Below are 41,316 nucleotides of genomic sequence, written 5' to 3' on the forward strand. Positions count from 1 at the left end.
TATGGAGTTGGGCGTGCCGTCTTATCGCGTTGAGTTCTTGGAAGAGACGCCAGAGCAGGTAACTGAGGTTATTGACCTTTATCAGCAGGCTTTGCGTGGACAGGTTAGCGGTACGCAAGTATGGCGTAAGTTGAAAGCAACGAATCAGCTTGGTGTTACGCGTGGTCAGTTGGTGAAATAATAGAGCGTTTCTTAAACTACATCTACAATTGACGTGTAGATGTAGATGTAGATGTAGATGTAGATGTAGATGTAGATGTAGATGTAGATGTAGATGTAGATGTAGATGTAGATGTAGATGTACATGTAGACGTATGCGTTGTGCGTTGCTAGAGAACTTATTTGAGAAAGCAATAGATACGTACAATGCTGAAATCCCTCTAAACGTTGCTGCTATCAGCAGGCGTGTAGAGGGATTTTTTAATGATACAGATTGTGCTTATGAAACCTATCTATCATTCACCAGCATAACCTTTTGGATTCGCCTGATGCCATTTCCAAGCAGAAGCAATAATCTGCTGAATATTCGTCCATTGTGGAACCCATTTCAGTTGTTCTCTAGCCTTGGAAGCGTCTGCGATGAGGACAGCTGGATCACCTTCACGTCTTGCTTCCACACGAGCGGGAATGGAATGGCCGGTCACAGAACGTGCTGCCTCGATAATTTCTAGTACAGAGTATCCATTACCGTTGCCAAGGTTGAAGACATCGCTAGTACCACCGCCCTGTAGGTGTTGGAGTGCCTTAACATGAGCATCTGCTAAATCGGATACGTGGATATAGTCGCGAATACAGGTACCGTCCGCAGTATCGTAATCATCGCCGAATACAGAAATATGTTCTCGTTGATTCAAAGCAACCTGCAGCACAAGCGGAATAAGATGCGTTTCCGGTGTATGGTCCTCACCAATTTCTCCGTTTTCGCTAGCACCAGCTGCATTAAAATACCTAAGTGCTACATAGGTCATTCCGTATGCCTGCTCAAACCATCGCATCATACGTTCCATGGTAAGCTTCGTTTCACCATATGTGTTTGTTGGCATGGTCGGATCCGTTTCTAGAATAGGCACATGCGTTGGATTGCCATAAGTAGCAGCAGTTGATGAGAAAACGATATGTTTTACATTTTGGGATGACATTGCTTCAAGTAAGCATTGAGTTCCATACACATTGTTGTCATAATATTTTGCTGGAGCTTTCATGCTTTCTCCCACTAAGGAACTGGCAGCAAAGTGAATGACGGATTCAACAGAGTGCTCCCGCATAATACGGCTCAACATATCTTTATCTCTAATATCACATGAATAGAATTTAACTTGATTTTGATTAATAGATTTAATATGACCAGTGCTGAGATTATCTACAATAATAACCTCGTAACCACTATTCAGTAAGGTTTGTACTGTATGAGAGCCAATATATCCTGCTCCACCTGTAACAAGAATGCTCATGGTTTCCTCCCAAGTTATCAGATATTTTCTCCTATTTCATGTATAATAGTAGAAGTGTTTTACTTAATTATAACGAAATATATGGGGAGGAACAAATGAAGATTCGGAAAGCTATTATCCCAGCAGCAGGTTTAGGGACTAGGTTTTTGCCTGCGACAAAAGCAATGCCGAAAGAGATGCTTCCTATTGTAGACAAGCCGACCATACAATACATCGTTGAAGAAGCCGTTGCGTCCGGTATCGAAGATATTATTATTGTAACTGGTAAAGGAAAGCGAGCAATTGAGGATCACTTTGATAGTTATTTTGAGCTAGAGCATATGTTGATGGAGAAAGAGAAACTTGCCTTGTTAGAAGAGGTTCGTAAGTCCTCTGAGATGGCTAACATTCATTATATTCGTCAGCGTGAGCCACGTGGATTGGGTCATGCAATCTGGTGTGCTCGCAAATTTATTGGCAATGAACCTTTTGCGGTATTATTGGGTGATGATATTGTTCAAGCCCAGCAACCTTGTTTGAAGCAGATGATCGATATTTTTGACCAATACGAGTCCACAGTTGTAGGTGTACAGCCAGTACCATGGGAAGAAGTATGCAGATATGGTGTTGTAGCAGGTAACCAGCTCACAGATCGGATAATGGAGACTGAACGATTGGTAGAGAAGCCTGCTGTTGGTTTTGCTCCCTCTAATTGGGCAATTATGGGTAGGTACATACTCACACCAAGAATTTTCGATCTGTTAGAACAGCAGGAAGCAGGAGTTAATGGAGAAATCCAGTTAACAGATGCGCTTGCAACGCTAGGACTTGAAGAGAAGGTACTTGCTTATCATTTCGAGGGTCATCGCCATGATGTTGGTGAAAAGCTCGGATTTATCGAGACTACGATTCATTTTGCGCTACAACGACCCGAATTAAGAGGGGCGCTTATGAAGTTTATGGAAGAACAATTAGAACTGGAAAATAGCAAAACGGCACGGGAGTAATCCCGTGCCGTTTTTGTATATCTGTGTGCTGAGTTTTACCTTTGGATGGAGCCCTAGCAAATATTTATAATATTCTTCTTAATTATTTAATGTAGCCTATTTTAATTTCATGTTTGCGATGCTAGTAATTTTTTCATTTTCAGTTTGATCGAAAGCTAATAGTTTTGCTAGGCTAGCATCATCTTTCAAACCAAGTTTTTGGACGGAGGCTAGATACCAACGCATAAGTTCCTGATTTGTTTTATCATTTGGATTTTCAGGGTTTGTTAAGTTTTCCTGGATATGAGCTTTCATAAGATCATGAGCTTCTTGTGTTTTTCCACTCATGTAGTATGCTTGTCCAGCGTGCAGAGCAACCTTAGGTGTGATTTCAAATTTTCGACCTTGAAGTTGTCCCTCTGGCAAAGTTTTTAAATGTTCAATTCCTTTGTGAATATGTTCAAGCGATTCAAGTGTTGAAGCAATATATTTGTCTGTTGCCGCTTTATCCACGGACGGATTTATTGCTAGAAGAGATGCAATGTGCATATATTGTTCATACCATTCAATGTCCCAAGGATAACGGTATTTATTCTCGTCATATACCTTGTAAATGTCCACGTGCATATTCTTGTGAGAATATAGCGAGTTTAAGCTCATCCATAATGATTTATTATAAGGTTCAACTTTCAAAGCATCTTTGATTGCCTTTTCGGATTCAGTAAAATACTCTTCATCTTGAGTTTGTACATAGATCTGAGCTTGTAAATCTGATTTTAGCATCACATAGTTTGGATGCGTAGGGCGAATGCTCAGCGCTTTATCTAAAGGCTCAATGATCTCATTATAATTATTAGTGGTTCCTAATATTTCTATTGTTTTATCGTAGGCTTTTGCAGCTGAGATAAATGTAAAAGATGTAATTAATACTACTACAGAAGCTAAGCTAAATATCGCAGTATAGGCTAACTTAATTGATTTAGGTTTGCGCTTTTGGTTAGCAATTGGATCTTTCTCTATAGCAGTTGTCATACCACCCAAACCTATAAAGACTAGTATGCCTATATATACATAGCTCATATTAAAGTCTAATATACTGTGAACCAAGATAGAAAGAGCAATGATAAAGTAAATAAAATGTTCATCGCGCTTCTCGTCATCTGCTCTAATGTAAGATCGAATATAATGATAGAGAATATAGACGAGGAATATGGACAGGAACGCAAATCCGAGAATTCCAGTCTCTATTATATATTGCAAGAAGAAATTATGAGCTTGTCTTGATACATAAGGATTGTTTTGGTATTGCTCATATAGAGCAGCCCAACCTCCACCACCAGCTCCGATAATTGGATAATCAGAGATAACTTTTAAAGCATCCGTGTAGAATGTACCTCGTTCGAGAACACTGTTCTGCGTAAAATTAATACTTTCGAGTCGATTACGAATATCTTCTGGCAATATGTTTTTTGCGCTCGTACCAACGAAGATTACAAATAATATTAAGCCAGCAATTGCGCTGCCTAACGGAATAATGAAATTTGCAATCTTTTTTGAAGATAAAGATGAAAACTTTTCTTGCAGCCAAGGAGTAATCCATTTCTCAGTACAGAGTGATAGAACTCCAGATAACAAAGAAATGACAAGTAGTATTCCCCAACCTTTTAAGGAAGTGCCGATCGTGAAGTTTTCGTACAATTCAGTTCCGATACTCGTAATCGGATTTAGTACAAGCAATGTTGCTATGCCGCTAATAGTTAGATGAATAATCCAAGTTAGTTGGCGATACGGCTTTAAAAATAGTAAAAGGATAAAAAATACTACCGGCAGCATTACCAATCCACCACGTGAAAGGGTCAACATTATGGATAATAGTATAGGTACTAGCATAGAAGCGTGTGTCAATTTGCCCCACCATTTCGTTGATCTGCCTAACAAAAACAGCGCCACGAATAAAAAGGCCATTAGGTAGGCTGCGTATGTATTGGCGTATTGGAAAACAGATGTTAACCGAAGTCCATCATTAGTAAACATAACGGCATCTTTATATCTTCCACTTTCCTCGAAATAAATTCCCATCCAACTAATCAATGGTTTTACTAAGTTACTGTTCCCGAACCAATTGATAAATCCAAACCATACAATGACATAAGCATTAGAAATCAGCAAAGTTGTTAATTTGCTACGTGCATTTCCATTTTGAGTTATAATTATAGTAGTGATATAAAAAGTAATAAATATAAAAGTAATAAGAAGCATGTTAACTGCATAACTACTTGATGCAGCGTTCCATAAAGATATAGCATAGCTAATAGGTAGCAGTGGGGCGTACCAAAGGAGTAAAGTTGACTTCTGATCCAGCTTGAAATGTTTGAAGAATACTCCCATACTGACTAGGGCAATAACTGCAGCAAATAGAGTTGCTGTATAAATCGGACTTTCAAAGTTGACTGTGTGCCCATTAAATAATGCGACGTGAAAAGTTGACCACATTAGAAACAAACCGACAAAAGCTAGCAATAAATAGTGTGGACGATTCTCTGAGTTTAAAGAATTCGACTTATTAGTGCTTGTATATCCATAAGTATACAATATCTATTCTCCTTTACGACAAAATAACGTTATAATTCTACCATAAGTAGTTTGAGTTATAAAACTAATCGTCTATTAAATATCAAAAAAATTCAGGATGTGTTGAAATGAATGAGAAAGTGGCTGTAATTATACCTTGTTATAATTACGGTGCGTATATAGAGGAAACGGTAGAGAGTGTTCTTACTGCTACTTATCATAATTATGAGATTATTATCGTTGATGATGGTTCTACTGATCAACATACTATTGAAGTATTGAGGGAATTACAACAACATAATCGCGTAACAGTAGTAAGACAATTAAATGGAGGTTTATCTTCAGCAAGAAATACGGGAATACTGGCGACAGACGCTGACTATATTTTGACTCTTGATGCAGATGATTTGATTGACCCTACATTCATAGAAAAGGGAGTTTGGTTATTGAATAAATATCCAGACTACGCCTTTGTGTATCCTTTAGTCCAATTGTTTGGAGAAGTCAATTATGTATGGAATACACTCCCTTATAATTACGATTACCTTAAAGTGAAAAATTTTATCCCCGCTACTATTATTATGAGACGTACCGCTTGGGAGACAGTTGGTGGATACGATAATTCTATGCGTGAAGGCTTTGAGGACTGGGAATTTGTAATCCGTCTAGGTAAACACAATTTGATAGGGCTCCATATCGATGAAATATTGTTTTACTATCGTAAGCACAAAGGGAGCATGCTTGAAGGGTCTAATAAAAAAAGAGCAAAACTAATGGGTGTCATTAAGAGTAAACATAAGGATATATACTCTATATGGAAATTACTTAGATCAATCTTTGTATTTATAATAGTGGAACTAAGGTGGCGTAGCCAACAAAAACTTGCTAGCTTACAAAAGAGGTTGTTGAGCTTTATTCCAGTTGAGTATAAAGAGAAGTTGAAAAAGTTCCTTATTAATATGAAAAATAACAGGACATATGAAAGCACGCTTCAAGCTCCAATAGAAAGTAAGCTGGAGCAGGGGAGTGCAGGAACCAATAATGTTATGGTAATTTTGCCATGGCTTGAAGTTGGTGGTGTAGAAACTGTTTTTCTCAATTTAATAAGTGCGCTCAAGATGGAGTATAACTTTTTTATTGTTACTACAGCGGGTTCAGAGCATCAGCCGATGAAACGCGAATTTGCTAACCATGTAAAGTCTATACACGATATTAGTTCCTTTGTAAACAATGAGCAAGATAAATTAGAGTTTATTGCGTATTTAATTGAGAAGAATGATATATCCATCGTACATATATCTAACTCTCAATTAGGATATAGAGCAGCGAAATATATTAAAGCTACATGTCCAGATGTGAAAATTGTAGATACGCTGCATATGGAGGAGCCATGGGCTGCATGGGATTATTTTAATTACAGTAAAAGCTACTCAGAATTTTTAGATAGAAGAGTTGTCCTTACACAGTCGCAGAAGCAAAGGTTGGTTTCAGAAAATAAGCACCAGATCGTAGATGTCATACCGAATGGTATTCAGGTAAGTTCGTTGTGTGTTAGCAAAAGCAGCGATGATCCTTTTATAATTGGCTTTATCGGCAGAATGGTGGCTCAGAAGCATCCTTTATTATTTATACGTGTTGCTAAGGAGATTAGTCTACGCAAGCTCCCTATTCAATTCATAATCGTAGGAAGTGGTCCGCTCGAGAAACTTGTAAAGAAGGAGATTACGAAGCAAGGACTCCAACATCTTATTCGTTATGAGGAAGCCACTAGGGATGTGAAGTCGATATTTAACCGAATTCATGCATTATGTGCCCCTTCTTTGAGAGAAGGATTCCCTATGATAGGTTTAGAGGCGATGGAAGCTTGTGTTCCTATTGTCGCTACAGATGTACCTGGATGGAATGATCTTATAGAGCATGGTACGAACGGATTGTTAGCTGAATCAGAATCTAACTTGCTTGCAGAACAGTGTATTACGCTGTATGAAAATCATATTTTACGAAATCGAATCATCGATAAAGCAAGAAGTTGCGTTGAGGATATCTATAGTATCAAGAGAATGATAGAAGAGTATAAGAAGGTTTATGAAATAGCATCAAATTAGTTGAGGTGGGTATGGATAAAATAAGAATATGCCATATATCAGAAGCAACAGCAGGTGGAGTATACAAGCATCTGCTTCAATTAGCTGAGTCCATGGATAGGGAACAATATGAACAATCTTTTATTTTGTCTCCACTTAAGAACCCAGTACTGACTAAGACAGAGCACTTTATGGGGCATAAATTGCATTTGGTTAATATGCTTCGAGAGATCAATCCTTTATCGGATATTGTTTCTTTGTATCAAATCATTAAAATTCTTAAGCAAAATCGTTACCATGTTATACATTGCCATAGTTCTAAAGCGGGAGTACTTGGTAGAGTGGCTGGTTGGTTATGCGGACATCGTAACATTATTTATACCCCACACTGCTTTTCGTTTCATGAGGGGAACTCTTACCTTAAAAATTTGATTTTTGCGTCGATAGAAAAAGTGGCCTCCAAAATGACGAAGACGATTGTGTGTGTAGCACAAGGCGAGATGAGTGAAGCACTGAAGTGGAAAGTTGCCTCGAAAGAGAAAATGATCGTGATTCCTAATGGGATTGAAATCCCCGAATCTCATTCGGTGGAAGAGAAGAAGAGAAGGCAAACTGATTTTCTTATAAAGCATGGTTATCGTGGCGATGAAAGTATTATTGGATTTGTTGGAAGATTGTCTCCACAGAAGAACCCCGAAATGCTCATTGAGGCATTGAATATAGTAAATGAAAAAAATAAAGTGACGGTTATTGTAGGTGATGGGGAGTTAACGGAAAGTCTGAAAATGATGGTCAAGGAAAAGGGGTTAGCACAGCAGGTTATTTTTGCGGGCGGGGTAAATAGCAGAGAATATTTTGAGATTTTTGACTTGCTTGTCTGCACGTCGAACTGGGAAGGGCTCCCTTATACCGTATTAGAATCTATGGCTGCGAGTGTTCCTGTTATAGCAACAGACATTCCGGGAATCAGGGAATTGATAACTGATTGTTATAACGGATTGTTGGTCCCACGCAATGATGCAGCAAGTCTAGCTGCGGCAATGGAAAATTTTTTTACTGATCCGGATGGGTATTCTTATGCAATGAGAGCAAAAGAGCTAGTTGTGCAGAATTATACGGTTATGTCCATGATCGATAAATTAATGTTGTCTTATCAACCTGGAGATTAAGATTGGATATACATGTTAAAAAGGCTCAGCATAGGTTTGGCCCTCCTATTTGACCTTTCTTAAAGAACCATAGATGAAATGTGAGATGTCTATTTTTCAGCAAGGTAAATTCCACTAACACGCTCGTGTGTATGAGAGCGTGTTTTTATAATGCACGAATACGAAAAAGTCATCACATAATAAAGAGTTAGCTAATATTCAATAATCTCTTAGAGAGAATCTGATTGCCTTCCTTGTTCACAACTTTGACACCGAATATGGTAGGGGTTGGTTATTCTGAGAAGAATATATAACTGATTTGAATGTAGAATTAATTCTGCTTCCAACTGGAAGGATATTCGGATTACAATATACTGTCGCTCTGGTACGACTACTTATACCCTATAAATATATGTTATTATATAAAGCAGCGGGAAAAATGAGCGATTACTTTTTAGAGGTGAATTCATGAAGATACTTGTAACGGGCGGAGCGGGTTTTATTGGCTCTAATATTGTAGATAGTTATATTGAAGCTGGACACGACGTAATAGTGGTAGATGATCTAAGTTCAGGTTGTATTGAAAACATAAATTCAAAAGCAAGATTTTATCAAGTTGATATACAGTCCACGGAAATAGTCAAAATTATTGAAGAAGAGCGGCCTAATATAATTAATCATCATGCTGCTCAAAAATCTGTTCCAAAATCTGTAGATGATCCTATTCTCGATGCTAATATAAATGTAATCGGTCTTTTAAACCTTTTGAATGCGGCAGTCAGTGCGCAGGTGAGTAAAATTATTTTTGCTTCTTCCGGTGGAGCTTTAAGCGGTAATACGGATGTTATACCAACTAGTGAAAATTGTGAGCCTTCATTAATTTCTCCGTATGCCATTACAAAGTACATAAGTGAGAAGTACTTGCACTTTTACCAGATAACTTACGGATTAAATTACACAGTTTTGCGTTACTCAAATGTATACGGACCTAGGCAGAACGCAGATGGTGAATGTGGTGTAGTACCTATATTTATGAACAATATTTTAAATAACAACCAATCCTATCTTTTTACGTATGAGGATATGCCTCTAGGGACAACTAGGGATTATGTTTATGTTGCTGATGTTTGTAAAGCTAATATTTCAGCATTGGAGAATGGTGATAATAATATTTTTAATATAGGTACTGGAAAGGAAATATCTATATCTGAAATATATAATATTATACTTGATATGTCTTCAAGATCTGAACTGCCACTTATACGAAAAGCAGAAAGAAAAGGAGATGTTCGCCGAAGCGCCCTTTGCAGTAAAAAGGCTAACAAAGACCTGAAATGGGAGGCATCAACATCTTTACATCAAGGTATTAGAGAAACTTTTTCGTTTCTATTAAGTAAACATCGTTAACTAAATAAAATATCCTGCTCACGTGAAAATAACTCACGTTGAACAGGATATTTTGACGTTTGCAAAAAATACAATAAAGATTTAAAGGGGTTTATGAGATGGACTATACAAAAAAAATGTATATCAGTCTAGTTAAGCAGTTTACTATACGAGATATAGGATCAAGATACAAAAATTCATTTTTAGGACTTTTTTGGGCATTTTTATCCCCATTATTTATGCTGGCTATATATTCTTTTGTGTTTACTGAAGTATTTCAGTCTAGATGGGGGACCGAAATTAGTAATAAAATTGATTTTGCTCTCATTCTATTTTGTGGATTAATTGTATATCAAGTTTTCTCTGAGTCGGTATCAAAGGCACCGACACTTATTACTCAGAACCCTAACTACGTGAAAAAAGTGGTCTTCCCTTTGACGATATTACCCATTGTTAGTGTACTTACTTCTTTATTCCATTGCTTAATAGGTTTCATTATTCTGTTTGTGTTTATGTTTATTTTTGGATATCAGTTTCATTTGTCTATATTGCTTTTACCTGTGTTAATATTGCCACTAATTCTATTTACTATCGGCGTCAATTATCTTTTAGCTTCTCTGGGTGTTTTCGTACGTGACATAGCTTATACCGTGGCTGTTGTATTAAATGCTTTATTTTTTATGACACCTATATTTTATCCAATAACTGCAGTGCCCGAGAAGTTCCAAAGCATTATGTATTTTAATCCACTAACAGCAATCATTGAATCAATTAGAGGAATTATTTTTTCGGGAAAGATTGCTAATCCGACTGCCCTTTTAACTGTATCCTTTATTAGTGTCATAATATTCTTTGTCTCTAGATTGTTTTTTGTTAGAACTAGGAGGTACTTTAACGATGTCATCTAATCCAGCTATTATAGTGAATAATATTAATAAGGTTTTCCCTATGTACAATAAACCATCAGATAAACTTAAAGAGCTTATGAGTTTTGGTAAAAAACAGCTTCATCAGCAATTTCAAGCTCTACACGATATTTCCTTCGAGATTCCTAAAGGAAAGACGATGGGGATTATAGGAAAGAATGGATCTGGCAAATCAACTTTACTTCAAATTATTGCAGGGACTCTTGCGCCGACTAGCGGACAAGTTGTTACAAATGGAAAAGTTGCTGCAATATTAGAACTGGGCGCGGGGTTCAACCCAGAGTTTACAGGAAGAGAAAATGCTTATCTTAATGGAGCTATACTAGGATTAGGTAAAGAAGAGATGGATGAAAAATTTGCAGATATTGAATCATTTGCAGATATCGGTCATTTTATTGATATGCCAGTTAAGACGTACTCTTCTGGTATGTTTGTTCGATTAGCATTTTCGGTAGCAATCAACGTAGATCCTGATATTTTGATAGTCGATGAAGCATTAGCTGTGGGGGATATATTTTTCACACACAAATGTAAAAATAAAATGCGTGAGATTGTTGATTCCGGAAAAACCGTTTTATTCGTTTCCCATGATATTCTTACAATTAAAAGCTTTTGTGAGGAAGCAATATTACTGGATTCCGGAAAAATTGTAATGCGAGGCGCTGGAGATGTTGTAGCCGACGCTTATCAAAAATTAATGCATGAAGAAAACTATCAAAAAAATAACGAAACTAAAGGGGATGTAGTATCTAAAGATTCTAAAGAGCAATCTTCTACTTTAGAGGTTAATTTAAGTAAAATTACAGCATCCACAGATTGGTTTACTACAACTGAACTAACATCGCTGTCTCACTCAAGATTTGGTGATGGAGCGGCTAGATTTTCTGGTATTAAAATGTCTGATCCCGTTGGAGCTGAAAGCTCATTATTTCAGTATGGGGAAACTATGGTCGTGTCTGCATCAATAGTTTGTAATCAAGACATTAATCACAAACTTGAATACGGATTATTGGTAAGGGATATTAACGGTATTGACATATTTGGTTATAACTCATTTCTTGAGCGTAAAGAACTGGGGCCATGCAAAAAAAATGATAGAATTATTGTAAATCTAAGCTTTCCAATCAAACTATCGCCTGGTTCATATAGTATTGCACTCGGTCTAAAGGAGTCATTTCCTAGTCCCCATTATCATGATAAAGTATTTGCTGCAGCAGTTTTCGAGGTAGCACAATTGCCCGTCGGGACTTGGGTGCCTGGGATGATATCTATGGAAGGCAGCCTAACTCACAAATTAATGCTGGAGGAAGTCAAAGCCCATGGATAGAGAAATGTTTTATCAACCTATTTATGCTTCTAAGAAAGTTTTTAACTTAATAAGAAGCCGACGCTTTGATTTAATATCACAGTCTGATTTTAAGTCTGCTTATGGTTACGAACGTACCTGTCTTGATAGACTTATTATATTTAGTCGTGATCTTTTTTTAATTGGATTGCAGCCTAATTCTACAATTTTAGACTTAGGGTGCAATATTGGTTTCTTCTCACATTCGTTACAGGCAATGGGGTACAAAGTAACAGGTGTAGAAAACAATATCGCTTACGATGTTTTGGGCTTTTCGAAGGAAAAACCATTAGACACGGCAAGACGATTAAGTGAAGAATATAAAGTGTATCCTGAATTTTTTACTGAAGATATTGTTGATTATTTACAAAAATCGGTGAAATATGATGTTGTACTATGTCTAAATATTATACATCATTTTTTCAAAGGGTATGCTTCTCAAGGGAAAGTGGCTATTGAAACTGAGGATCTGCAGTCATTTTTGAAACTTCTTTCGGACACAACCCTTAAAGTAATGTACTTAGAATATAATGAAGAGTTTTCTGAATCTTTCGGCTGGGGAAGAGATCAAATAGAGCATCTAATCTTGAGCAGTACTGATTTTAGGGAAATCAAAAAGGTTGGCATAACGGTAGGAGCAGGAGGCGATTGTAGATATGTCTATAGATGTGAAAAGTAGGAAGTTTTTTGATGATCCTCAACTTATAAATAAATTAAAAGCTACAGACCTAGCTATTGATGTATGCGGATCTGATTGTTTACTTCATTCGATTAAAGTTGAGGACGATACAATATATCCAATCAGCGTAAATAATGAAAAAATAATAGTAGGATTACTTGCTTCCAATAATATCATATTACCACTTAAAGCAAATAATTGGTCAGGCCATCATTTATATGGTTATCCTGTTATAAGGGATTTGGAATCAAGATATCAAATCATGAATAAATTAGTTGGTACTGAACATAAAAATATAGTCCCAATAAAAGCAGTATGTAAATGTTGTGTTGAAATTCAGTTTTTAGATGGTGTTCAATTAGATGATAATATTTGGAGTTTTAATCATCAAGTACGAAAATACGACATAAAAAGCTTCAATGAGTTTTTGAATACTATGCTGCAGTTGGCGCAAGGTTTAGATTTTCTTCACAAACAAGGAATAGCTCACACTGATCCTGTGCCTACAAATGTAATTATGATAGCTGACGGAACTCCAGTTTGGATTGATTTGAATGACTGCATTCACCTTGATGAATTTTCTCTAAGTTTAGATTTAGCGGTATTCTATTCTTTAACTTGGCTTACTAAATTATCCGAGATGACCAATATAGATGAAGCTTTAGTAGCACATATAGAAGAATTGTTTATAAATGCAGATGACAGTTCTTTTTTAGAGAACTTCGCCAATATTCTTTTTGATTACTTAAGTGCTTCTGATGAAAATCGTCTAACTAAAGTGAAAAATCGTGATGTTAAACTATACGATGGATTAAATGTTGCTGATTCTCATTTGAAACATAGAGTTTTAATCTCTAGGAATATAGCTCACAGAAATATGTTCTTCCTTAAGTGGCAGGCTGTAGATAATATCCATTCGATTCGTAATTACGAAGCATTACTCAAATCAGAAGTTCACAGACATATGCTGCTTGAACTTGAATACGATCATGCTAATAGAGAAAGAATTGCATGGATTAAGCAATTAGAAGAAGGGAAATCTTGGCTTGAAGGACAGTATAACAATTGGAAAGAACGAGCTTCAGCTTTAGAGGAAGAGAGAGATTCCTTAAATAGAAGTGCGGGAAGTTTATTGGTAGAAAACGGGGAACTTAAACAAAAGTTACTTGAGAACGAATCTAGAGAAGCATTGCATTTAAATGAAATTAATGAGCTGAAAAGCCAACTCTCTATGATTCAAGGTTTGGGAGTGCTTGATTTTATAAAGATGAAATATTCAGAAAAAGGCGGAAATAAAAATGGTTGATAGTTGCCCGTTAGTATCTATAGTAATTCCGTGTTATAACTACGGACACTTTGTAGTGGAGGCAGTGGATTCTTGCTTAGCTAGCACCTATACCAACATAGAAATTATAATCGTAGATGATGGATCAACTGACCAGAATACAATTGAAGTTCTCAATCAACTTACTAAACCAAAGACGAAGATTATACATCAAAAAAATCAAGGGTTGCCTGCTGCAAGAAATACTGGATTTAAATTCGCTAGCGGTAAATATGTTTTACCATTAGATGCAGATGACACAATTGAAAAAACGCTAATAGAGAAGGCAACTTGGGTTTTGGAGAACAACCCTAATGTTGGTTTTGTATCCTTTTGGTTAAAGCACTTTGGAAATGAAGATTGGGTCTGGATGCCTCCAGCATTTGATATGAATAGATTACTGAATGAGAATACTGTGACTGTCACTTCTCTTGTTCGAAAAGAAGCGTGGGAATCTGTTGGTGGTTATAGTGAAGATATGAAAATGGGATATGAAGATTGGGAATTTTGGATATCACTTGCTTCAAAAGGTTGGCTAGGTCATCAAATACCAGAACCATTATTTAATTATAGAAAACATGGTCGTTCCATGATCGATTCTTCCAAAGAAAAGCATGATTTGATTATTCAACAAATTCGTTCAAAGCATCCTGAACTTTATAATCAACAACAACGTGTTGTGACTAATAATAATTATGATGCTCAATTTTATAAAGTTCTAAAAAAGATAACTCCTCGCTTCATAAAAGAAAGCACAAAAAAGATTATTTTAAGATATAAGCGTAATAAAACGGATAAACAATATTCGATTAAAGAAACAACGAGCAAAAGTAATACAGTAGAAAAAAAAAAGACATCTAAAGATAAAAAAAATATATTGTTCATATTTCCATGGTTAGAGGTTGGAGGAGCAGATAAAGTTAATTTAGATTTATTAAAGCAACTAGATCAAACTAATTATAATATTACAATAATCACGACCCTTGAATCTCATAATCCATGGTACGATAAATTTTATGAAGTTACGAATAACATATATCACCTGCCGAACTATATGAATTTTGAGAGTTATTTTGTCTTTATCAATCAAATCATACAGAATAACAACATTGATTTAATTCATATCAGTAACAGTAGAGAGGGCTATGAGCTTCTACCTAAGATAAAGCAATCACACGATATTCCGGTGGTTGCTTTAGTTCATAACTACGTCCCAGAGGACCCATGGGATTATGCCAGAATATCAGCTGAATATGAGCGGTATATAGATAAGATAATTGTTATTACTAATAGTCTGAAAAAAATTATGACTACGACTCTACATGTAGATGCGAAAAAAGTGTCTACTATCGAGAATGGTGTAGATGAACAAATGTTTAAACCTAGACCTAAGGATGTTTCAGTTTTGGAAAGTCTGGGAATAAACGATGGTGATGTCGTTATTTCGTATATTGGTCGTCTTAGAGAAGAAAAAGATCCCTTTAAATTTGTTCGTATAATGAAAAAATTTAATGAAATTAATTCTAGAAATAGTGAGGTTATCTTCCTGATCATCGGAGATGGAGAGCTTTTTGGAAAAACTAGAAAAATGATTGAGGCCCAGTCAATTAGTAATGTTAAATTATTAGGCGCGAGAGACGACATTCCTCATCTGCTATCAATCACAGATATAGTAGCTTCTACATCAATAAGGGAAGGGTTGCCTATAATCGGATTAGAGGCAATGGCTTCTGGAATATGTGTTGTTGCAACTAATGTTACGGGCTGGAATGATTTAATTGAAGATAAATGCGACGGTTTCTTAATTAATGGTGAGAAGGAATTTGCAGAGCAACTAGAAGTTCTAGTGAATAATGAAGATTTCAGAAATTCAATAGGTAAAAGTGCTCGGGAAAAGATTGAAAATGAATACTCTTTAAAAGTTTTTTCAATGAAATATGAGTTAATATATAAAGAACTTCTTGAAGAGAAACAAAACTTATATCCTATAGGTACTTAAAATTATTAAAGCGGTCAGACAATGGTTTAGCATTGCTCTGACCGCTTTAAGTAGATCTGTACAAAATTTTGAATTTTTACTGTTGCAAATAAGATATAATATTTTGTTGTATAACGTCGATACTACATTGCAGCATGTCACGCTTTATAAGAAAGCTGCGTTATGTACTTGGTCGTAGGAATTCGTGAGAATGGTAGTAAAGAAGTGCAATTCAAGTTTTCTGTAAGAAGTTAAGTAAACAATTTGCTGCTGTTGTAGCAATGGATTTGATCAAGCATGTGCAAGGACGACAATATATTTATGACATGAAAAATTTTGGGTTAAAAGAGTGATTATCGCTACCATTTAAAAGTCCATTGAAGTATGTGACTATATATTTGCTGACGATATTAGCATCTGAGTATTCAAATAAGGGGATTTTACATTAATGGATAAATACAAAGGTAAGTATATTGTATTTGGAGTTTTTTTATTTTCTATTATTATTTATGGTTTATTTATGGTTCCTCACTTTAGTCACGATTCATATTTTATACACGGAAATTTATATGAACATATAATTCAGAGTTCGACTCTAGGGCGTCCATTGATGTCAATATTAACATTTATATTTATGAAACTGAACTACGATTTGATCAGTAATCAAGTTGTGTTGACTGCAGTCTCTACTTTCATTCATGCATTAGCAGTCTACATATTATATCGTACTTGTAAAGATATCACTCAGAATAAACTCCTACTACTAGTAGGTTGTTATTTCGTGGTGTTCAATTTATATGCTGTGGAGATGTATTATTTCTCCTTTATGTTACCCTTTACTTCGATTGCTGTAATTCTGTTAGTTCTCGCAGCACGATTGTGCGCGGATTTGTCTATTCAAAACTTTATTGTGAGCGTTCTGTTGGTATCGTCTTCTTTATTACTCTATCAAGGATGGGGCGCCCTGTACATACCACTTAGTTTTCTTTTGTTGTTTTTAAGTACACAAGGTAAAATTACAAGACAGTCTTTATTCAGCACATTTAAAATCGTTATGGTTTACTTATTAGCGAGCATAATTAATCTTATTTACATGAAAATTATACATCCACTAATCTATGAAAGAGTATCTGCAAGAACGGGAGAAAGCGTAAATATAATAGCAAATATTAAAACTATCGGTGATAGCATTGACGATATGTTTGTTACATCTTTCAATATCTTACCAAAGCATCTTTACTTGCTCATACTTGTTTCATTGGTGATTATTTTAATTATTCTCAACGTTAGAAAAACGATATCACTATTGGTCTATTTTGGGGTTATTATTTCATTGATTGTGATGAGTTTAATACCTCATGTTATAACCTCAACTGTTTGGATAGTCCCCCGTTCTATCATGGGACTAGGAGCTTTACCAGGCATGTTGATAATTATGTTATGTATTAGCAGGGTTGACTTGAAGTTTAAGTTAGAGCGTATATTAAAATTATTGGCTGTTTTCTTCATTATTCTGTACAGTGTAAATATAAATAAACTTGCTAGCGATACACTGAAGACAAATGCAATAGATAGAGAAATTGCTTTAGTGATCCATTCTTACATAGAGAAGTATGAAAAGGAAACATCGCAAGTAGTGACTAAAATTGCTGTAAGGAATGATAACAATCCGACTTGGTGCTATGAAGGTATAAAATGCTATGGGGACTATAATACAAGGAGCTTAGTGACTTTCGCGGCACCGAAACTGATAAACTACTATACTCAAGGGAATTATTTGTTGGTAGATTATGATGAATCGATGGATAGTGGAGAGGAAAAGAAGGATTGGAATGTATTCAGTGAAGAGCAAATAAAAATAGTCGGAGATACTGCATTTGTAACTATGTATTAACATTATAATGTGGTACTTGTTTAATATCACAGAGCTATGCCAGAAGGTTGTAAGATCACCTTTGGAATAGCTCTATTTTTTTAGATTTCAGTAAGTGTAATACAGCAGATAAATTAATTTGTGAAGGAAACATATATGCTCGAAAAGGTGAGGACGCAGGTTTTTAGAGCTATGTAGCAATTGAAGTTTTAAAGTAGAATTAACCCACATGTGTATGTATTTTTAAGTTAGGGATATGAGACTTAACATTAAAATGAAAAGTGGACGCAACAAAAGACACTCTAATTACGTATGGATATTATAAAGTGTCATATATTTCAAATGACTGCATGATTTGGAGTTCCAAGTGAAGTATTCAAAAATAACTATTTGGTAATCAAAGGGCATGCGTTATACTTAAGGTTGAAAAAAATCATTTAAATAAGGTTGATGTCAAGATGATTCGCCAAAACCAAAGATTTTTAACCATCATGTATATTATCTTCGATTTGCTATGTATAGCATCATCATTTGGAATTGCTTGGTGGTTCAAGTTTCAGAGTGGATTGCTTGGAGGGGACTCGGCTCTTCCTTATAGCAGTTATCTTTTATGGTCTGGTGTATACGCACTAATATTTTTATCCATTGGATTTCTTGCTTCTCTATATGTAATACATCGTAAGAAGCGCTTTGCAGATCAACTTGTACGTATTATTCAAACGCAAGTCATTAGTTTATTTGTATTGTTTGGTTTGTTATTCTTTGTGAAGCAGGTCCATATATCGCGTGAATATTTGGCTATATTCGTTACGGTAGCTACGGTTCTAATGATTATATATCGATATGCAGTAAAGATAACACTACGAACGATTCGTCAAAAGGGATATAACAAACAGTTTATTCTTATTGTTGGAGCAGGCTCTTTAGGAAAGCGATTCTACTCTAATCTATCTTATTCGCCTGAACTAGGGTATGAAGTGGTTGGTTTTCTTGATGATCGAGCTGTTTGGGATGAGGATGAACAGAAAGCCTTCAGACCAATATTGGGTACCATAAACGAGCTTGAAGACATCTTAAATGAACAGCTTATTGACGAAGTCATTATTGCCTTGCCGCTTGATGTACATCATAAGTTTCCGACACTTATCAATACATGTGAAAAATCAGGAGTACGTACGCTTATTATTCCCGACTTTTTTGATTATTTGCCTGCTAGACCATACTTTGATAATTTTGCTGGGATGCCGCTTATTAATGTTCGTGATATTCCTTTAGATATGATGAGCAACCGCATATTTAAGCGCTGTTTTGATATTTTGTTTGCAGTTGCTGCTATTGTTTTGACACTACCTGTTATGGCTGTCATTGCATTAGGGATAAAGCTAACATCACGTGGGCCTATTATTTTCAAGCAAGAACGTGTCGGATTGAATCGTAGAAACTTTAATATGTACAAATTCCGATCAATGCGAGTGGATACGGTACATACTGCAGATACTCAATGGACAACGGAAAATGATCCGCGTAAGACCAAGTTTGGTAGCTTTTTACGAAAATCAAGTCTAGATGAGCTTCCACAGTTTTTTAATGTTTTATTTGGACATATGAGTGTCGTTGGTCCACGCCCAGAGCGCCCATATTTTGTTGAACAATTCAAGGAAGAAATTCCGAAATATATGGTTAAACATCACGTTAGACCTGGTATTACAGGATGGGCTCAAAGTAACGGACTTCGTGGCGATACCTCAATTGAGGAACGTATAAGACACGATATATTTTATATTGAAAACTGGTCTTTATTATTTGATATTAAGATTATTTGGAAGACAATTTGGAACGGATTCATAAATAAAAATGCTTATTAAGATAGGTATAAAATGAGGAAAAAACTCCCCAGACTGAGAATACGATTCTTAGGAAGGGGAGTTGGTCGTTTATGAAGCAAGCGCCTGATTCTTGGGAAAATGGTATAACGGGACGAGGATGGTTGAACGGCATACTTTTAGGTGTGTTGATGTGGCTAATCATTATATTTCTATGGGTATGGCTATTTTAGATTGAAGAGTGTTGTATATAACTTTTTGAAATAATATATGTAAGATGAAGTGAGCTAAGTAAGCCCGCACTGTATTTTTAGGTGCGGGCTGTTTTATATGCAGTTTGAAAAAATGTCCATGCGTCTGAATTACTATCATTTTTGCTTTTCACGTGCATACACTTGAACAAGATGTTTAATGCGTAAAATATTTACCTTAAACGAGGTGGGCATAGCAATGAAGATTGTCTATTTAGCTTTAGCTGGCTCTTATCTCATAGAACCTGTAGTCCATGATGATAAGCGAGGCTTTTTTATGGAAAGTTATAATGAAAAAAAATACTATGACCTAGGTATTAAATATAAATTTGCTCAAGACAATCAATCCCTCTCGGTGGAAACAGGTGTACTTCGGGGATTGCATTATCAGTTAAATCCTAAGGCCCAAACTAAGCTCGTACGCGTACTTTCTGGGGCAATTTATGATGTTATTGTTGATATTCGTAAAAGTTCTCCTACCTTTGGACAATCAGTAGGTGTTATTCTGAGTGAATATAACAAGCGTCAACTGCTTGTACCTAAGGGATTTGCTCATGGGTTTTGTACGTTAGTTCCTAATACGCAGGTGTTTTATAAGGTGGACGAATATTATTCACAAGAATATGAACGAGGTATACGTTGGAATGATCCTGCGTTAGGAATTAATTGGCCAATATCTAGTCCGATTTTATCTGCAAAAGATGAGCAATTACCATTGTTACAAGATGCAGAGGTGAACTTTGAGTAGGGGGAGAAAGTGTGAGATTACTTGTTACAGGTGGCGCCGGTTTTATCGGAAGTAATTTTATCAGGTTCATGCTAAATAAATATCCAAATTATCAAATTACTAATGTGGATGCGTTAACATATGCAGGTAATCTAGGGAATCTGAAGTCGGTATTTGAGAATTCTAATTATACTTTTGTAAAGGCTGATATTACGGATGTGTCAGCAATTGAGAAGTTATTTCAGGATGGTATTGATGTTGTTGTTAATTTCGCAGCAGAGTCACATGTTGACCGTTCGATTGTCGATCCAGGTATTTTTGTGAAAACGAATGTTCAAGGTACACAAGTATTACTGGAGGCATCTAAAAGATATAAGATAGGAAAATACGTGCAAGTATCTACAGACGAAGTGTATGGTTCTCTTGGCAAAACGGGGCTGTTTACAGAAGAAACACCGTTGTCTCCAAATAGCCCCTACTCGGCAAGTAAGGCTGGGGGAGATTTGTTAGTACGTGCTTATTACGAAACATTTGATCTTCCCATAAATATTACGCGCTGTTCTAACAACTACGGGCCTTTTCATTTTCCTGAAAAGTTGATCCCCTTGGTTATTACGAAGGCGCTTGCAAATCAGGAGATTCCACTCTATGGAGATGGCCTTAACATCCGTGACTGGTTATATGTAGAAGATCACTGCAGCGCGATAGACTTAGTTATTCATAAAGGGGCAAATGGCGAAATTTATAACATAGGCGGTAACAACGAACGTACAAATATTCAAATTGTAAAATTCATTTTGCAAGAACTGGGCAAACCAGAGTCGTTAATTCGCTATGTGGAAGACCGTCTTGGCCATGATCGACGCTATGGTATTGATGCGAGCAAGATTACAACAAAGCTTGGATGGAAACCAAAGCATAATTTCGAGACGGGAATTAAAGAAACGATACGTTGGTATCTTGATAATAAAGAGTGGTTGGAGAGAATTTCGTCTGGCAAATATCAAGAGGACTGTCACAAATAGTGTGATCAGTATGGCTTTAAATCATAGTAATAGTTAATAGAGCGTATGATGAAAGATATTAATGAGAGCTGCGCTTACTGTTAAGTAGCGAGTGGCCATTTCGAAAAGTAGTAAAGCTATGCTAGATGCTAATAATTGATTTTTCCTAGATAGTGGCGTATAAACAGTTTCATGTTATAATAGTCGCACAATTGGTTGACGGAAACATTTATCGCTGCAATGATTAAATCTCTTACAGAGATAGCTTATTGAGGCCGTGAAAATGCGATAAAGAATCTTTTACAAGTTCCGATGGGAAACGGCTGTAAGAGGTTCTTTTCTTTTTTGCATGGGGTTCATATCTATATCAATATTATGGGGAATTTAAAATGCAAAAATGAATAAACTTCCAGTTTTAAAGTGTTACGGATATCTTGTGGGGGGCAAATCTTGAATTGAATATTGGCAAGTACAGTATTATTATAAGTTTTAAAGCCATTTTTAAACATAGCGGATTATGTAGGAGGAAAAAATGAAAATCAATATAATTATCCCCGTATTAAATGAGGAGTTACGAATACGAAAGGGAATAGAAACTGCAATTGACTTTTTAGAGATGAACTTGAGCGGTAAATATAAATTAACAATTGTGGATAATGGTTCTACTGATAAGACCGAACAGATTGCTAATGAATTAATTCAAAAACATGGAGCTATTGATTATATTAAACTTTCTCAAAGAGGCGTCGGACTTGCTTTGAGAGAAGCGGCTAAAGTTAATGAGCATGAGATTATTGGATATATGGATGTGGATCTATCAACGGACCTTCGTCATATTTTAGAAGTTTACGATTTATTTGAAAAAGAGAAGAATACTAATATTGTGAATGGTTCTAGACTTCTTAGTTCTTCAGAGGTTGAAGGAAGAAAGGTGTTAAGAGGTATTACTTCAAGAGGTTTAAATGTCATACTCAAAGTGGTATTAGGGGTCAAGTTTACTGATGCTATGTGTGGATTTAAATTTTTTAAGAAGGATACCTTAAATAAGTTAATTGAAAAAAGCAGTGATAATAACGGATGGTTTTATTGTACCGAGCTTTTAGTTAGAGCCGAGTGGGAAAGAATTCAAATCAAAGAGTTACCCGTAAAGTGGGAAGATGATCCTAACTCTAAAGTTAAAGTAATTAAATTGAGTATAAATTATTTGAAAGAGATTATCAAATTACGGAAGGATAAAAAAAGGAGTACGTCATGATCAAAGTTGCATTGATTGGGTATGGATATTGGGGAAAGATTATAAGAAAATATATAGAAGAAAATGATGGTGTTATATTAAAAAGAATATATGACCGTAATCATAGCGACAATATATTGTTTACAGATAATCTTGATGATATTGTTAATGACCCTGAGATTGAATGTGTGTTCATTTGTACACCTGTCCATACACACTATTATTATTGCAAACTGTTCTTGACAAACGGAAAACATGTTTTCTGTGAAAAACCTTTAGCGATACTAACTAAAGAAGTAGATGAATTAATTGAAATAGCTAGAAATAGCAATAAAGTGCTGTATACAGATTATATATATACCCTTTCAGAGGGGATTAATAAAGTTCGTAACTTACGAGCAGAGATCGGGAAGTTGCAAGCAATAGAAGCTAGAATAGAACAATTCGGTGCTTTTTATAAAGATGAACATGTATATGAAGTTGTTGGAGTCCATTTACTTTCAGCAATTATATATATACTGGAATGCTACGATAATGAAATTGAAGTGAAGTTCATCGATTTAGTTACTAACAATGATGGTTTTTGCACGGTAGGAAAGATCACTATGGAGATAGACGATTTATCAGTAAACATGCATTGTGATCTTCTTTCAACTTGTAAAAATAGAACAATTAAACTAATAGGAAGTCATGGTATTATTCAATTTGATATGATGAAGCAGCCTACAGTTGAATTACTTAAGATTCAGCGAGATGGTCATAAGTATGAGCAGATTGAAAAAATGGAATGGTCATTTGATGAGGGTAATAACTTAATCTACGCTATTAATCAATTTATTCATTTTGTTAATAATGATAGGTTTGATTCAAACAACCGTTTAGCAAGCCTCGTTACTAAATTGTTAGATAGAAAGGTGCTCTTACGTACTCATAGAGGTGTTGAGTGAAAAAACATATTGTTCTTTATATTGTGTTTGGAGTTTTAACGACGTTAATAAACATTGTTAGCTATTGGCTATTAGTTGAGATGAGTATCAATTACATCATTAGTAATATAATTGCCAATATACTGAGTATACTTTTTGCATTTATCACTAATAAGATATATGTATTTAAATCAGTGCAATGGACTACGGCTGTGTTATCGAAAGAATTATCCATGTTTCTAACCTCAAGAGCTCTAACGTTTGGTCTTGATGTTGCTTTGATGTATGTATTAATAGATATGGTTGTCATGAATGACCTTATAGCTAAGTGTCTAGTAAATATTCTTGTTATCGTGATAAATTATGTATGCAGTAAATTTATATTTAGACAAACCCAAAATAGTATAGAACACATGTGAAATAAGCCGGAGGGTACCAACATGCAAGTAAAAAAATATGATTACGTAATATTTGGTGCGGGCATTTATGGATTGTTTGCAGCGAAGCATCTTGCAGATAAGGGGCTGCATGTTGCTCTAATTGAAATAGATTCTGGCGCGTTACAAAGGGCTAGTTATATCAATCAAGCTCGAGTGCATAACGGGTATCACTACCCACGTAGTGTATCTACAGCGATAAAATCAGCTAAATATTATGATAGATTTAATAATGACTTTTCATTTGCGCTTAATAATAAGTTTAAAAAAGTATATGCGATATCAGCAAATGATTCATTAACAAACGCTGAGCAGTTCGTTAAGTTTTGTGAATATATTAACATACCTGCTGAAGAGATAAACAGTAATAAATATTTTAACAAAGGTTCTGTAGAGGCAACTTTTGAAACAGCGGAATACAGCTATGATGCAAAAATGATAAGAGATTGGTATATGGAGAGTTTGAGTGGATATAAGCATGTTGATCTTTTATTTTCGATGAAATTAGATAAAGTATCCAAAAATGATGTTGAGTTTGTTATGACATTTGAAAACGATATGTGTATAAAAACATCAAAAGTGTTAAATGCCACCTACTCAAGTATAAATCAGCTGAATAAGAAATTTGGATATGAATTATTTAATACGAAGTATGAGATTTGCGAAGTAATTCTTGCAGATGTCAGCAGCAATTTAAAAGATGTTGGAATCACAATTATGGATGGACCCTTCTTATCAGTAATGCCTTTTGGGCTTACAGGCAATCATTCTTTAACATCGGTAGGGCACACACCGCACGAGTCGTCTCATAATCAATTGCCTTCATTCAGCTGCCAAACCCACAACAAAAGTTGTACTTCTGAGATATTACAAAATTGCAATGTATGTAGTGCACGACCAGAATCTGCTTGGAAACGGATGTATCAACTATCAAAAAAATTCTTAGTACCGGATATTGAAATCAATTACAAGTCGTCTCTATTCGCTGTTAAAGCATTAATTAGTGCGTCGGAGTTAGATGACTCTAGGCCAACCATTATCAAATCATTTTCGACAGAACCTTCATATATTTCAGTATTTTCAGGTAAATTCAACACGATATATGATCTGGAGGATGTTCTATGAAAGAACAAGTATTTATTTCGGTAGTAGTTTATTTACACAATTGCGAGCGCACAATTGAGTCTTTTATTCGTTTTTTAGATAAATCTATTTCTGACACATTTGAAGATTATGAAATAGTGTTAGTTAATGATTGTAGTAAAGATAAGACACTTGAGAGAGCAAGAATGGGGATAAAAGGTTTAAAAGGGGACTGCACAATAATTAACTTATCCAGAAAGCATGGCGTCGAGCAAGCAATGATGGCAGGTTTAAATAAATCAATGGGCGACTTTGTATTCGAAATTGAATCGACAACAATTGATTATGCAGATGATATTTTCTCTACTTTGTATCAGTATGCAACTTCTGAAAATAATGATATAGTTGCAGCGTCTTCTGATAGAACTTCTTTTCACTCAAAAGTGTTTTATAAATTGTTAAATAAGTTGTCTTATCTCGATATGAGTTTATCTACTGAATCCATCAGACTTGTAAGCCGTAGAGCTTTAAATGCAATGTTAAACTTAAAAGAAAAAGTGCGATACAGAAAAGCTCTATATGAATACACAGGTTATTCAAAAGCGGTGCTTCACTATGAAGCTGATAAATCTGTTCCGGCGGATAAGAAGAAGCTTAATAGAGAAAATATCTCTTTGGCAATAGATGTTTTAGTCTCGTTTTCCAATGCTGGATTAAAGCTAGCTCATTATTTATCTATTTTATTCTTTACTTTTTCGATGCTAATGGGAGGATATACGATCTACAGTTACTTATTTAATGAATCTATTGTTCAAGGCTGGACTACAACGATGATATTTGTATCGTTTGGTTTTGCGGGTCTATTCTTTATTGTAGGTTTACTAGGGGAGTATATATCCAGAATTCTAATAGAAACACAAAACAGACCATTCTACACTACTAAATCGGTTGAATCCTATAAACCGGAGCGAATAATGATTCAAAAAGTAGAGAAAGAGAGAGAAAAAGTACTTGCGTGATCTGGTTTTTAGGTAGATATGTAAATGAGTCGATCACAAGAGTATTACGCTTTAACGGCAGTTACCGATAATTCTCGAAATTACTAAGAACAATTTGTATGTGGGGGAGGGAAGCTGCCAAGCTATATCTCCCTCATTTATTTATTATTTGCTCTGGGAAAGCTACGAATACATCCCCTAAACATACATTTCTTTTATCTTTCATATCAATTTGTCTTGGCTTCGACGATTCAACGATTTAAGTTATTTGATAAGGCAATTTCTTCGAATTGAATCTATCTGGAGTTTTAGAAGCTCCGAGTCATAATATATATATTGCTGTAAGAAATTCAATTTTTGTTTTCTGTTTTCTTAAATCAGATGCCTGGATGATCTATTATTAGGGGTCATTATTTTAGATACATATGTTCCCGCCTCACATTGACACCCCCTACAGACTCCCTTAGACTTATCATTATTGGGCGTAACAGCGCTGAACGTGTAGTGAAGTATGGCCACTTTCTAACATCGGCTGTAAGGATAGAGTGGAGGTAACAGCATGAATGCTTCGATAAAGCAACCGGCACATAGAAGTGCAATTGATGATATACAGTTGCCATCATGGCGACATGTGTTTAAGCTGGACCCTGATAAGGAAATCAGTGATGACGAATTAGAGCAAGTGTGTCTCTCAGGCACAGATGCTATTATCGTTGGCGGATCGAGTGGAATAACATTTGACAATACAGTTGACTTGATGGCGCGTATTCGCCGTTATGAGCTGCCAGCCGTTCAGGAAGTATCGGACTTAGATGCTGTCGTCCCAGGATTCGATGCATACTTGATTCCAATGGTACTTAACACGACCAATCCAGACTGGTTGGTTGGCCAGCATCAGCGTGCGATTGAGCAGTACGGGTATATGATGCCTTGGGAGCTTCTTATCCCTGAAGGGTATTTAATACTTAATCCAGACTGTACAGCAGCAAAGGTGAGTGAAGCGAATGCAGCTCTATCAAAAAAAGAAGCTGTCGCTTATGCACAAGTAGCGGACAAGCTGATGCAGCTTCCGCTCGTTTATGTGGAGTATAGCGGTACATTTGGAGATATGGATACAGTGAAAGCCATTCAATCAGCAGTGAGTCAGGCATTTGTTATTTACGGTGGCGGTATAAAGACGGTAGAACAAGCGCAGCAGGCTGCTGAGTCTGCGGATGTAGTCGTTGTAGGGAACATCATTTATGAAGATATGGCTGCAGCATTGGCTACGGTAAACGCAGTTAAGAAGATCGCTAAAGAGGACAAAGTGTAAGTTAGGTTATGAGAACCTATTGAATAACTACAGACTGTAAATAGAGTCTTATCTCTGTTTGCGGAAGAACTCAACGTATTCAATTTTCTTCTATAATACATGAGATAATCAGGCTAAACAGGACAACCTATTTATATAGAAAGGAGCAACGGCATTATGTTTGAATTTTTACAATCATCTGAAAATGATAATAAGCGAACTAACCCTCAATTAAGTGTGGACATCCATGATGCAATCAAGAAGCTAAATCCGGAACAGGCACGTGCTGTTGAGACAACAGAAGGACCACTGCTTATTATGGCGGGAGCGGGTTCAGGTAAGACTCGTGTGTTGACGCACCGAATCGCATATTTAATTGCGACACGTAAGGGGGCTCCATGGAGTATATTGGCGCTTACATTTACGAATAAGGCAGCTCGTGAGATGCAGGAGCGTGTAGCCAAGTTAGTCGGACCAGAAGGTCACGATATTTGGGTGTCAACGTTCCACTCGATGTGTGTGCGCATTTTACGTAAAGACATCGAACGTATTGGATTTACATCCAACTTCACGATTCTTGATTCTTCTGATCAGCTTTCGGTTATCCGTGGTTGTATGAAGGATTTGAATATAGACACGAAGCAGTTTGACCCGAAGGCTGTACAAGCTGTTATGAGTTCCGCTAAAAATGAACTTATCGGTCCAGGTAGATTCGAGCAGAAAGCAAGGGATTATTTCGAAGGCATTGTAGCGAAAGTTTATAAGGCTTATCAGAAGCGACTTAAAGCTAACAATGCGTTGGACTTCGATGATCTAATCATGAAGACAACAGATCTATTCCGTGAAGTGCCAGAAGTGCTCGATTATTATCAGAAGAAGTTCAAGTACATCCATGTCGATGAGTATCAAGATACGAACCGTGCTCAGTATATGCTGTGCCGCATGCTGGCAGATCAGCATCAAAATATATGTGTCGTTGGTGATAGCGATCAGTCCATTTATGGATGGCGTGGTGCGGATATTACGAACATTTTGAATTTTGAAGAGGATTATCCAAGCGCAACGGCTATTCTATTGGAACAGAACTATCGTTCTACGGCGAATATTTTGAATGCAGCGAATGAAGTCATTAAGCTGAATACAGGACGTAAGCCGAAGAAGCTGTGGACGGACAGCGGCGAAGGTAATCTAATCAAGCTTTATCAAGCAGATACAGAGCATGATGAAGGTTATTTTGTTACGGCTGAGATCAAGAAAAATCAGATGAGTGGTATGTCCTACGACAATCACGCCATTTTATATCGCACAAATGCACAGTCGCGTGTAATCGAGGAAATTTTAATCAAGTCGGATATTCCGTATCAAATTGTCGGCGGCATTAAGTTCTACGACCGTAAAGAGATTAAAGATTTGCTTGCATATTTAAAATTAGTTTCGAATCCAGATAGCGATATTGATTTGGATCGTATCATTAATGTGCCGAAACGTGGTATAGGTGCGACAACATTGGCTAAGATTTCTGAAGCAGCTACATCACGAGGCGTTTCCATGATGCAAGTCATTACAGATATGGATATGCTGGATATTGCACCAAAAACCAAGAACGCGCTGCGTGAATTCCATGCTATGATTGATAGCTTGCACCGCATGTTGGAGTACTTGTCTGTTACCGAATTAACAGAGAAGTTGCTTGAATTGTCCGAGTACAAGCTTGAGCTTCAACGTGAAAATACATTGGAATCTAAGGCAAGACTAGAGAATATTGATGAGTTCTTATCTGTTACGCAAGAATTCGAGAAACGTAATGATGATAAGTCGCTCGTTTCCTTCTTAACGGATCTTGCTTTAATTGCAGATATCGATACGCTTGGAGACAAAGCAGATGAGAACGAACCACAAGATGCTGTCATTTTAATGACCATGCACAGTGCGAAGGGCTTGGAGTTCCCAGTTGTATTTATTATTGGTATGGAGGAAGGGGTATTCCCGCACAGCCGCACGTTTACGGATGAAAATGAGCTGGAGGAAGAGCGACGTCTCGCGTATGTAGGCATTACACGTGCGGAGAAGCAGTTATTTATGACCTGCGCGCGCACACGAACGTTGTTTGGGCGTACAAATGCGAATAAGCCATCTCGTTTCTTAGATGAAATACCGGAGCATTTAAAAGAGGACGTTTCACCTTCAGGAAGCCGCTATGGCCAATATGACCGTTATGGCCGTCAGGGATCTGCTTCTGCTTACGGAGGGCGTGGATTAGGTTACAGTGGATCACAGTCCGGTACGGTTGGCTATGGAGCTGGAGGAGGTATTGCGCCAGGTCAGTCACGATCTGGTGGCTTTGGTTCAGGTGGAGCGAACCAAACCGGTTCAATGGGAGCGGGACAAGGAGCTCGTCCAAGTGCGCCGCAAGTGAAGGTAACATCTCCACTCGATAAAGCACGTGAAACAGGCGGTGGCAATGCCTCATACGTAGCAGGTGACAAAGTATCTCATGCGAAGTGGGGAACAGGCGTCATCGTATCTGTAAAAGGGACGGGCGCCGATACGGAGCTGCAAATTGCCTTTCCAGCACCAGTAGGGCTTAAACGTTTGTTGGCAGCATTTGCGCCAGTAACGAAGGTGTAAGTATTTAAGGTTCTAGCAAACGATAAAGCTTTTTATAGGAACGGTGAAAGCCGAAGTTCAATTTAATTAGTCGTGTGTTAAATTTGAGTTTGAGTTTGCTCGTATTTGACCTTGAATTTTATCTTGACGTTAACCTTAAATGATCATTTCATAGCCAAATAAAAGAGAGCAGAATCGTGTTGAAGAAACGAAGTGGTCGCCTTTGTAGTCGAATTCTATCCTTTGAATCCAAATCAAAGAATTCGACTACAACAGCGATCGGAAACATGATCTGCTCTGCACAAAATAGGGCGGAATGCTTTTGTTTTAACCTAATAAATGCTTAACCCAATGAAGTTTAATGAGAGGGGCATGCCCAGATGGACGAGAGGCGACAAGCCCAGCAGCAGTCTGAACTTGCGCACACGCGATTGGAGCAACTGATTGCGGAATTAAATCAATACAACTATCACTACTACACATTGGACAACCCAATCGTCAGCGACAAAGAATATGACAAGCTTTATGATGAGCTGGTTGCATTGGAACAGGAATCAGGGAGCGTTCTACCCGATTCTCCTACGCAGCGGGTTGGCGGCGAGACGTTAAGCGGCTTCGAACCGCATCGCCATCTTGCGAGACTTTGGAGTCTAGACAAAGCGCAGGATATGGACAGCTTAGAGGCGTGGCATCAACGCGTACTTCGTTTGATCACGGATTACAATACGAAAAATCCTGATAAGCAGCTTCCTGATCCATCGTTTGTCGTTGAGCTGAAGTTCGATGGATTGACGCTTAACTTGACGTATACGGACGGACAACTGGTCCAAGCTTCTACCCGAGGCAATGGTGTAATGGGTGAGTCGATCCTGCCGCAAGTGAAAACCATTCAATCCGTGCCGTTAACGATCCCGTATAAGGACGGTACGATTGAAGTGCAGGGCGAGGGCATCATGAACTTGTCTGTCCTGCAAGCATACAATGAGACAGCAGCTGAACCACTGAAAAATGCTCGGAATGCTGCTGCAGGCGCTTTGCGCAACTTGAACCCGCAGGTGACAGCGTCGCGAAAGCTATCTGCTTTCTTTTACAACATTGGCTACGCGGAAAGTAAAATATTTGCTGATCATAAGGAAATGTTGCAATTTTTACGAGACAATAAGTTCAAAGTTAATCCATACGCTGAATATTTTGCTAGCATGGACGAGCTCAAAGCCGAACTGATGCGCATTCAAGAGCGCAGAGCAAGCTTGGATTTTTTAATAGATGGGGCAGTTGTTAAACTTACAGACATGCGTACACGTGAAGTGCTTGGCTACACAGATAAGTTCCCGCGCTGGGCCGTAGCTTTCAAGTTCGAAGCAGAAGAAACGTCTACCATATTGGAATCGGTTAGTTGGAATGTAGGCCGTACCGGGAAGGTAACGCCGCTTGCGCGTGTAGACGCGGTTGAACTTGCCGGAGTAACCGTACAGAACTGTACCCTTAACAATATGGGTGACATTGAGCGCAAGAACTTGAAACATGCACTCGGTTCCCGTGTGTTTATTCGTCGTTCAAATGACGTTATCCCTGAAATATTAGGTAAAGTGCCAGACGAGCCGGATGGGGAAGAAATCGTATTCCCTACTACTTGTCCTGCGTGTGATTCACAATTAGAGCTGCGTGGAGCTCATCTATTTTGCAACAACAAGCTCGGCTGTAAGCCACAAATCGTAGCTCGACTATCTCACTTTGCATCCCGGGATGCAATGGATATTGAGACTTTTAGTGAGAAGACGGCTGAGCAATTGTATGATGAGCTTGAAGTACGTGATCCAGCCGATTTATTTGGCCTTACTTTTGAACAGCTGGTTGGATTGAACCGTTTTGGAGAGAAAAAGGCAAATAACTTGCTACAGGCATTTGAAGCGAGTAAGGGGAGAGAATTGGCAGCGTTCCTGAACGCACTTGGCATCCCTAATACAGGCAAGACAACCACACGCGTACTGGCCGATCATTATCGCAGCCTTGAAGCGATCATGGAAGCGATGCCAGAGGAACTTGTTAACTTGCCAGACGTTGGTTCCATCGTTGCTGACAGCATCGCAGGATTTTTCCGAGATCCTTTGCAGCGCAGCAGCATCGAACGAATGCTTGCTTATGGAGTGACACCACAAGTTGCAGCAGAAGAAGAGAAGGTAGCCATCAGCACCGACTCCTTCTTCTATGGCAAGACGGTCGTTCTTACGGGTACCCTTCATCAGCTCACGCGTGATGATGCTACCGCGAAGCTGGAGGCATGCGGTGCGAAGGTTACGGGCAGTGTCTCGAAGAAGACCGATCTCGTCATTGCAGGGGAGAAAGCAGGAAGCAAACTTGCTAAGGCAGAACAGCTTGGTATCCCTGTCATCACCGACGAAAATGAGCTCATTAAATTGTTAAACGAAGCGCTAGGTCAATAATGCTAAAGGCCCTATGGCTGCATCAGATAATGCAGCCATAGGGCCTTTATTCATGCCAAAGTAATATTCATGTATAACTGATTTCTGGCATACGTATGTGTGGTACAACAAAGATTAACTGTAAAGAGTAAAGGAATTGTCGCGATCCAATCCTTAACCGTTTTAACCGCTTGTCTTCACATTTGATGCATCTGGCACCGAGACGGACTCACGCCAAATTAACTGATGCGGAACGATAATGCGTGCTTGGCCGTATCCTTCGCCTTTTACCGTTGAAATGAGCGTATGTGCAGCCGACATTCCCATCTGATAGATGCCGATATCTACACTAGCAATAGGGGGGAGGCACATTTCCGACATAATCGTATTGTTAAAGCCAATAACACTGCATTGCTCAGGAACTAACATTCCGTTATTCCATAATGTACGAATGACACCGAATGCTACAACATCGTCGATCGTAATAATGGCAGTCGGACGATTGTTCAAATTCATTAAATCCATCGCTGCTTGGGAGGCAGATTCAGCAGTGAAGCCAGCCTCACAAATGTACTCATTCCTAAGTGGTAGCCCTGCTTCGAGCAGTGCCTTATGATATCCACTAAAACGGTCTTTCGATACCGTCAAGTTTGCAGGTCCACTCATAAATGCAATTCGTTCATGACCTTGCTCTAGCAGTTTCTTGGTAACGTCATAAGCTGCAGCCACATTATCATTATCGATGGAGATAATATCAGCGTGATGCTCACTACGGCCAACAAGCACGAATGGGAACTTTCTATCTTTAAGAAAAGAGATGATGTGCTCATCTTGGCGAGAAGACAGCATGATGATACCGTCAACCACACGTCCTTGTACAAGGCGACGAACTGCGGCTTCTTCTTCATCAGCATTAATACCGGTAGTCATCAACACATCGTAGCCGCTTGAAGCAGCTTTCGTCACGATACCACGAATAATTTCCGAGAAGAATTGGTTACGGAACAGCTCTTCCGCAGGGCGAGGCAAAATGATACCAAGATTATGAGTTGTTTTTGTTACAAGGCTTTTAGCCATCATATTTGGATGATAGCCTAGCTCCTCCATAATTTTTCTAACTTTTTTACTTGTCTTCTGACTGATTCGCGAGTCGTTAGAAATGACGCGAGATACGGTAGAGGGTGAAACGCCGGCCTTAAGTGCTACATCTACAATAGTAATAGCCATAGGTTGGATCCTCATTTCGAAGCAATATGTTCTGAGTATACCTGTTGGAGGTTCCTCGTTAAAGAGTTTTTAAATATTCAACATCAAGTATAGTCAAAAAAAAAGTTTATGCAAACGATTTACAAGAAAAAAAATCCGATGTATACTAATTACACAGTAACCGCTTACAATCTCTTTTAATTAAAGGCGGTTATTTTTAAAAAACATTGTGCAAAGGTTTGCATAAAATTGATTTTCCGGTAAAAAATCTCGTGTAGTAAAGAAACATTACTAATCGGAGAGGGAATCTTCAGGGCGGTTTGCTCCTAGATGAATTCATTTAGCGGTAATCTTACGCACAGCATGCATAGTCTAAGTATATGTAGGCTATGTACAAATCATATCCGGCTGACAAGATACCGGTAACTCAAATTTGAGTTATAGTCGTGGTGCACAAGCTGCGAAGACCAAAGAACGACCGTACCGCACGTTTTACGAACGAGCTCGCAAGAGGACAAGTTGAACGCCCTCTTCAAGCAAGGGGCTTACTCCTTCACTACATACGTTGGAAGGGAAGCCAGAAATAATAACCACAGCATACAGAACGAAGGGAGTTTCTACACATGAAAAAGAAATGGGTTTCTCTGTTGTTATCTGCAATGATGGTATTTACTTTGTCGGCATGTTCTTTGGGGGGCAAGTCATCTACACCAGCTCCTACTCAGCCAACTACGGAGACGGCTACTACGGAGACTGGTGAATTGAAGCCTGAAGAGGGTGCAAGCTTGGTAGTTTGGGAGAGTAAAGAAGCTCGACCATTCGTTGAAGCAATCAACAAAGAGTTCACTGACAAATATGGTATTCCTGTTAAGTTCGAAGAAGTATCCGGTGGAGATACAGCGAACAAATTGACGACTGATGGTCCTGCAGGTATCGGTGCGGACGTTCTTATGTTCCCACATGATAACTTGGGTCGTGTAGTTACCGCGGGTCTTATTATGCCAAATGATTTCCATGAAGAAGAAACACGCAAAAACAACTCGGAACTGTCTGTAAACGCTTCATCTTATGATGGAATTCTTTACGGTTATCCGCGTTCGATTGAAACATACTTAATGTTCTATAACAAAAAGCTTCTACCAGACGGTGCTCCTAAAACAATGGAAGAAGTAATTGAGCTTTCTAAGACGATGAATGATCCTGCAAAGAAACAATACACGTTTATGTGGGAAATGGGTAACTTCTACTTCGACTTCTTCTGGATCGCATCAACTGGAGGATATATCTTCGGTCAAAACGATACAGACGCTACTGATCTTGGTCTGAACAACGAAGGTGCTGTAAGTGGTTTGAAGTTCCAACAAGACTTTGTTAAACAAGTATTGCCTTTGAAAACATCTGATGTCACGTTCGATATCAAAAAAGGATTGTTCACAAACGGACAATTGGCAATGAGCGTTGATGGTCCTTGGGTAATCGGTGACTTGAAAAAATCCGGTATGGACTTTGGTGCTGCACCAATCCCATCCATTCAAGGCAAGCCATCTAAGTCGTTCTCTGGTGTGAAATCTTGGTATGTAAATGCTTACACGAAATACCCGAACGCAGCTAAGTTATATGCTCAATTCGCATCTACAAAAGAAGCACAATTGAAAGAGTTCGAAATGACGGGTACGGTACCAGCTAATAACGAAGCAGCAACTGATTCTAAAGTAGCAAATGACCCGATTACATCTGCAATTTTGGAACAGTTCAAAAACTCTTACTTGATGCCAGCTATTCCTGAAATGAACAGTGTATGGAGCCCGATGGCAGCGGCATTCAGTGATGTATTGAATAAAGGTAAAGATCCGAAGCAGGCTCTCGACGGTGCTACTAAGCAAATCACAGACGCTATCGGTCAATAATAGAAGGGAAGCCCGGAGAACAGAACAGGTTTCTCTGGGCTTTTCCCTCTCCTCATAAACATGATCGGTTTGTGCAGAGGGGCATATAGGAAAGGAGAGACGCCTAATGGATACTACAATGAAGCAAGCACCAGCCAGCAAGGCTACACAAGCGGCTGTTATGTCCGCAATAGTGTGGGGCTTAGGGCAATTTTATAATCGCCAGTTTGTGAAAGGCGCGCTGCTGCTCGCTACAGAGATAATGATGTTGTTGTATCTGATTCCGGCATTGCCACAAGCAGTGTGGGGGATAGTTACGCTAGGAGAAACACCTACTGGAAGAGTTAAAGTTGGGAAAATGTATCAAATGGTACAAGGAGATCATTCTATCTTCTTGATTATCGAAGGTCTAATTACGATAATTGTCTTCTTATTGTTTATATGGATGTTTGTTGCCGTAGTACGCGATGCATATCGTGTTAGACAAACGATCGAACGTGGCGATCAAGAAAACAATTTCATTCAAAGCTTGCAGTATGTTGGGGAGAACAAATTCGCACAGCTGCTACTTGCTTTACCGGCTACAGGTGTGTTGTTCTTCACGATCATGCCAATCGTCTTTATGATTATGTTGGCATTTACGAACTACTCTGCACCTAAGCACATTCCACCTGCAAATCTTGTCGACTGGGTGGGCTTCAAGAACTTCACTGACTTGTTGACACTTGGTACGTGGAGTGAAACTTTCTACGGTGTTCTTACGTGGACAATTATTTGGGCGATTATCGCGACGGTAAGTTGTTATTTCGGCGGTATTCTTGTTGCACTTCTTATTCAGCAAGCAGGCATTAAATTCAAAACAATGTGGCGTACAATCTTCATCATTCCATATGCGATCCCACAAATGGTATCGTTCTTAATTATGCGTAACATGTTTAATGGTGAGTTCGGACCGATTAATCAATACTTGTCCTACTTCGGCCTTGGCAAGGTGCCGTGGCTGTCTGATCCATTCTGGGCAAAAGTAACGGTACTTATGGTTAATACATGGGTAGGTATTCCGGTATCCATGGTGCTAGTTCTAGGCGTATTGACGACGATTCCGAAAGACCTTTATGAAGCGGCTGATGTTGACGGAGCTAGCGCTTGGCAGAAGTTCCGTGCGATAACAATGCCAATGGTATTGTACTCAACAGCACCGATTCTCATTATGCAATTCGCAGGTAACATCAACAACTTTAACGTTATCTTCTTGATGACTGGTGGTAATCCGGCAAATGGTGACTATCAGTATGCGGGAAGTACAGATTTGCTCGTTACATGGCTCTATAAGCTGACACTTGATAATCACAAGTATAGCATGGCTGCTGCAATCGGTATTATTATCTTTATTATCGTCGCATCTCTATCGATTTGGAATTACAGACGTACACGTTCGTTCCGAGAGGAGGATATGATCCAATGATTGGTAAAAAGAAAACGTCTATTATTCGCCTAACATTAAGCTACATTTTGCTAGGACTAATAGCTCTTACGGTATTTTATCCGACGTTGTGGATACTCATGTCTTCCATTCGACCTGGTACGTCCATCTATAGTGATACATTGATTCCGTCGAATCCGACGTTTGAGCACTACATTAACTTATTTACATCTAGTCAATACATGTACGGCCAATGGTACATGAATACGTTAAAGATAGCGGTATTTAATACGTTAATTGCTTTGGTACTTGTCATTTGTACAGCATATGCGTTGTCTCGTTTCCGTTTCCGCGGGCGTAAGACATTGATGTCCACGATTCTTGTATTGGGCATGTTCCCTGGCTTCATGGCTATGATCGCGGTTTACATTTTGCTTCTTCAACTTGATTTGTTAGATTCACATTGGGCTCTAATTTTGGTTTATTCGGCGGGTGCGCCATTAGGTGCATTCCTTGTAAAAGGGTTCTTCGATACAATTCCGAAAAGCTTGGAAGAGGCTGCACGTATCGATGGGGCTTCTCACTTTACCATTTTCACAAAAATCATGCTTCCATTGTCGAAGCCAATGATCACATATGTAGCACTTACGACATTTGCTGGTTCTTGGGTGGACTTTATCTTTGCGAGAATGGTACTACGTACAAAAGAGAACTGGACACTCGCAGTTGGGCTATGGGATATGGTTGCGAACAACTCATCAAGTAGCTTTACAATGTTCGCGGCAGGTTCCGTCTTGATCGCAGTTCCGATTACACTCTTGTTCTTGTTCCTACAACGCTTCCTAGTGGAAGGTTTGACGGCTGGGGCGAGCAAAGGATAAATTCATTTCTTCATATAAGAAGAAACTCAAATACGATCCAGTAACAGTCTAGCAAAAAAAACTGGCGGTACTCGATTGAACATTACTACCGATTTAAAAGTTACGACAATGATCGCTTGCAGTCGGATGTCATCATGACGAACAGATATCAAACATTCGGCTGCACCTCTGATCGGGTAGTTAAGATACACGCAATTATTGTAAGCAGCAAAAATAATATTATATTTAACCGCATTAACAAAAACGAATGGATTCGGTATAGAGAGAAAGGAGGCCTCAACCATGTTGGATACAAGTGAAGCGATACATCCAGATGCAAAAGGTCAACAAGAAGCGAAAAGCGGCCTTACACTAGGACGTATTACACGAGTTGAAGTACAAGGTGAAGCACTCATTTTGTGGGGAGAAAGATTTAACCTAGCTGTAAAAGCTATCAATGAGCAAGTTATGCAGTGGAAAGTATTTTACGGCAACAAGCCAGACTGGCGCACATCTGCAGCAATGATCAACCGTCAAGAAGATGGCACGCTTGCTGCAAAGCCACTAAAACATAGTGTTACAGAAACAACGGTACTCGTTACTTATGGCGAACTTACGATGAATATCGATCGTCAAAATGGAACATTTGACGTGATGCAAAATGGCCGTAAGCTATTTGCAATGCGCAGTCTGCTTCGTCATGCTGAGCATCAAGGTGATTTCACAGCTCAACTTACGATGGAGTCCGAAGATCGTCTATACGGTCTTGGTGAAAAAACAGGCTTCCTTGATAAACGTGGCGAGCGCTATACGATGTGGAATACTGATGTATACGCGCCACACGTGCCTGAAATGGAAGAGTTGTATCAGTCCATCCCGATGATGGCTGTGCTACGTCAAGGTCAAGCTTATGGCGTATTCCTTGATAACCCAGGTCGCACCGTATTCGATATGCGCGTTCATGAAGATGCATTTATGATCCAAACTCGCACTGGCGATATGGATATGTACGTATATGCAGGACCGGACTTAAAAGAAGTTATCCGTCAATATACAGATATGACAGGTCGTATGCCATTGCCGCCAAAATGGTCCTTGGGCTACCACCAATCTCGCTATAGCTATATGAACCGCGAAGAAGTAATGAATCTAGCTCGCTCTTTCCGTGAGAAGCAAATTCCGTGTGATGTTATCCATCTTGATATTCATTACATGACAGGCTATCGTGTGTTCACCTTTGATGAAGAGCGCTACCCAGATCCAGCAGGTATGATGGCAGAGCTTAAAGAAATGGGCTTCCACATCGTTCCGATCGTAGATCCAGGAGTTAAGCGTGACGCTAAATACCCAGCATATATGGAAGGAATCGATAACAACTACTTCTGTAAATATGCTGAAGGTCAACTATACATCGGTAAAGTATGGCCAGAGGAGAGCGCATTCCCTGACTTCACAGAAGAGCGCGTTCGCGACTGGTGGGGCGAGAAGCAAAGCTTCTACACAGACCTTGGTATCGAGGGTATTTGGAATGACATGAATGAGCCGGCAGTCTTTAACGAAACGAAGACAATGGATACAGAAGTTATCCATGGCAACGACGGCAATCGTAAGACGCATGGTGAAATTCATAACCTATACGGCATGAACATGTCTCAAGCTACGTATGATGGGTTGAAAAAAGAACTAGATGGCAAGCGTCCATTCGTATTGACTCGTGCTGGTTACAGCGGTATTCAGCGTTACGCAGCTGTATGGACAGGTGACAACCGCAGTTTCTGGGAGCATATGTCCATGGCTATGCCAATGGTACTTAACCTTGGTATGTCAGGTGTGCCATTCTCAGGTCCAGATATCGGCGGATTCGCACACCATACAAGTGGAGAATTGTTGACTCGTTGGACGCAAATGGGCGTATTCTTCCCGTTTGCACGTAACCATTCCGCGATCGATATGGTTCGCCAAGAGCCTTGGTCCTTTGGTGATAAATATGAGAATATTCAACGTGAATATATTTCACTTCGTTATCGCTGGATGCCTTACTTGTATCACTGGTTCCATGAAGCTTCTCAAACAGGTCTTCCAATTATGAGACCGCTTGTGCTTGAATATCCAAACGATCCAGAAACGTTCAACTTGTGCGACCAGTTCCTAGTTGGTGACTCAGTTCTTGTAGCACCTATCTATCGTCCAAGCACAGAATGGCGTTCTGTTTACTTGCCAGAAGGTGAGTGGTATGACGAATGGACTCGTGAGCGTCTAGAGGGTGGGCGTCATATTCATGCACATGCACCGATCGAGAAAATGCCTTTGTATGTACGTGCAGGTTCCGTTCGTATGGAAGAGCCTTTGCGTCAGTTTGCTGACGAAGCTATTGAAGATACAAGCGTAACGGCATGCGTATACTTGAAAGGTGAGGCGAGCAGCTTCAACCTGAACTGGTATGAAGATGACGGTTTGACTTACAAATATGAAGAGGGCGCGTACAATATCGTGAGCACTGAAGTTGAACAAGGCGCAGATAGCGTTCGCATCTTAATGAATTATAAGCATCAAGGCTATGATGCGAAGCGTTCTCATATGAACGTTCGTGTAATTGGTCTTGCAGAAGCTCCTGCACAAGTGCAAGGCGCAGGTGAGCAATTGTCCGAGGAAGCATTGAATCAAACTACTAAAGGCTGGTTCTGGAATGAAGAAAGTAAAGAACTAGTTGTGAAGTGCCAAGACAGCGCTTCTCTATTAGATGCAGTAATCGTACTTAAATAGTAGATTCAAAATTTATAAATGGAGACTGTTCTACCCTTCGAAAGAAGTGGTAGGCGGTCTCTATTTATATTAGAGAGTTTGGATATCAAATAAACAAAATGGAATATTTTATTAGTTGCAACGAGAATGTATTCGTGGTAAATTAGTTCTTGTCAGTTCGACGGCGCAACACCAATAACGAGTTACACAAATAAGGTTGTTGAAAAACGTCGAGAAAAAGAGTTGACATTAAATATCGTTTCTGATAACATATATAAATGTTCGACACAAAATGTTGGATGTTTACAAGTTCCTTGAAAACTGAACAAATGACAAAGCAATGAGAATTAATTCTCGTCAGCAATACAAATGAGCAAGTCAAACACTTTTATGGAGAGTTTGATCCTGGCTCAGGACGAACGCTGGCGGCGTGCCTAATACATGCAAGTCGAGCGGGGTTGATGGAGTGCTTGCACTCCTGATGCCTAGCGGCGGACGGGGGAGTAACACGTAGGCAACCTGCCTGTAAGACTGGGATAACTACCGGAAACGGTAGCTAATACCGGATAGGCTTTTTCCTCACCTGAGGGAGAAGAGAAAGACGGAGCAATCTGTCACTTACAGATGGGCCTGCGGCGCATTAGCTAGTTGGTGAGGTAACGGCT

General features: G+C 38.5%; 29 protein-coding genes and 1 rRNA gene. 27 read left to right on the top strand and 3 right to left on the bottom strand.

What is annotated here, in order from left to right; all coding sequences use genetic code 11:
- The coding region (locus tag H580_RS24245) for a hypothetical protein (protein WP_036605254.1) at window positions 1–181 on the top strand (181 nt) is incomplete at its 5' end.
- Between the two features lie 274 nt (window positions 182–455).
- Here H580_RS24245 and galE read toward each other — a convergent pair.
- Window positions 456–1,451, bottom strand: a complete 996-nt coding sequence (gene galE, locus H580_RS0113710) for a UDP-glucose 4-epimerase GalE (protein WP_028595306.1) — start codon at window positions 1,449–1,451, stop codon at window positions 456–458.
- Between the two features lie 95 nt (window positions 1,452–1,546).
- On the opposite strand from galE, the gene galU reads away from it, so the two are divergent.
- Complete coding sequence (gene galU / locus H580_RS0113715) at window positions 1,547–2,437, top strand: UTP--glucose-1-phosphate uridylyltransferase GalU (protein ID WP_028595307.1); 891 nt, start codon at window positions 1,547–1,549, stop codon at window positions 2,435–2,437.
- Window positions 2,438–2,533: 96 nt separating this feature from the next.
- Here the strand turns inward: galU and H580_RS0113720 are convergent, their stop codons facing one another.
- On the bottom strand, window positions 2,534–5,008 hold the full coding sequence (locus tag H580_RS0113720) for an O-antigen ligase family protein (protein WP_028595308.1): 2,475 nt from the start codon (window positions 5,006–5,008) through the stop codon (window positions 2,534–2,536).
- Between the two features lie 107 nt (window positions 5,009–5,115).
- Between H580_RS0113720 and H580_RS25520 the strand changes: the two genes are divergently transcribed.
- From H580_RS25520 to ligA, 20 genes are all read left to right on the top strand, one after another.
- Window positions 5,116–7,092 (top strand): glycosyltransferase, encoded by a 1,977-nt coding sequence (locus tag H580_RS25520; RefSeq protein WP_051217461.1) that lies wholly within the window; start codon window positions 5,116–5,118, stop codon window positions 7,090–7,092.
- A gap of 11 nt (window positions 7,093–7,103) precedes the next feature.
- Window positions 7,104–8,240 carry a glycosyltransferase family 4 protein gene (locus tag H580_RS0113730; RefSeq protein ID WP_028595309.1) on the top strand — a complete coding sequence of 379 codons (1,137 nt, stop codon included), beginning with the start codon at window positions 7,104–7,106 and terminating at the stop codon, window positions 8,238–8,240.
- A 447-nt stretch (window positions 8,241–8,687) separates the two neighbouring features.
- Window positions 8,688–9,626 carry an NAD-dependent epimerase/dehydratase family protein gene (locus H580_RS0113735; protein WP_028595310.1) on the top strand — a complete coding sequence of 313 codons (939 nt, stop codon included), beginning with the start codon at window positions 8,688–8,690 and terminating at the stop codon, window positions 9,624–9,626.
- A gap of 98 nt (window positions 9,627–9,724) precedes the next feature.
- Window positions 9,725–10,513, top strand: coding sequence for an ABC transporter permease (locus H580_RS0113740; RefSeq protein ID WP_028595311.1), 789 nt, complete (start codon window positions 9,725–9,727; stop codon window positions 10,511–10,513).
- Entirely contained in the window at window positions 10,503–11,858 is a 1,356-nt protein-coding gene (locus H580_RS26410) for an ABC transporter ATP-binding protein (protein WP_028595312.1), read from the top strand. The genes H580_RS0113740 and H580_RS26410 overlap by 11 nt, the downstream gene beginning before the upstream one ends.
- A complete protein-coding gene (locus H580_RS0113750) occupies window positions 11,851–12,555 on the top strand; it encodes a class I SAM-dependent methyltransferase (protein WP_028595313.1) in 705 nt (234 codons plus the stop codon). The genes H580_RS26410 and H580_RS0113750 overlap by 8 nt, the downstream gene beginning before the upstream one ends.
- The gene (locus tag H580_RS0113755) at window positions 12,533–13,861 is read left to right on the top strand and encodes a protein kinase (RefSeq protein WP_028595314.1); all 1,329 of its coding nucleotides are present in this window, start codon (window positions 12,533–12,535) and stop codon (window positions 13,859–13,861) included. The genes H580_RS0113750 and H580_RS0113755 overlap by 23 nt, the downstream gene beginning before the upstream one ends.
- Window positions 13,854–15,878: a glycosyltransferase gene (locus H580_RS25525; protein WP_051217462.1), complete on the top strand. Its 2,025-nt coding sequence runs from the start codon at window positions 13,854–13,856 to the stop codon at window positions 15,876–15,878. The genes H580_RS0113755 and H580_RS25525 overlap by 8 nt, the downstream gene beginning before the upstream one ends.
- A gap of 427 nt (window positions 15,879–16,305) precedes the next feature.
- The gene (locus tag H580_RS0113765) at window positions 16,306–17,751 is read left to right on the top strand and encodes a glucosyltransferase domain-containing protein (protein ID WP_028595315.1); all 1,446 of its coding nucleotides are present in this window, start codon (window positions 16,306–16,308) and stop codon (window positions 17,749–17,751) included.
- A 437-nt stretch (window positions 17,752–18,188) separates the two neighbouring features.
- Window positions 18,189–19,595 carry an undecaprenyl-phosphate glucose phosphotransferase gene (locus H580_RS0113770; RefSeq protein WP_028595316.1) on the top strand — a complete coding sequence of 469 codons (1,407 nt, stop codon included), beginning with the start codon at window positions 18,189–18,191 and terminating at the stop codon, window positions 19,593–19,595.
- 408 nt (window positions 19,596–20,003) lie between these two features.
- On the top strand, window positions 20,004–20,552 hold the full coding sequence (gene rfbC / locus H580_RS0113780; protein ID WP_028595317.1) for a dTDP-4-dehydrorhamnose 3,5-epimerase: 549 nt from the start codon (window positions 20,004–20,006) through the stop codon (window positions 20,550–20,552).
- Window positions 20,553–20,563: 11 nt separating this feature from the next.
- A complete protein-coding gene (rfbB, locus tag H580_RS0113785; protein ID WP_028595318.1) occupies window positions 20,564–21,556 on the top strand; it encodes a dTDP-glucose 4,6-dehydratase in 993 nt (330 codons plus the stop codon).
- A gap of 511 nt (window positions 21,557–22,067) precedes the next feature.
- Window positions 22,068–22,790, top strand: coding sequence for a glycosyltransferase (locus H580_RS0113790; protein WP_028595319.1), 723 nt, complete (start codon window positions 22,068–22,070; stop codon window positions 22,788–22,790).
- Window positions 22,787–23,716, top strand: coding sequence for a Gfo/Idh/MocA family protein (locus H580_RS0113795; protein ID WP_028595320.1), 930 nt, complete (start codon window positions 22,787–22,789; stop codon window positions 23,714–23,716). Before H580_RS0113790 ends, H580_RS0113795 begins: the two co-directional genes overlap by 4 nt.
- A gap of 23 nt (window positions 23,717–23,739) precedes the next feature.
- Window positions 23,740–24,114: a GtrA family protein gene (locus tag H580_RS27020; RefSeq protein WP_425414130.1), complete on the top strand. Its 375-nt coding sequence runs from the start codon at window positions 23,740–23,742 to the stop codon at window positions 24,112–24,114.
- A 21-nt stretch (window positions 24,115–24,135) separates the two neighbouring features.
- A complete protein-coding gene (locus H580_RS0113805; protein WP_028595322.1) occupies window positions 24,136–25,257 on the top strand; it encodes an FAD-dependent oxidoreductase in 1,122 nt (373 codons plus the stop codon).
- Window positions 25,254–26,234 carry a glycosyltransferase gene (locus H580_RS0113810; protein WP_028595323.1) on the top strand — a complete coding sequence of 327 codons (981 nt, stop codon included), beginning with the start codon at window positions 25,254–25,256 and terminating at the stop codon, window positions 26,232–26,234. The genes H580_RS0113805 and H580_RS0113810 overlap by 4 nt, the downstream gene beginning before the upstream one ends.
- 538 nt (window positions 26,235–26,772) lie before the next feature.
- The gene (pcrB, locus tag H580_RS0113815; protein ID WP_051217463.1) at window positions 26,773–27,525 is read left to right on the top strand and encodes a heptaprenylglyceryl phosphate synthase; all 753 of its coding nucleotides are present in this window, start codon (window positions 26,773–26,775) and stop codon (window positions 27,523–27,525) included.
- Between the two features lie 156 nt (window positions 27,526–27,681).
- Window positions 27,682–30,132 carry a DNA helicase PcrA gene (gene pcrA / locus H580_RS0113820; RefSeq protein ID WP_028595325.1) on the top strand — a complete coding sequence of 817 codons (2,451 nt, stop codon included), beginning with the start codon at window positions 27,682–27,684 and terminating at the stop codon, window positions 30,130–30,132.
- 359 nt (window positions 30,133–30,491) lie between these two features.
- Window positions 30,492–32,555: an NAD-dependent DNA ligase LigA gene (gene ligA / locus H580_RS0113825; RefSeq protein ID WP_051217464.1), complete on the top strand. Its 2,064-nt coding sequence runs from the start codon at window positions 30,492–30,494 to the stop codon at window positions 32,553–32,555.
- A gap of 162 nt (window positions 32,556–32,717) precedes the next feature.
- Here ligA and H580_RS0113830 read toward each other — a convergent pair whose 3' ends face one another.
- A complete protein-coding gene (locus H580_RS0113830) occupies window positions 32,718–33,761 on the bottom strand; it encodes a LacI family DNA-binding transcriptional regulator (protein WP_028595327.1) in 1,044 nt (347 codons plus the stop codon).
- A 602-nt stretch (window positions 33,762–34,363) separates the two neighbouring features.
- Between H580_RS0113830 and H580_RS0113835 the strand changes: the two genes are divergently transcribed.
- The 5 genes from H580_RS0113835 to H580_RS0113855 form a co-directional block, all read left to right on the top strand.
- Window positions 34,364–35,647, top strand: a complete 1,284-nt coding sequence (locus H580_RS0113835; protein ID WP_028595328.1) for a sugar ABC transporter substrate-binding protein — start codon at window positions 34,364–34,366, stop codon at window positions 35,645–35,647.
- A 106-nt stretch (window positions 35,648–35,753) separates the two neighbouring features.
- Window positions 35,754–37,091 carry a carbohydrate ABC transporter permease gene (locus H580_RS0113840; protein WP_245583567.1) on the top strand — a complete coding sequence of 446 codons (1,338 nt, stop codon included), beginning with the start codon at window positions 35,754–35,756 and terminating at the stop codon, window positions 37,089–37,091.
- Entirely contained in the window at window positions 37,088–37,930 is an 843-nt protein-coding gene (locus H580_RS0113845) for a sugar ABC transporter permease (protein WP_084509232.1), read from the top strand. Before H580_RS0113840 ends, H580_RS0113845 begins: the two co-directional genes overlap by 4 nt.
- Before the next feature lie 282 nt (window positions 37,931–38,212).
- On the top strand, window positions 38,213–40,672 hold the full coding sequence (locus tag H580_RS0113850; RefSeq protein ID WP_028595331.1) for a glycoside hydrolase family 31 protein: 2,460 nt from the start codon (window positions 38,213–38,215) through the stop codon (window positions 40,670–40,672).
- Between the two features lie 366 nt (window positions 40,673–41,038).
- A 16S ribosomal RNA gene (locus tag H580_RS0113855) occupies window positions 41,039–41,316 on the top strand; the annotation flags it as partial.

It is taken from the genome of Paenibacillus assamensis DSM 18201 (genome assembly GCF_000422445.1).
Taxonomy (GTDB): Bacteria; Bacillota; Bacilli; order Paenibacillales; family Paenibacillaceae; genus Paenibacillus_B; species Paenibacillus_B assamensis.

Bases quoted from the DNA above. Each gene is read 5' to 3' on its own strand.
- galE (WP_028595306.1), bottom strand. From the start codon at position 1,451: ATGAGCATTCTTGTTACAGGTGGAGCAGGATATATTGGCTCTCATACA.
- galU (WP_028595307.1), top strand. From the start codon at position 1,547: ATGAAGATTCGGAAAGCTATTATCCCAGCAGCAGGTTTAGGGACTAGG.
- H580_RS25520 (WP_051217461.1), top strand. From the start codon at position 5,116: ATGAATGAGAAAGTGGCTGTAATTATACCTTGTTATAATTACGGTGCG.
- H580_RS0113730 (WP_028595309.1), top strand. From the start codon at position 7,104: ATGGATAAAATAAGAATATGCCATATATCAGAAGCAACAGCAGGTGGA.
- H580_RS0113735 (WP_028595310.1), top strand. From the start codon at position 8,688: ATGAAGATACTTGTAACGGGCGGAGCGGGTTTTATTGGCTCTAATATT.
- H580_RS0113740 (WP_028595311.1), top strand. From the start codon at position 9,725: ATGGACTATACAAAAAAAATGTATATCAGTCTAGTTAAGCAGTTTACT.
- H580_RS26410 (WP_028595312.1), top strand. From the start codon at position 10,503: ATGTCATCTAATCCAGCTATTATAGTGAATAATATTAATAAGGTTTTC.
- H580_RS0113750 (WP_028595313.1), top strand. From the start codon at position 11,851: ATGGATAGAGAAATGTTTTATCAACCTATTTATGCTTCTAAGAAAGTT.
- H580_RS0113755 (WP_028595314.1), top strand. From the start codon at position 12,533: ATGTCTATAGATGTGAAAAGTAGGAAGTTTTTTGATGATCCTCAACTT.
- H580_RS25525 (WP_051217462.1), top strand. From the start codon at position 13,854: ATGGTTGATAGTTGCCCGTTAGTATCTATAGTAATTCCGTGTTATAAC.
- H580_RS0113765 (WP_028595315.1), top strand. From the start codon at position 16,306: ATGGATAAATACAAAGGTAAGTATATTGTATTTGGAGTTTTTTTATTT.
- H580_RS0113770 (WP_028595316.1), top strand. From the start codon at position 18,189: ATGATTCGCCAAAACCAAAGATTTTTAACCATCATGTATATTATCTTC.
- rfbC (WP_028595317.1), top strand. From the start codon at position 20,004: ATGAAGATTGTCTATTTAGCTTTAGCTGGCTCTTATCTCATAGAACCT.
- H580_RS0113790 (WP_028595319.1), top strand. From the start codon at position 22,068: ATGAAAATCAATATAATTATCCCCGTATTAAATGAGGAGTTACGAATA.
- H580_RS0113795 (WP_028595320.1), top strand. From the start codon at position 22,787: ATGATCAAAGTTGCATTGATTGGGTATGGATATTGGGGAAAGATTATA.
- H580_RS0113805 (WP_028595322.1), top strand. From the start codon at position 24,136: ATGCAAGTAAAAAAATATGATTACGTAATATTTGGTGCGGGCATTTAT.
- H580_RS0113810 (WP_028595323.1), top strand. From the start codon at position 25,254: ATGAAAGAACAAGTATTTATTTCGGTAGTAGTTTATTTACACAATTGC.
- pcrB (WP_051217463.1), top strand. From the start codon at position 26,773: ATGAATGCTTCGATAAAGCAACCGGCACATAGAAGTGCAATTGATGAT.
- pcrA (WP_028595325.1), top strand. From the start codon at position 27,682: ATGTTTGAATTTTTACAATCATCTGAAAATGATAATAAGCGAACTAAC.
- ligA (WP_051217464.1), top strand. From the start codon at position 30,492: ATGGACGAGAGGCGACAAGCCCAGCAGCAGTCTGAACTTGCGCACACG.
- H580_RS0113830 (WP_028595327.1), bottom strand. From the start codon at position 33,761: ATGGCTATTACTATTGTAGATGTAGCACTTAAGGCCGGCGTTTCACCC.
- H580_RS0113835 (WP_028595328.1), top strand. From the start codon at position 34,364: ATGAAAAAGAAATGGGTTTCTCTGTTGTTATCTGCAATGATGGTATTT.
- H580_RS0113840 (WP_245583567.1), top strand. From the start codon at position 35,754: ATGGATACTACAATGAAGCAAGCACCAGCCAGCAAGGCTACACAAGCG.
- H580_RS0113845 (WP_084509232.1), top strand. From the start codon at position 37,088: ATGATTGGTAAAAAGAAAACGTCTATTATTCGCCTAACATTAAGCTAC.
- H580_RS0113850 (WP_028595331.1), top strand. From the start codon at position 38,213: ATGTTGGATACAAGTGAAGCGATACATCCAGATGCAAAAGGTCAACAA.